General features: G+C 72.2%; 53 protein-coding genes (2 of these 53 only partly in view). 45 read left to right on the top strand and 8 right to left on the bottom strand.

The genetic code is table 11. The features are described from left to right. The 10 genes from pdxT to AC1VWI_RS11015 form a co-directional block, all read left to right on the top strand. Positions 1–526: the 3' portion of a pyridoxal 5'-phosphate synthase glutaminase subunit PdxT gene (pdxT, locus tag AC1VWI_RS11060; protein WP_499510804.1), read on the top strand. 74 nt of this gene lie to the left of the window's left edge; only the last 526 of its 600 coding nucleotides appear in the window; its start codon lies beyond the left edge, outside the window; it ends in the stop codon at positions 524–526. A gap of 61 nt (positions 527–587) precedes the next feature. Beyond that, positions 588–1,340 carry a YebC/PmpR family DNA-binding transcriptional regulator gene (locus AC1VWI_RS11055; protein ID WP_499510803.1) on the top strand — a complete coding sequence of 251 codons (753 nt, stop codon included), beginning with the start codon at positions 588–590 and terminating at the stop codon, positions 1,338–1,340. 136 nt (positions 1,341–1,476) lie between these two features. After that, positions 1,477–2,007 (top strand): crossover junction endodeoxyribonuclease RuvC, encoded by a 531-nt coding sequence (gene ruvC / locus AC1VWI_RS11050; protein ID WP_499510802.1) that lies wholly within the window; start codon positions 1,477–1,479, stop codon positions 2,005–2,007. Beyond that, the gene (gene ruvA, locus AC1VWI_RS11045; protein WP_499510801.1) at positions 2,004–2,618 is read left to right on the top strand and encodes a Holliday junction branch migration protein RuvA; all 615 of its coding nucleotides are present in this window, start codon (positions 2,004–2,006) and stop codon (positions 2,616–2,618) included. The genes ruvC and ruvA overlap by 4 nt, the downstream gene beginning before the upstream one ends. Positions 2,619–2,649: 31 nt before the next feature. After that, on the top strand, positions 2,650–3,714 hold the full coding sequence (gene ruvB / locus AC1VWI_RS11040; protein WP_499510800.1) for a Holliday junction branch migration DNA helicase RuvB: 1,065 nt from the start codon (positions 2,650–2,652) through the stop codon (positions 3,712–3,714). A gap of 161 nt (positions 3,715–3,875) precedes the next feature. After that, positions 3,876–4,301, top strand: a complete 426-nt coding sequence (gene yajC / locus AC1VWI_RS11035; protein WP_499510799.1) for a preprotein translocase subunit YajC — start codon at positions 3,876–3,878, stop codon at positions 4,299–4,301. 105 nt (positions 4,302–4,406) lie between these two features. Then, positions 4,407–6,167, top strand: coding sequence for a protein translocase subunit SecD (gene secD, locus AC1VWI_RS11030; protein WP_499510798.1), 1,761 nt, complete (start codon positions 4,407–4,409; stop codon positions 6,165–6,167). Beyond that, positions 6,167–7,306, top strand: coding sequence for a protein translocase subunit SecF (gene secF, locus AC1VWI_RS11025; RefSeq protein WP_499510797.1), 1,140 nt, complete (start codon positions 6,167–6,169; stop codon positions 7,304–7,306). The genes secD and secF overlap by 1 nt, the downstream gene beginning before the upstream one ends. A gap of 55 nt (positions 7,307–7,361) precedes the next feature. After that, positions 7,362–7,922, top strand: a complete 561-nt coding sequence (locus AC1VWI_RS11020; RefSeq protein WP_499510796.1) for an adenine phosphoribosyltransferase — start codon at positions 7,362–7,364, stop codon at positions 7,920–7,922. Positions 7,923–8,238: 316 nt separating this feature from the next. Continuing rightward, a complete protein-coding gene (locus tag AC1VWI_RS11015; protein WP_499510795.1) occupies positions 8,239–10,728 on the top strand; it encodes a RelA/SpoT family protein in 2,490 nt (829 codons plus the stop codon). Between the two features lie 113 nt (positions 10,729–10,841). On the opposite strand, the gene AC1VWI_RS11010 is transcribed toward AC1VWI_RS11015, so the two are convergent. Together AC1VWI_RS11010 and AC1VWI_RS11005 are read right to left on the bottom strand one after the other, a co-directional pair. After that, positions 10,842–12,071 (bottom strand): DUF349 domain-containing protein, encoded by a 1,230-nt coding sequence (locus AC1VWI_RS11010; protein ID WP_499510794.1) that lies wholly within the window; start codon positions 12,069–12,071, stop codon positions 10,842–10,844. A 220-nt stretch (positions 12,072–12,291) separates the two neighbouring features. Then, entirely contained in the window at positions 12,292–13,116 is an 825-nt protein-coding gene (locus AC1VWI_RS11005) for a peptidylprolyl isomerase (RefSeq protein WP_499510793.1), read from the bottom strand. Between the two features lie 191 nt (positions 13,117–13,307). Between AC1VWI_RS11005 and AC1VWI_RS11000 the strand changes: the two genes are divergently transcribed. Both AC1VWI_RS11000 and hisS read left to right on the top strand, forming a co-directional pair. After that, complete coding sequence (locus AC1VWI_RS11000; protein ID WP_499510792.1) at positions 13,308–14,024, top strand: MBL fold metallo-hydrolase; 717 nt, start codon at positions 13,308–13,310, stop codon at positions 14,022–14,024. A gap of 13 nt (positions 14,025–14,037) precedes the next feature. Further along, positions 14,038–15,300 carry a histidine--tRNA ligase gene (gene hisS / locus AC1VWI_RS10995; RefSeq protein WP_499510791.1) on the top strand — a complete coding sequence of 421 codons (1,263 nt, stop codon included), beginning with the start codon at positions 14,038–14,040 and terminating at the stop codon, positions 15,298–15,300. A 94-nt stretch (positions 15,301–15,394) separates the two neighbouring features. On the opposite strand, the gene AC1VWI_RS10990 is transcribed toward hisS, so the two are convergent. Both AC1VWI_RS10990 and AC1VWI_RS10985 read right to left on the bottom strand, forming a co-directional pair. Then, a complete protein-coding gene (locus tag AC1VWI_RS10990; protein ID WP_499510790.1) occupies positions 15,395–17,500 on the bottom strand; it encodes a putative bifunctional diguanylate cyclase/phosphodiesterase in 2,106 nt (701 codons plus the stop codon). Next, positions 17,497–18,306, bottom strand: coding sequence for an SAM-dependent methyltransferase (locus tag AC1VWI_RS10985; protein WP_499510789.1), 810 nt, complete (start codon positions 18,304–18,306; stop codon positions 17,497–17,499). Before AC1VWI_RS10985 ends, AC1VWI_RS10990 begins: the two co-directional genes overlap by 4 nt. 281 nt (positions 18,307–18,587) lie before the next feature. On the opposite strand from AC1VWI_RS10985, the gene AC1VWI_RS10980 reads away from it, so the two are divergent. After that, positions 18,588–19,232, top strand: a complete 645-nt coding sequence (locus tag AC1VWI_RS10980) for a vitamin K epoxide reductase family protein (RefSeq protein ID WP_499510788.1) — start codon at positions 18,588–18,590, stop codon at positions 19,230–19,232. A gap of 44 nt (positions 19,233–19,276) precedes the next feature. Continuing rightward, positions 19,277–20,626 carry a replication-associated recombination protein A gene (locus AC1VWI_RS10975; RefSeq protein WP_499510787.1) on the top strand — a complete coding sequence of 450 codons (1,350 nt, stop codon included), beginning with the start codon at positions 19,277–19,279 and terminating at the stop codon, positions 20,624–20,626. A gap of 22 nt (positions 20,627–20,648) precedes the next feature. Here the strand turns inward: AC1VWI_RS10975 and AC1VWI_RS10970 are convergent, their stop codons facing one another. Further along, entirely contained in the window at positions 20,649–21,293 is a 645-nt protein-coding gene (locus AC1VWI_RS10970) for a DUF2470 domain-containing protein (protein WP_499516769.1), read from the bottom strand. A gap of 199 nt (positions 21,294–21,492) precedes the next feature. Between AC1VWI_RS10970 and rpsD the strand changes: the two genes are divergently transcribed. After that, a complete protein-coding gene (gene rpsD / locus AC1VWI_RS10965; RefSeq protein ID WP_018564200.1) occupies positions 21,493–22,104 on the top strand; it encodes a 30S ribosomal protein S4 in 612 nt (203 codons plus the stop codon). A 108-nt stretch (positions 22,105–22,212) separates the two neighbouring features. On the opposite strand, the gene AC1VWI_RS10960 is transcribed toward rpsD, so the two are convergent. Beyond that, positions 22,213–24,360 carry an ATP-binding protein gene (locus AC1VWI_RS10960; RefSeq protein ID WP_499510786.1) on the bottom strand — a complete coding sequence of 716 codons (2,148 nt, stop codon included), beginning with the start codon at positions 24,358–24,360 and terminating at the stop codon, positions 22,213–22,215. Between the two features lie 172 nt (positions 24,361–24,532). On the opposite strand from AC1VWI_RS10960, the gene AC1VWI_RS10955 reads away from it, so the two are divergent. From AC1VWI_RS10955 to nusB, 13 genes are all read left to right on the top strand, one after another. Further along, positions 24,533–24,955, top strand: a complete 423-nt coding sequence (locus tag AC1VWI_RS10955) for a DUF948 domain-containing protein (protein WP_499510785.1) — start codon at positions 24,533–24,535, stop codon at positions 24,953–24,955. 5 nt (positions 24,956–24,960) lie between these two features. Next, positions 24,961–25,251, top strand: coding sequence for a DUF6167 family protein (locus AC1VWI_RS10950; RefSeq protein WP_499510784.1), 291 nt, complete (start codon positions 24,961–24,963; stop codon positions 25,249–25,251). Then, the gene (alaS, locus tag AC1VWI_RS10945; protein ID WP_499510783.1) at positions 25,251–27,920 is read left to right on the top strand and encodes an alanine--tRNA ligase; all 2,670 of its coding nucleotides are present in this window, start codon (positions 25,251–25,253) and stop codon (positions 27,918–27,920) included. Before AC1VWI_RS10950 ends, alaS begins: the two co-directional genes overlap by 1 nt. A gap of 8 nt (positions 27,921–27,928) precedes the next feature. Continuing rightward, entirely contained in the window at positions 27,929–28,393 is a 465-nt protein-coding gene (gene ruvX / locus AC1VWI_RS10940) for a Holliday junction resolvase RuvX (RefSeq protein ID WP_499510782.1), read from the top strand. A gap of 135 nt (positions 28,394–28,528) precedes the next feature. Further along, complete coding sequence (mltG, locus tag AC1VWI_RS10935) at positions 28,529–30,247, top strand: endolytic transglycosylase MltG (protein WP_499510781.1); 1,719 nt, start codon at positions 28,529–28,531, stop codon at positions 30,245–30,247. 203 nt (positions 30,248–30,450) lie between these two features. Beyond that, positions 30,451–31,284, top strand: a complete 834-nt coding sequence (locus AC1VWI_RS10930; protein WP_499510780.1) for a shikimate dehydrogenase — start codon at positions 30,451–30,453, stop codon at positions 31,282–31,284. A gap of 141 nt (positions 31,285–31,425) precedes the next feature. Then, positions 31,426–32,610, top strand: a complete 1,185-nt coding sequence (gene aroC, locus AC1VWI_RS10925) for a chorismate synthase (protein WP_499510779.1) — start codon at positions 31,426–31,428, stop codon at positions 32,608–32,610. Next, complete coding sequence (locus AC1VWI_RS10920; protein ID WP_499510778.1) at positions 32,607–33,122, top strand: shikimate kinase; 516 nt, start codon at positions 32,607–32,609, stop codon at positions 33,120–33,122. Before aroC ends, AC1VWI_RS10920 begins: the two co-directional genes overlap by 4 nt. Further along, positions 33,119–34,222, top strand: a complete 1,104-nt coding sequence (gene aroB, locus AC1VWI_RS10915) for a 3-dehydroquinate synthase (RefSeq protein ID WP_499510777.1) — start codon at positions 33,119–33,121, stop codon at positions 34,220–34,222. The genes AC1VWI_RS10920 and aroB overlap by 4 nt, the downstream gene beginning before the upstream one ends. A gap of 135 nt (positions 34,223–34,357) precedes the next feature. After that, entirely contained in the window at positions 34,358–35,107 is a 750-nt protein-coding gene (locus AC1VWI_RS10910) for an AAA family ATPase (protein WP_499510776.1), read from the top strand. 68 nt (positions 35,108–35,175) lie between these two features. Then, positions 35,176–36,285, top strand: a complete 1,110-nt coding sequence (locus AC1VWI_RS10905; protein WP_499510775.1) for a M24 family metallopeptidase — start codon at positions 35,176–35,178, stop codon at positions 36,283–36,285. A 54-nt stretch (positions 36,286–36,339) separates the two neighbouring features. Continuing rightward, positions 36,340–36,906: an elongation factor P gene (efp, locus tag AC1VWI_RS10900; RefSeq protein WP_499510774.1), complete on the top strand. Its 567-nt coding sequence runs from the start codon at positions 36,340–36,342 to the stop codon at positions 36,904–36,906. A gap of 2 nt (positions 36,907–36,908) precedes the next feature. Further along, positions 36,909–37,337 (top strand): transcription antitermination factor NusB, encoded by a 429-nt coding sequence (gene nusB, locus AC1VWI_RS10895; RefSeq protein ID WP_499510773.1) that lies wholly within the window; start codon positions 36,909–36,911, stop codon positions 37,335–37,337. Between the two features lie 188 nt (positions 37,338–37,525). On the opposite strand, the gene bldD is transcribed toward nusB, so the two are convergent. Further along, complete coding sequence (gene bldD, locus AC1VWI_RS10890) at positions 37,526–38,026, bottom strand: transcriptional regulator BldD (RefSeq protein ID WP_018564185.1); 501 nt, start codon at positions 38,024–38,026, stop codon at positions 37,526–37,528. Between the two features lie 298 nt (positions 38,027–38,324). Here bldD and pyrR point away from each other — a divergent pair, with 298 nt between their 5' ends. From pyrR to AC1VWI_RS10815, 15 genes are all read left to right on the top strand, one after another. Further along, the gene (pyrR, locus tag AC1VWI_RS10885; RefSeq protein WP_499510772.1) at positions 38,325–38,897 is read left to right on the top strand and encodes a bifunctional pyr operon transcriptional regulator/uracil phosphoribosyltransferase PyrR; all 573 of its coding nucleotides are present in this window, start codon (positions 38,325–38,327) and stop codon (positions 38,895–38,897) included. Between the two features lie 122 nt (positions 38,898–39,019). Continuing rightward, on the top strand, positions 39,020–40,003 hold the full coding sequence (locus AC1VWI_RS10880; RefSeq protein ID WP_499510771.1) for an aspartate carbamoyltransferase catalytic subunit: 984 nt from the start codon (positions 39,020–39,022) through the stop codon (positions 40,001–40,003). Beyond that, positions 40,000–41,298 (top strand): dihydroorotase, encoded by a 1,299-nt coding sequence (locus AC1VWI_RS10875; RefSeq protein WP_499510770.1) that lies wholly within the window; start codon positions 40,000–40,002, stop codon positions 41,296–41,298. The genes AC1VWI_RS10880 and AC1VWI_RS10875 overlap by 4 nt, the downstream gene beginning before the upstream one ends. Then, positions 41,295–41,867: a PH-like domain-containing protein gene (locus tag AC1VWI_RS10870; RefSeq protein WP_499510769.1), complete on the top strand. Its 573-nt coding sequence runs from the start codon at positions 41,295–41,297 to the stop codon at positions 41,865–41,867. Before AC1VWI_RS10875 ends, AC1VWI_RS10870 begins: the two co-directional genes overlap by 4 nt. After that, positions 41,864–43,003, top strand: a complete 1,140-nt coding sequence (gene carA / locus AC1VWI_RS10865) for a glutamine-hydrolyzing carbamoyl-phosphate synthase small subunit (RefSeq protein WP_499510768.1) — start codon at positions 41,864–41,866, stop codon at positions 43,001–43,003. The genes AC1VWI_RS10870 and carA overlap by 4 nt, the downstream gene beginning before the upstream one ends. Continuing rightward, positions 42,996–46,307, top strand: a complete 3,312-nt coding sequence (gene carB / locus AC1VWI_RS10860) for a carbamoyl-phosphate synthase large subunit (protein WP_499510767.1) — start codon at positions 42,996–42,998, stop codon at positions 46,305–46,307. Before carA ends, carB begins: the two co-directional genes overlap by 8 nt. A 108-nt stretch (positions 46,308–46,415) precedes the next feature. Continuing rightward, the gene (locus AC1VWI_RS10855) at positions 46,416–47,531 is read left to right on the top strand and encodes a quinone-dependent dihydroorotate dehydrogenase (protein ID WP_499510766.1); all 1,116 of its coding nucleotides are present in this window, start codon (positions 46,416–46,418) and stop codon (positions 47,529–47,531) included. After that, positions 47,528–48,361 (top strand): orotidine-5'-phosphate decarboxylase, encoded by an 834-nt coding sequence (gene pyrF, locus AC1VWI_RS10850; protein WP_499510765.1) that lies wholly within the window; start codon positions 47,528–47,530, stop codon positions 48,359–48,361. The genes AC1VWI_RS10855 and pyrF overlap by 4 nt, the downstream gene beginning before the upstream one ends. Before the next feature lie 224 nt (positions 48,362–48,585). Beyond that, a complete protein-coding gene (locus AC1VWI_RS10845; RefSeq protein WP_018564176.1) occupies positions 48,586–48,909 on the top strand; it encodes an integration host factor in 324 nt (107 codons plus the stop codon). A gap of 38 nt (positions 48,910–48,947) precedes the next feature. Beyond that, complete coding sequence (gene gmk / locus AC1VWI_RS10840) at positions 48,948–49,505, top strand: guanylate kinase (RefSeq protein WP_499510764.1); 558 nt, start codon at positions 48,948–48,950, stop codon at positions 49,503–49,505. Between the two features lie 29 nt (positions 49,506–49,534). Next, entirely contained in the window at positions 49,535–49,807 is a 273-nt protein-coding gene (gene rpoZ / locus AC1VWI_RS10835; protein ID WP_030610454.1) for a DNA-directed RNA polymerase subunit omega, read from the top strand. A gap of 103 nt (positions 49,808–49,910) precedes the next feature. After that, positions 49,911–51,122: a bifunctional phosphopantothenoylcysteine decarboxylase/phosphopantothenate--cysteine ligase CoaBC gene (gene coaBC / locus AC1VWI_RS10830; RefSeq protein WP_499510763.1), complete on the top strand. Its 1,212-nt coding sequence runs from the start codon at positions 49,911–49,913 to the stop codon at positions 51,120–51,122. A 200-nt stretch (positions 51,123–51,322) separates the two neighbouring features. After that, on the top strand, positions 51,323–52,531 hold the full coding sequence (gene metK, locus AC1VWI_RS10825) for a methionine adenosyltransferase (protein ID WP_499510762.1): 1,209 nt from the start codon (positions 51,323–51,325) through the stop codon (positions 52,529–52,531). A 133-nt stretch (positions 52,532–52,664) separates the two neighbouring features. Further along, positions 52,665–54,812, top strand: coding sequence for a primosomal protein N' (locus AC1VWI_RS10820; RefSeq protein ID WP_499510761.1), 2,148 nt, complete (start codon positions 52,665–52,667; stop codon positions 54,810–54,812). 570 nt (positions 54,813–55,382) lie between these two features. After that, entirely contained in the window at positions 55,383–55,886 is a 504-nt protein-coding gene (locus AC1VWI_RS10815; RefSeq protein ID WP_499510760.1) for a GNAT family N-acetyltransferase, read from the top strand. Positions 55,887–55,989: 103 nt separating this feature from the next. On the opposite strand, the gene AC1VWI_RS10810 is transcribed toward AC1VWI_RS10815, so the two are convergent. Further along, a complete protein-coding gene (locus tag AC1VWI_RS10810) occupies positions 55,990–56,496 on the bottom strand; it encodes a hypothetical protein (RefSeq protein ID WP_499510759.1) in 507 nt (168 codons plus the stop codon). 187 nt (positions 56,497–56,683) lie between these two features. Between AC1VWI_RS10810 and def the strand changes: the two genes are divergently transcribed. Both def and fmt read left to right on the top strand, forming a co-directional pair. After that, the gene (def, locus tag AC1VWI_RS10805; RefSeq protein ID WP_499510758.1) at positions 56,684–57,229 is read left to right on the top strand and encodes a peptide deformylase; all 546 of its coding nucleotides are present in this window, start codon (positions 56,684–56,686) and stop codon (positions 57,227–57,229) included. A 32-nt stretch (positions 57,230–57,261) separates the two neighbouring features. Further along, a protein-coding gene (gene fmt / locus AC1VWI_RS10800) for a methionyl-tRNA formyltransferase (RefSeq protein ID WP_499510757.1) crosses the window boundary here: on the top strand, positions 57,262–57,671 show its 5' end (the start). 523 nt of this gene lie beyond the right edge of the window; 410 of the gene's 933 nt are visible here — the first part of the coding sequence; the start codon lies at positions 57,262–57,264; its stop codon lies off the right edge, out of view.

Below are 57,671 nucleotides of genomic sequence, written 5' to 3'. Positions count from 1 at the left end.
CGAGGCCGACGCCCTGGCCCGCCCCGTGCGGCGGCCCGAGGAACTGGCCGAGGTGGACGGTCTGGTGGTCCCGGGCGGCGAGTCGACCACGATGTCCAAGCTCGCCACGCTCTTCGGCATGATGGAACCGCTGCGCGACCGCATCCGGGACGGGCTTCCGGTCTACGGCACCTGCGCCGGGATGATCATGCTCGCCGAAAAGATCCTGGACGGCAGGGACGACCAGGAGACCTTCGGCGGGATCGACATGATCGTGCGCCGCAACGCCTTCGGCCGGCAGAACGAGTCCTTCGAGACCGCGGTCGAGGTCGAGGGCGTGGAAGGCGGCCCGGTCGAGGGCGTCTTCATCCGCGCACCCTGGGTCGAGTCCACCGGCAGCGGGGTCGCCACGCTGGCCCGGCTCGACGACGGAACGATCGTCGCCGTGCGCCAGGGCAACCTCCTGGCCACCTCGTTCCACCCCGAACTGACCGGGGACCACCGGGTGCACCGGTACTTCGTCGACATGGTGCGCGCCGCCCGGTGAGGTGATCCCGGTAGGATCGCAGTGTTGGTGAAGCAATCGGTGACGTGAAGGAGACAGGCTGATGTCCGGCCACTCTAAATGGGCTACGACGAAGCACAAGAAGGCCGTGATCGACGCCAAGCGCGGCAAGCTCTTCGCGAAGCTGATCAAGAACATCGAGGTCGCCGCCCGCGCGGGCGGCGCCGACATTTCCGGTAACCCGACCCTCTTCGACGCCATCCAGAAGGCGAAGAAGAGCTCGGTGCCCAACAAGAACATCGACAGTGCGGTCAAGCGCGGTGCCGGTCTCGAGGCGGGCGGCGCCGACTACGAGACGATCATGTACGAGGGCTACGGCCCCAACGGTGTCGCGGTGCTCATCGAGTGCCTCACCGACAACCGCAACCGCGCCGCCTCCGACGTGCGCGTCGCCATGACCCGCAACGGCGGCTCCATGGCCGACCCCGGCTCGGTGTCCTACCTGTTCAACCGCAAGGGCGTCGTGATCGTCCCCAAGGGCGAGCTCAACGAGGACGACGTGCTCGGCGCGGTCCTGGACGCGGGCGCCGAGGAGGTCAACGACCTCGGTGAGTCCTTCGAGGTGCTCAGCGAGGCGACCGACCTCGTCGCGGTGCGCTCGGCGCTCCAGGACGCGGGCATCGACTACGACTCCGCCGAGGCCAACTTCGTCCCCACCATGCAGGTGGAGTTGGACGAGGAGGGCGCGCGCAAGATCTTCAAGCTCATCGACGCGCTCGAGGACAGCGACGACGTGCAGAACGTCTTCGCCAACTTCGACGTCTCCGACGAGATCATGGAGAAGGTCGAGGCCTGATCCGGTCCGGCAGGACGTACGGCAGGACGGCGGCCCGTGGGGAGGACACACCCCCACCGGGCCGCCGTCGTTGTCGGTGGCACCCGATAACCTCCAGGGACCGTTTGAACGGCTGTCCGAGGGAGGGAGGGGCGGGGTGCGTGTGCTGGGCGTTGACCCGGGGCTGACCCGCTGCGGCGTGGGCGTGGTGGACGGTGCCCCCGGCAAGCCGCTGCGCATGGCCGGCGTCGGGGTCGTCCGCACCCCGGCGGAGGCCGACATCGGCCATCGCCTCGTGCTGATCGAGCGCGGCATAGAGGCCTGGCTGGACGAGTACGCGCCCCAAGCCGTCGCCGTGGAACGGGTGTTCAGCCAGCACAACGTGCGCACCGTGATGGGCACGGCCCAAGCCAGCGCCGTCGCCATGCTGTGCGCATCCCGCCGCGGCCTGCCCGTCCATCTGCACACCCCCAGCGAGGTCAAGGCCGCCGTCACCGGCAGCGGCCGGGCCGACAAGGCGCAGGTCGGTGCCATGGTCACCCGGCTGCTGCGGCTCGACGCCCCGCCGAAGCCCGCCGACGCCGCCGACGCGCTGGCACTCGCCATCTGTCACATCTGGCGCGGCACCGCGACCAACCGCCTCCAGCAGGCCGTCGCCCGAGCACGAACCCAGGAGCCCAGCACATGATCGCCTTCGTCAGCGGGCCCGTCGCCGCCCTCGCCCCGGACATCGCGGTGATCGAGGTCGGCGGCATCGGCATGGCCGTCCAGTGCTCCCCGGGCACCCTGGCGTCGCTCCGCCTGGGGGAGCAGGCCCGGCTCGCCACCTCCCTCGTCGTCCGCGAGGACTCCCTCACCCTCTACGGCTTCGCCGACGACGACGAACGCCAGGTCTTCGAACTGCTGCAGACCGCCAGCGGCGTCGGTCCCCGGCTCGCCCAGGCCATGCTCGCGGTGCACAGCCCCGACGCGCTGCGCACGGCCGTCGCCACCGGCGACGAGAAGGCCCTGACCGCCGTCCCGGGCATCGGCAAGAAGGGCGCCCAGCGGCTGCTGCTGGAGCTCAGGGACCGCCTCGGCGCCCCCGTGGGCGCGGCGGGCGCCGCACGCCCCGCGGTGGCCGCAGGGCCCGCCTCCTGGCGCGAGCAGCTGCACGCCGCGCTGATCGGCCTGGGCTACCAGCCGCGCGAGGCGGAGGAGGCCGTGGCCGCGGTGACGCCGCAGGCGGAGGCGAGCGCCGAGCCGCAGGTCGGGGCCCTCCTGCGGGCCGCCCTGCAGACCCTGAACCGAGCCCGCTGACCGTAGCCCGCCGAGCGTAAGGCGCACCGAAGTGAACTGGGACGACGAGTCCGTACCGACCACCGCCGACCGTCTCGTCGGCGCCGCCGCAGACGGCGAGGACCAGGCCGTCGAGGCGGCGCTGCGGCCCAAGGCGCTGGAGGAGTTCGTCGGCCAGGAGCGGGTCCGCGAACAGCTCGACCTGGTGCTGAAGGCCGCGCGCCAGCGGGGCGGCACCGCGGACCACGTGCTGCTCTCCGGCGCCCCCGGACTCGGCAAGACGACCCTGTCGATGATCATCGCAGCCGAGATGGGCGCCCCGATCCGCATCACCTCCGGCCCCGCCATCCAGCACGCCGGGGACCTCGCGGCGATCCTCTCCTCCCTCGCCGAGGGCGAGGTGCTCTTCCTCGACGAGATCCACCGGATGTCCCGGCCCGCCGAGGAGATGCTCTACATGGCGATGGAGGACTTCCGGGTCGACGTCATCGTCGGCAAGGGACCCGGCGCCACCGCCATCCCCCTCGAGCTGCCGCCGTTCACCCTGGTCGGCGCCACGACCCGGGCCGGCCTGCTGCCGCCGCCGCTGCGCGACCGCTTCGGCTTCACCGGCCACATGGAGTTCTACGCCCCGGCCGAGCTGGAGCGGGTCATCCACCGCTCCGCGCGCCTGCTGGACGTCGAGATCGAGCCCGAGGGCGCCGCGGAGATCGCCGGCCGCTCCCGCGGCACCCCGCGCATCGCCAACCGACTCCTGCGCCGCGTACGGGACTTCGCGCAGGTGAAGGTCGACGGCGTGATCACGCGCGAGGTCGCCGCCCGGGCACTGCACGTGTACGAGGTCGACGGCCGCGGCCTGGACCGGCTGGACCGCGCCGTGCTGCAGGCCCTGCTGGGGCTCTTCGGCGGCGGCCCGGTGGGGCTGTCGACACTGGCGGTGGCCGTGGGGGAGGAGCGGGAGACGGTGGAGGAGGTGGCCGAACCGTTCCTGGTGCGCGAGGGGCTCCTGGCGCGCACACCCCGTGGCCGCGTCGCCACTCCCGCCGCCTGGGCACACCTTGGACTCGTGCCGCCACAGGGCGGCGGACCCGGGCAAGACGGGCTGTTCGGCCCTTGACGGCGGGGAGACTCGCCGCCGCAGGAACCTCGGTGTAATGCTTGGCGTTGTTCCACCGGCGAACGAACGCTTAGACTCCGCCGACGTCGTGCCTCCGGGACCGACACCCACAATCCCGTAGACCAGGCCCCAACGGCCGTGCGAAGGATCGTCAAGACACCATGAATCTGGTTCAAATCCTGCCTTTCGTCCTGATCATCGGTGTCATGCTGCTGATGACCCGCTCCGCGAAGAACCGTCAGCGCCAGGCCACGCAGATGCGTGACCAGATGTCCCCCGGCTCGGGCGTCCGGACGATCGGCGGCATGTACGCCGTGGTCAAGGAGGTCAACGAGGACACGGTCCTGCTGGAGCTGGCCGACGGCGTCCACGCGCACTTCGCGAAGAACGCCATCGCCGCCGTCCTCGACCAGGCCGAGTACGACCGCGTCGTCCACGGCATCGACCCGGAGCCCGAGCTCGAGGCGCACGACGCCGAGGACGTCGAGGACGTCGAGAAGGCCGACGAGCACGTCGACCTGAGCAAGACCGCCGACGAGGGCGCGACCGAGGACGCCGCCAAGACGGACGGCACCGACAAGAAGTAACGGCCCGGCCGGTACGTTTCAGGTTCGGCAAGTCCGTACTACTCATCGTGCCGCCCTGCTGCGCGCGCAGGTCCGCAGGGCGGTTGGACAGGGAGAATCGAGAAGGTGGCAGCACCGAAGAGGGGCCGTAAGCCCTCGGGGAGCCAGGGATACCCCGGGCGGGCGCTGGCAGTGATCCTGCTGGCCATCGTGGCGCTTACCGGAGGGATGTTCCTCTCCGGCCACACCACCCCCCGGCTGGGCATCGACCTCGCCGGCGGTACGAGCATCACGCTGACGGCCAAGAGCGACCAGGCCGGCGCGATCAACAAGACCAACATGGACACCGCCAAGGCGATCATCGACCGGCGTGTCAACGGTCTTGGTGTCTCGGAAGCCGAAAGCCAGATCCAGGGCGACCGGAACATCATCGTCAACATCCCCAAGGGCACCAACGCCGCGCAGGCCGAGCAGCAGGTCGGCACCACGGCCCAGCTCTACTTCCGCCCGGTGCTCGCCGAGGTGGCCAACGCCCCGGCGGCGTCGGAATCGCCCGGCGCCAGCCCCTCGGGCTCGCCCTCGGCCCCGGCCTCGCCGTCCGCGAGCGCCTCCACCGGCGCCAAGGTCTCCGGCTCCCCGTCCGCGAGCGCCTCGACGCAGGGCCGCGCCGTCACCGACGCGCTGAAGGCCTCGTCGACGCCGTCCGCCCCCGCTTCGGGCTCGCCCTCGCCGACCCCGACGCCTTCGGCGAGCGCCGCGGCCCCCGGCAGCACGCTGGACACCTCCATCCCGGAGGACCTGCAGGCGAAGCTCGCCGCGCTGGACTGCTCCGACGCGAAGACGCGCGCCAACCTGAACCTCAAGGCCAAGCCGACCGACAAGATCGTCGCGTGCAGCCAGGACGGCGGCGCCAAGTACGCCCTCGGTCCCGCCGCGGTCGACGGCAAGAACGTCAGCAAGGCCGCCGCGCAGTTCGACACCCAGGGCGGCAACGGCTGGGTCGTCACCCTGAACTTCGACGGCACCGGCTCCAAGGCCTTCTCGAAGATCACCTCGCAGCTGTCGCAGCAGCAGCCGCCGAACAACCAGTTCGCGATCGTGCTGGACAACGAGGTCGTCTCCGCCCCCTCGGTGAACCAGACCCTGAGCGGAAGCGCCGAGATCTACGGCAGCTTCACCCAGGAGAGCTCCCAGGACCTGGCGAACGTCCTGTCCTACGGCTCCCTGCCGCTCACCTTCGACAAGTCGGACGTCACCAAGGTCTCGGCCGCGGTCGGCGGCGAGCAGCTGCACGGCGGCCTCATCGCCGGCGGCGTCGGCCTCGCCCTGGTCGTGCTCTACCTGGTCGCCTACTACCGCGGCCTGAGCTTCGTGGCGATCCTGAGCCTCATCGTCTCGGCGATCCTCACCTACGAGATCATGACGCTGCTCGGCCCGGCCATCGGCTTCGCACTGAACCTGCCGGCGGTGTGCGGCGCCATCGTGGCCATCGGCATCACCGCGGACTCGTTCATCGTCTTCTTCGAACGCATCCGTGACGAGCTGCGCGAGGGCCGCTCCCTGCAGCCGGCCGTGGCCCGTGGCTGGCCGCGCGCCCGCCGCACGATCCTCGTCTCGGACTTCGTGTCGTTCCTGTCGGCCGCCGTGCTCTTCGTCGTCTCGGTCGGCAAGGTGCAGGGCTTCGCCTTCACCCTGGGTCTGACGACGCTGCTCGACGTGGCCGTGGTGTTCCTCTTCACCAAGCCGCTGATGACGATCCTGGCCCGCAAGAAGTTCTACGCCAGCGGACACCCCTGGTCCGGGCTCGACCCGCGTGCCCTGGGCGTCAACCCCCCGCTGCGCCGCACTCGCCGCCCCGCGGCCCGTACCGACGTCAAGGAGGCCTGATGTCCCGGCTCGGCAACCTCGGGCACCGCCTGCACCGAGGCGAGATCGCCTACGACTTCGTCGGCAAGCGCAAGCTCTGGTACGGCGTCTCGATCCTGATCACCATCGCGGCGATCGTCGGTCTCGCCGTCAACGGCCTCAAGCTCGGCATCGAGTTCTCCGGCGGCGCGGTCTTCACGACCCCGAAGACCGAGATGTCGGTCAGCCAGGTCCAGGACAAGATCGCCGGCAACACCGGTGGTCACCAGGCCATCGTGCAGAAGCTCGGCACGGGCGCCGTCCGCGTCCAGATCAGCGACATCTCGCTCACCGAGGCGAAGAAGATCCAGGGCGAGATCGCCGAGGACCTGAACGTCAAGTCGGCCGACATCGACCCGCAGATCATCGGTCCGAGCTGGGGCGACGAGATCTCCAAGAAGGCCTTCCAGGGCCTGGTGATCTTCATGGTCCTGGTGACGATCTACCTGGCGATCGCCTTCGAGTGGCGCAAGGCCGTGGCCGCGCTGATCGCCCTGATCCACGACCTCACGATCACCATCGGCGTCTACGCCATCGTGGGCTTCGAGGTCACCCCGGGCACCGTGATCGGTCTGCTGACCGTCCTCGGTTACTCCCTCTACGACACCGTCGTCGTCTTCGACGGTCTGAAGGAGTCCACCAAGGACATCACCAAGCAGAACCGCCACACGTACAGCGAGCTGGCCAACCGCAGCCTCAACCAGACCTTGGTGCGTTCGATCAACACCACGGTCGTGGCGCTGCTCCCGGTGGCGGGCCTGCTCTTCGTCGGCGGCGGTCTGCTCGGCGCGGGCATGCTCAACGACATCGCCCTGTCGCTCTTCGTCGGCCTCACCGCCGGTGCGTACTCCTCGATCTTTATTGCGACCCCGCTGGTCGCGGACCTCAAGGAGCGCGCCCCGGAGATGAAGGCGCTGCGCAAGCGCGTGCTCGCCAAGCGCGCCGCCGACGCCCGCCGCGGCGAGGACGGCGTGGACGAGCCGCAGGACGGGGCCCCCGTGGACGGGGACGGCGGACCGGCGGAGGACGACACCCACGCGGGTGCCGCCGTCGTCGGCGGCCAGCGCAACCAGCCGGCCCGCAACCGCAGCCGCAACCGTCCCTCCGGCAAGCGCCACTGAGGACGCGGCGGACGTTCGACGAGTCGCAGCGACGAAGGACCGAGGAACACCACCGATGACCATCGCGGACGCCACCCCGGAAGGGCTGCGCAGCCTGCTGCTCAGCCGCATCCGGGACGTGCCCGACCACCCGAAGCCGGGCGTGACGTTCAAGGACATCACCCCGCTGCTGGCCGACCCCGCGGCGTTCAACGCGCTGATCGACGCCCTGGCCGGGCTCTGCGCCCGGCACGGCGCCGACAAGGTCGTCGGCCTCGAGGCGCGCGGGTTCATCCTCGCCGCCCCGGCAGCCGCCCGCGCCGGGCTCGGGTTCGTGCCCGTGCGCAAGGCGGGCAAGCTGCCCGGGGCGACGCTGGGCCAGGCGTACGAGCTGGAGTACGGCACCGCCGAGATCGAGGTCCACCAGGACGCCTTCTCGGCCGGTGACCGGGTCCTGGTCATCGACGACGTGCTCGCCACCGGCGGCACGGCGGAGGCGTCCCTGGAGCTGATCCGCCGCACCGGCGCCGACGTCGCCGGTGTCGCGGTCCTCCTGGAACTGGGCTTCCTCGGCGGGCGCGCCCGCCTCGCCCGGTCCCTGGGCGGTGCCCCCCTGGAGGCACTGATCGCGGTCTGAGCACCCTTTTGCGACGTGTGGCGCCAGAGTTCCGGCTCCGGCGCCACACGCATGTCCGGCATGCGGGGACGCGGGGATGTGGGGGTGCCGGGATCCCGGGACGACCGCGGACGCCGAGGGCCTGACCAGCCCGTCGGCGGCTCGACGGCAGGAGGCGGGCTCCCGGCCCGGAAGCGGTGCGGGGCACTCCTCCGGGCGTTGCGGGGGGTCCACGGGGCGGACGGGACGCGGTCCACCCGGTCAGATCGCTACCATGGTGTCTCGGAACCTCCCTCCTCGCCCGTCTCCGGCCGGGAGGGGACCAGAAGGAGTGCCCTTGCAAGAAGAGGCCAGGCAGGCTCAGCCGACGACGACCGCAGACGGGAAGCAAGCGGCTTCCCTCTCCGCGGCTCCTCCCGTCGCGCCCGCCGCACCCGCGGAGAGCAAGGTTGCCGGGCCCGCTCCCGCCGCCCCGGCGACGCCCGCCGCCCGGCCCGTACGCACTCCCGGGAGCGTGGCCCCGAACCGGCCCGCCACCTCCTCCAACCGTGTCCGCGCCCGTCTCGCCCGGCTCGGCGTCCAGCGTTCCAGCCCGTACAACCCGGTCCTGGAGCCCCTGCTGCGCATAGTCCGCAGCAACGACCCCAAGGGTGACACGTCGCAGCTGCGCCAGATCGAGCGCGCGTACCAGGTCGCCGAGCGCTGGCACCGCGGCCAGAAGCGCAAGAGCGGCGACCCGTACATCACGCACCCGCTCGCGGTCACGACGATCCTGGCCGAGCTGGGCATGGACCCGGCGACGCTGATGGCCGGGCTGCTGCACGACACCGTCGAGGACACCGAGTACGGCCTGGACGCGCTGCGCCGCGACTTCGGCGACTCCGTCGCGCTGCTGGTGGACGGCGTCACCAAGCTGGACAAGGTCAAGTTCGGCGAGGCCGCGCAGGCCGAGACGGTGCGCAAGATGGTCGTCGCCATGGCGAAGGACCCGCGTGTGCTGGTCATCAAGCTCGCCGACCGCCTGCACAACATGCGCACCATGCGTTACCTCAAGCGGGAGAAGCAGGAGAAGAAGGCCCGCGAGACGCTGGAGATCTACGCCCCGCTGGCGCACCGGCTGGGCATGAACACCATCAAGTGGGAGCTGGAGGACCTCGCGTTCGCGATCCTCTACCCCAAGATGTACGACGAGATCGTCCGGCTGGTCGCGGAGCGCGCCCCCAAGCGGGACGAGTACCTGGCGGTCGTCACCGACCAGGTGCAGCAGGACCTGCGCGCCGCCCGCATCAAGGCGACCGTCACCGGCCGCCCCAAGCACTACTACAGCGTCTACCAGAAGATGATCGTGCGGGGCCGGGACTTCGCCGAGATCTACGACCTGGTGGGCATCCGCGTCCTCGTCGACACCGTCCGCGACTGCTACGCGGCGCTGGGCACCATCCACGCGCGGTGGAACCCGGTGCCGGGGCGGTTCAAGGACTACATCGCGATGCCCAAGTTCAACATGTACCAGTCGCTCCACACGACGGTCATCGGGCCCAGCGGCAAGCCGGTCGAGATCCAGATCCGCACCTTCGACATGCACCGCCGCGCCGAGTACGGCATCGCGGCGCACTGGAAGTACAAGCAGGAGGCCGTCGCCGGCGCCTCCAAGGTGCGAACCGACAGCCCGAAGTCCGCCAAGAAGGACGACGCCGTCAACGACATGGCGTGGCTGCGGCAGTTGCTCGACTGGCAGAAGGAGACGGAGGACCCGGGCGAGTTCCTGGAGTCGCTGCGCTTCGACCTGTCCCGCAACGAGGTCTTCGTCTTCACCCCCAAGGGTGACGTCATCGCGCTGCCCGCCGGCGCGACCCCCGTCGACTTCGCGTACGCCGTCCACACCGAGGTCGGCCACCGCACGATAGGGGCGCGGGTCAACGGCCGCCTGGTGCCGCTGGAGTCGACCCTCGACAACGGCGACACCGTGGAGGTCTTCACCTCCAAGGCGGCGGGCGCCGGCCCGTCCCGCGACTGGCTCGGCTTCGTCAAGTCCCCGCGCGCCCGCAACAAGATCCGCGCCTGGTTCTCCAAGGAGCGCCGCGAGGAGGCCGTCGAGCAGGGCAAGGAAGCCATCGCGCGTGCGATGCGCAAGCAGAACCTGCCGATCCAGCGGGTGCTCACCGGCGACTCGCTCGTCACGCTCGCCCACGAGATGCGCTACCCCGACATCTCCGCGCTCTACGCGGCGATCGGCGAGGGGCACATCACCGCGCAGTCCGTCGTGCACAAGCTCGTCGAGGCCCTGGGCGGTGAGGAGGGCGCGACCGAGGACATCGCCGAGGTCACGACCCCGTCGCGCAGCCGCACCAAGCGCCGCTCGGCGGCCGACCCGGGTGTCATCGTCAAGGGCGAGAAGGACGTCTGGGTCAAGCTGTCCCGCTGCTGCACCCCGGTGCCGGGCGACCCGATCATCGGCTTCGTCACCCGCGGCAACGGCGTCTCCGTGCACCGGGCCGACTGCGTGAACGTCGAGTCGCTCTCGCAGCAGCCCGAGCGGATCATCGACGTCGAGTGGGCGCCGACCCAGTCCTCGGTCTTCCTGGTCGCCATCCAGGTCGAGGCGCTGGACCGGTCCCGTCTGCTGTCGGATGTCACGCGCGTCCTGTCCGACCAGCACGTCAACATCCTGTCCGCCGCCGTCCAGACCTCCCGCGACCGGGTGGCCACCTCGCGCTTCACCTTCGAGATGGGCGACCCCAAGCACCTCGGGCACGTCCTGAAGGCCGTGCGTGGCGTCGAGGGCGTCTACGACGTGTACCGGGTGACGTCGGCGCGGCAGCGCTGACACGGCCGCGGACGAGCACGCAGAAGGGCCCGTACGCCTCGCGTACGGGCCCTTCGTCGTCCTGCCTGTGCCTCGATGCCTCAGCCGAGCATCAGCCCAGCATCAGCCGAGCCTCAGCCGCCGAACTCGTCCAGGGACTTGAGCGCCTGGTCGAGCAGCGCCTGCCGCCCGTCCAGTTCCCGCTGCAGCTTGTCGGCCTTGGAGGTGTTCCCCGCCGCCCGCGCCGCCTCGATCTGCTCTCGCAGCTTGTCGACGGCCGTCTGGAGCGCCCCGGTCAGGCCCGCGGCACGCGCCCGCGCCTCGGGGTTGGTGCGGCGCCACTCGGCCTCCTCGGCCTCCTGGATGGAGCGCTCCACCGCGTGCATGCGGCCCTCGATGCGCGGCCGGGCGTCGCGCGGCACGTGGCCGATCGCCTCCCAGCGCTCGTTGATGCCGCGGAAGGCGGCACGCGCCGCCTTCAGGTCGGTGACCGGGAGCAGCTTCTCGGCCTCGATGGCCAGCTCCTCCTTCAGCGTGAGGTTCTCGCGCTGCTCGGTGTCGCGCTCGGCGAAGACCTCGGAGCGGGCCGCGAAGAAGACGTCCTGGGCGCCGCGGAAGCGGTTCCACAGGTCCTCCTCCGCCTCGCGCTGGGCGCGGCCGGCGGCCTTCCAGTCGGTCATCAGCTCGCGGTAGCGCGCTGCCGTGGGACCCCAGTCGGTGGAGCCGGACAGCGCCTGCGCCTCCTCCACCAGCTTCTCCTTGCGCCGGCGGGCGTCCTCGCGCTGCGAGTCGAGCGCCGCGAAGTGGGCCTTGCGCCGCTTGGAGAAGACCGAACGGGCGTGGCTGAAGCGGTGCCACAGCTCGTCGTCGGTCTTGCGGTCCAGCCGGGGCAGGCCCTTCCAGGTGTCGACCAGGGCGCGCAGCCGCTCACCGGCGGCGCGCCACTGCTCGCTCTGCGCCAGCTGCTCGGCCTCGGTGACCAGGTCCTCCTTGGCCGTCTTGGCCTCCTCGGAGGCCTTGGCCTTGGCGACCTTGCGCTCCTCGCGGCGTGCGTCGACCTGGTCGGTCAGCGCGTCCAGCCGCTTGGCGAGGGCTTCCAGGTCTCCCACGGCGTGGGCCTCGGTCACCGTGGCGCGCAGGTGATCGATGGCGGTCAACGCGTCCTTGGGGGACAGGTCGGTGGTCTTCACCCGGCGTTCGAGGAGGCCGATCTCGACGACGAGGCCCTCGTATTTCCGCTCGAAGTAGGCGAGCGCCTCCTCAGGGGAGCCTGCCTGCCACGAGCCGACTTCACGCTCGCCATCGGCCGTACGCACGTACACGGTCCCCGTCTCGTCGACGCGGCCCCACGGGTCGCTGCTCACAGCGCCTCCTCCACGTGATGCCCGGCCGCCGTACGGCTCGCGGGCATCGTCCACAGTTCCATTCGGCCGGGCCGTGCCCTGACCGGTCCGACGGTCCGCTCACATCCATGGTGCAGCCGTCGGAGCAGGCACCCTACACAACGCCAACATAGGCGACGGGTGCCCCGGCTGTCCGCATCCCGCACCCGCGAAATTCACCTGCGGGTGCGGGACGCGGCGGTCAGGACTTCGCGACCGTCGCCTTGTTGATCACCACGGTGGCGTTCGGGGCGCCGTCACCGGCACCGGTCGACTCGCCCGCGGCCGCGATCTTGTCCAGCACCTTCATGCCGGCCGCGCTGATCGTCCCGAACGGGGTGTAGTTCGGCGGCAGCGGGCTGTCCTTGTAGACCAGGAAGAACTGGCTGCCGCCGGTGTGCGCCTGGCCGGTGTTGGCCATGGCGACCGTGCCCGCCGGGTACGTGCCCCCGGCGATCTCCTTCGCCTTCAGGTTCTCGTCCGGGATGGTGTAGCCGGGGCCGCCGCTGCCCTGGGCCGTCGGATCGCCGCACTGCAGCACGTAGATGCCGCTGGTGGTGAGCCGGTGGCACTTCGTGTGGTCGAAGTAGCCCTTGCCGGCCAGGAACGCGAAGGAGTTGACCGTGTGCGGGGCGTTCTTCGCGTCGAGGTCCAGCGCGATGTCGCCGCAGGTCGTCTGCAGCGCGAAGGTGTACTTCGCCGCGGTGTCGACGGTGACCGCGGGCTCCTTCTTCCACTGCTCCGTGCCGGGGCTGCCCGCGGCGGGCTTGGCGCACGGGTCGGGCGCCTTGCTCGTCTCCGCGGGGGTGGGGGAGGCGCCCGCGGCGGCGGCGTCGTCCTTCTTGGGGTCCGAACCGAAGGCGCCGGCCGCCCAGGCCGTGGCGCCCGCCGCCAGGACCACGGCGAGCACGGCGGCGACCACCGCGTTGCGCCGTACGGTCTTCCGGTGGGCCTGCACACGGCGGTCGTGCTGCCGCTCGAACTTCTCCCGGGCGAGCTGGCGCCGCCGCTGATCCTTGGTGACCACTGAGCCGTCTCCCGATGCCTTCTGCTCGCGTCCGAATGTGACAAACGTTCGCCGCCGATCTTCGCGCCCGGCGCGCCCCCCAGTCCAGCGACGTTACTGGTTCGCGATGGCCGCGTCGGCGCCGGTAGGCTCGTGGGACCGCCGTCGTGCGGTACGACCTGCCGAGAACGACTGCCGACAGAAGGACGAACGTGCTCATTGCCGGGTTCCCCGCCGGGGCCTGGGGCACCAACTGCTACGTGGTCGCCCCCGCCGCCGGTGAGGAGTGCGTGATCATCGACCCGGGCCACGAAGCGGCCCAGGGCGTCGAGGACACGCTCGCCAAACACCGTCTCAAGCCCGTCGCCGTCATCCTCACCCACGGCCATCTCGACCACACGGCATCGGTCGTCCCGGTCTGCGGGGCCCATGGCGTCCCGGCCTGGATCCACCCCCGGGACCGCTACATGCTGAACGACCCGGAGAAGGCCCTCGGCCGCTCGATCGGCGCGCAGCTGCTCGGCGAACTGACCATCGGCGAGCCCGACGACCTGAAGGAGCTCACCGACGGGAGCACGCTGGAGCTCGCCGGTCTCGAGCTGTCCGTGGCGCACGCGCCCGGCCATACCGAGGGGTCGGTGACCTTCAGGCTCCCCGAGACCGCCGAGATCCCCTCGGTGTTCTTCTCGGGCGACCTGCTGTTCGCCGGCTCCGTCGGCCGCACCGATCTGCCCGGCGGTTCCATGGACGAGCTGTTCGTGTCGCTGGCCCGTGTGTGCCTGCCGCTCGACGACTCGACCGTGGTGCTGTCCGGCCACGGACCCCAGACGACCATCGGCCGTGAGCGCGCCACCAACCCGTACCTGGCGGAGGTGGCCCGCGGCCTCGGAGGGGACGACCACCCCGCCCGTCCGCGACGAGGAATGTGACGAGAGACCTCCTGTGAGCACCTTCCAGGCCCCCAAGGGCACCTATGACCTCCTGCCGCCCGATTCCGCCGTGTTCCTGGCGGTCCGCGAGGCGCTGTCCGCGCCGCTGCGGCGGGCCGGCTACGGCTACGTCGAGACCCCCGGCTTCGAGCAGGTCGAGCTCTTCTCCCGCGGCGTCGGCGAGTCCACCGACATCGTGACCAAGGAGATGTACACCCTCACCACCAAGGGCGGCACGAACCTCGCCCTGCGCCCCGAGGGCACCGCCTCCGTGCTGCGCGCCGCGCTGGAGGCCAACCTGCACAAGGCCGGCAACCTGCCGGTCAAGCTCTGGTACTCCGGCTCGTACTACCGCTACGAGCGGCCGCAGGCCGGGCGTTACCGCCACTTCTCCCAGGTGGGCGCCGAGGCGATCGGCGCCGAGGACCCGGCGCTGGACGCCGAGTTGATCATCCTGGCCGTGGATGCCTACCGCTCCCTGGGGCTGCGTGACTTCCGCCTGCTGCTCAACTCGCTGGGCGACCGCGAGTGCCGTCCGGTCTACCGGGCCGCCCTCCAGGACTTCCTGCGCGGCCTCGACCTCGACGAGGACACCCGCCGGCGGATCGAGATCAACCCGCTGCGCGTCCTGGACGACAAGCGCGACAGCGTGCAGAAGCAGCTCGTCGGGGCGCCGATGATGCGCGACCACCTGTGCGAGGCCTGCAAGGCCTACCACGAGCAGGTGCGCGAGCTGCTGACGGCCGCGGGCGTGGCCTACGAGGACGACCCGAAGCTGGTGCGCGGTCTGGACTACTACACCCGCACCACCTTCGAGTTCGTGCACGACGGCCTCGGCTCGCAGTCCGCGGTCGGCGGCGGCGGCCGCTACGACGGCCTGTCCGAGATGATCGGCGGCCCCGCGCTGCCCTCGGTGGGCTGGGCGCTGGGCGTGGACCGTACGGTGCTGGCCCTGGAGGCCGAGGGCATCGAGCTCGAACTGCCCGCTGCCACGCAGGTGTTCGCGGTGCCGATGGGCGAGGAAGCGCGCCGGGTGCTGTTCGCGGTGGTCACCGAGCTGCGCCGGGCGGGCGTCGCCACGGACTTCGCCTTCGGCGGCAAGGGGCTGAAGAACGCGATGAAGTCCGCCAACCGTTCGGGAGCGCGCCTGGCGATCGTCGCCGGCGAGCGCGACCTCGCCGAGGGCGTCGTGCAGGTGAAGGACCTGGAGAGCGGCGAGCAGAGCGCGGTGCCGCTCGACGGCGTCGTCGCCGCCGTGCGCGAGCGGCTCGCCTGACCGTCCGGCGGTCACGCGGCCGGCCGGTGTCCCCACCGGCCGGCCGCGCCGTGCGCGCGCACCGGCCATCGGCCACCGGCCTCCCGGCCGCGGGTCACTCCGGCCGTCCCCGCTCGATCCACCGGGCGATCCGCTCCGGCCGCATCGGCCGCCCGAAGTACCAGCCCTGGCCCCAGTCGCAGCCCAGTGAGCGCAGCCGCCGGGCGTGCTGGGAACTCTCCACGCCCTCGGCCGTGACCGTGAGGCCGAGCGCGTGCGCCAGCGACACCAGCCCGCCGACGATCCGCCAGCCGACCGGGTCGTCCGTCCCGGCGCGGTGGGGGTCGGTGACGAACGCGCCGGCGATCTTCAGCCCGGACACCGGAAGGTCCCTCAGGTAGGCGAGGTTCGACCAGCCGGTGCCGAAGTCGTCGACGGCCAGCGAGACCCCGGCGTCGGCGATCGCCTGCAAGGCGCGCAGCGACTCGTCCTCGGGCCCGATCACCGCGCTCTCGGTGATCTCCAGCTCCAGGCGCCCGGGTTCGAGCCCGGTGCTCTCCAGGATCGACGTGACGTCGTGCACCAGGCCGGGGTTGCGGATCTGACGGACCGCCAGGTTGACGTTGATCTGCGGGGCCGCCTCCCCGTAGCGCCGCACCCAGGCGGCCGCCTGCCCGACCGCGCGCTCGAGGATCCACCGGCCCAGGGGCATGATCAGCCCGGTCTCCTCAGCCGTCCCCACGAACTCGTCCGGCCCCAGCACCCCGAACTGCGGGTGACGCCACCGCACCAGCGCCTCCACCGCCGCCAGGGAACCGTCGGCGAGCGAGCACAGCGGCTGGTAGTCGATGAAGAACTCCCCGCGGTCCAGCGCCACCGGCAGCCGTACGGAGATGGCGTACCGGCTCACGGCGCGCGCGTTGTGCTGGGGGTCGAAGAGCGTCCAGCGGCCCCGTCCGGCCTCCTTGGAGCGGTACAGCGTCAGATCCGCCGCCCGCACCGCCGCCCCCGGGGTCGTGGCGGCGATCCGCTGCGCCAGCACCCCGACGCTCGCGCCGATCGTCAGCTGCTGGTCGCCCACGAGGAAGGGCCGCGCGAGCGTGGTCAGGACGAGCTTGGCGACCGCCACCGCCTCCTGGTCGCCGCGGCACTCCTCCAGCAGCACCACGAACTCGTCCCCGCCCAGCCGTGCCACCAGGTGCCCCAGCGGGGCGAGCGCGGCGTCCAGCCGCTCGGCCACGGCCGTCAGCAACTGGTCCCCGGTCCCGTGACCGAGGCTGTCGTTGACGACCTTGAACCCGTCGAGGTCCACGTAGCACAGGCCGAAGCGGGCGCCGGGCTGCGGCTGCTCGAAGAGGCCCTCCAGCCGCTCGAAGAACGCCGTGCGGTTGGGCAGCCCGGTCAGCGGGTCGTGGGTGGCCTGGTGACGCAGCCGCTCCTGCAGCCGGTACCGGTCGGTGATGTCCTCGACCATCGCCACCTGGTAGCGGGGCTCGCCGTGTTCGTCGCGGATCAGCGAGACGGTCAGGTGGGTCCACACCACCTCGCCGTCGCGCCGGTAGTACGGCTTGTCGCACTGGAACCGCTCGCGGCGGCCGTTGACCAGGTCGTCGTACGCCTCCCACACCCCCGGGGCGTCCTCGGGGTGCACCAGCTCGGTGACCCTGCGGCCCCGCAGGTCCTCCGGGCGGGCCCCGAGCAGATCCCGGAGCGCCTGGTTGAACTGCACGATCGTGCCGTCCACGTCCGCGATGCCGATGCCGATGGCGGCGTGCTCGAACAAGGCGCGGAAACGGGCCTCAGAGGCGCGCCGGGCCCGCTCGGCGTCCTCACGGGCCCGGAAGGCGGCGCGCTGGATCGCCTCCTGCTCGCGCAGCGTCCGCTCGCGCAGCGCCGCCGCCCAGCCGGAGGCGAAGGCGCCGGCCACCGCCGGTACCCGGTCCGGAGCGGCCGGCTGGATCTGCAGCAGCGCCACGGCGGCCGCCAGGATCTCCGGGTCGGTGAAGTGGGCCTCCACCAGCAGCGTGCCGGCCTGTTCCGCCGGCGCGGTGTCGCACGTGGGGTCGCCCAGCGCCCGCCCGAGCAGCTCCGCGGTCGTGTCCGCCACCCGGTGCAGGGTCAGCGGGGGCAGGGCGAGCCCCGGGCCGGAACGCAGCAGGCGCGACCAGGCGTCCGCGAAGTCCGGGGCGGGTCCCGCGAGGGGGGACGGCGACTGGCTCACGGCCGCCGCCCCACACCGGCCAGGCCCGACATCCACTCGGGATGCGGCCCCACCGACTCGGGGTCGTCCGGGCGCCACTCGGGCAGCCACACCAGGCCCGGTGGCAGGAGGTCCCAGCCGTCGAAGAACGCCGTCACGTCCTTCCTGGTCCGCATGACCAGCGGCGTCGTGGTGCGCCGGGCGTACAGCTCCGCCAGCGAGTCCGCCTGCTCGGGGCGGCTGTCCCGGGAGGCGTGGGTGAGCACCAGATGGCTGCCGGGCGGTACGGCGTCGCGCAGCGCGCCCACGATCTTGGCGGGGTCCTCGGCGTCGGTGACGAAGTGGAGCATCGCAACGAGCAGCACCGCCACCGGTTCCCCGGGTGCCAGCAGGGCGGTGACCTCGGGCCGGGAGAGCAGGTCTCCGGTGTCGGTCATGTCGGCCATCACCATGGCGCTCAGCGGGTCGTCCTGGAGCAGCAGGCGGCTGTGGGCCACCGCGATCGGGTCCAGATCGACGTACACCACGCGTGCTTCCGGGTGGACGGCCCGCGCGACCTCGTGCACGGCGCCGAAGGTCGGGATCCCGGAGCCGATGTCCAGGAAGCGGGTGATGCCCAGGCCGGCGAGGTGCTGGACCGCGCGGCGCAGGAAGGCGCGGTTGGCACGCATGATCACCGGCAGGTCGGGCCACAGCGCCATGGCCTGCCGCGCCATGTCGCGGTCGGCTTCGAAGTTGTGGGATCCGCCCAGGTAGTAGTCGTAGACCCGGGCGGCGTTCGGCGTCTCGACGTCCGTCCCTGCGGGCACCCACTCGGGTCGACGCATGGGGGCACCTCTCCCCGTCGAAGTGGATCCTCGGATCTCCGGGTCCTCTGAGAATCCTATATGTCTCATTTCTGCGCATTTTCGGAGGGTGTGGGTCATCGCACCTGCGCGGCGGCTGTTAACACGGCGCGACGGCTGCCACACGAAGCGCAGCAGAATTCCGCCCTCACGCCCGGCCGTTGTCGCTCGCGCGGGTGACACGGCACCATGGGACCCGGCACTTCCGGCAGGTTCGACGCGTTGGGCAGTGCGGCACATCCCCGACCCACGGAAACGGCGACATGGTGACTACGGTGGTTGACACGGCTCGCACCGACAGCGGGAGCGAGGAGTCCACGGACGGGCTCGTCGGCGCGGGCAGGGCCTTCACCTGGCTGCTCGTGGTCTGCGGTGCGCTCGGCCTGCTCGCCTCGTGGGTCATCACGATCGACAAGTTCAAGCTGCTGGAGGACCCGAACTTCGTCCCCGGCTGCAGCCTGAACCCGATCATCTCCTGCGGCAACATCATGAAGAGCGAGCAGGCGCACGCCTTCGGCTTCCCCAACCCGATGATCGGCATGGTCGCCTACCCGGTCGTCATCGCCCTCGCCGTGGGAATGCTCGCCGGCGCCCGCTACCGTCGCTGGTTCTGGCTCGGACTGCAGGCCGGGACGCTCTTCGGCGTCGGCTTCGTCACATGGCTGCAGTACCAGTCGCTGTACAACATCGGCTCGCTGTGCCTGTGGTGCTCGCTGGCGTGGGTCGTCACCATCGCGCTGTTCTGGTACACCCTCGTCCACAACCTCAAGCACGAGATCATCCCGGCGCCCGCCCGCGTCCGGGACCTGGTGCTGGAGTTCCACTGGGTCGTCCCCGTCCTCTGGTACGGCGCGATCGCGGTGGCGATCCTGACCCGCTGGTGGACGTACTGGAGCACCCTGATCTGACGGCGGGGCCGCGGTGTCGGTGCCGTGACATAGGCTTCCTTGCCGTGGAGCCCGACCTGTTCACCGCCGCCGCAGAGGAACGCCAGTCGAGGGAGCCCGGAGGCAGCCCCCTGGCCGTACGGATGCGCCCGCGCACCCTCGACGAGGTCGTGGGGCAGGGCCATCTGCTCAGGCCCGGGTCGCCGCTGCGGCGCCTGGTCGGCGAGGGCGGCGGCGGACCGGCGGGACCGTCGTCGGTGATCCTCTGGGGTCCGCCGGGCATCGGCAAGACGACCCTCGCCTACGTCGTCAGCCACGCCACCAACAAGCGCTTCGTCGAGCTGTCGGCGATCACCGCGGGCGTCAAGGAGGTCCGCGCGGTCATCGAGAGCGCCAAGCGCGAGTCCGGCGGCTACGGGCGGGACACCGTGCTCTTCCTGGACGAGATCCACCGGTTCAGCAAGGCCCAGCAGGACTCCCTGCTCCCCGCCGTCGAGAACCGCTGGGTCACCCTGATCGCCGCCACCACCGAGAACCCGTACTTCTCGATCATCTCCCCGCTGCTGTCCCGGTCCCTGCTGCTCACCCTGGAGCCGCTGACCGACGACGACCTGCGGGGCCTGCTGCGCCGGGCGCTCGCCGACGAGCGCGGGCTGAAGGGCGCGGTCGCCCTGCCCGAGGACACCGAGGAGCACCTGCTGCGGATCGCCGGCGGGGACGCCCGCCGCGCGCTGACCGCCCTGGAGGCCGGCGCGGGCGCCGCCCTGGCGAAGGGCGAGCCGGAGATCTCCCTGAGCACCCTCGAGGAGACCGTCGACCGCGCCGCCGTGAAGTACGACCGCGACGGCGACCAGCACTACGACGTGGCCAGCGCCCTGATCAAGTCCATCCGCGGCTCGGACGTGGACGCCGCCCTGCACTACCTGGCCCGCATGATCGAGGCGGGGGAGGACCCGCGGTTCATCGCCCGCCGGCTGATGATCTCCGCGAGCGAGGACATCGGCCTGGCCGACCCGACCGCGCTGCCCACGGCGGTCGCCGCGGCCCAGGCGGTGGCGATGATCGGCTTCCCGGAGGCCGCGCTGACCCTCAGCCACGCCACGATCGCGCTCGCCCTGGCCCCCAAGTCCAACGCGGCGACGACGGCCATCGGGGCCGCGCTCGCCGACGTACGCGCGGGCAAGGCGGGCCCGGTCCCCGCGCACCTGCGCGACAGCCACTACAAGGGTGCCGCGAAACTCGGGCACGGCCAGGGCTACCAGTACCCGCACGATCTGCCCGGTGCCATCGCCGCCCAGCAGTACGCGCCGGACGAGATCCACGGCCGGCGCTACTACGAGCCGACGCGCTACGGCGCGGAAGCCCGCTACGCCGACGTCCTGGAACGGGTCAGGGAGCGGCTGGCGGGAGAGTAGCGCCACGCCCGGTGGGGCCGGGTCAGTGCTCCTCCTGTGCGGCCGCGGCCTCCTGCGCGGCGTCGAAGAGCGCGTGCATGGCCCGGTGCAGGTCGGCGTGGCCCCGTACGGGCTCCAGGAACTCGAAGCGGGCGTCGAAGGTGCCGTCCTCGCCGGTGAAGCGCACCCGCAGCCCGAAGCGGTCCAGGGCGAGCGGCACCGCGGCCGCCAGGTGCTGCAGCAGCTCCGCCTCGTGCTCGACCAGCGGGTCGGGGCGGGCCGCGGCGAACTCGTCCGGCTCCACCTGCTCCGCGCCCCACAGGTCGTCCAGCGAGGCCTCGCCGACCTCCAGCCGCAGCCGCACCTTCCCGGCCGGGGCCGGCAGGTCGCGCGCGACGGTGAGCCAGTCCGCGATCCAGGCGCGGCCGCGGATGCGTCCGGGCACCGCGACCGGGGCGACGTCAGTGATGTCGAGCACAGCCGTGAGGTCGTCGTCCTCGGCGTGCGTGGCGGCCCGTACGGCGGGCGATTCCGCGGGGAACAGCAGGAACAGGTCGCCGTCGGTGCCCACGATCCGCTCGTCCGGGACCATGAGCTCGGGGAGGTCGGGCACCAGGCCGGGAATCACCAGGATGGCGGAGGCGGTACTCTGTACGAGAGTTCGTGTGCGCTCGGCTGCTGACGGCAGTCGGGCGATTTCATGCCCGCTGGGACGCGGCTGACCATGAGCTGATCGGACCCCCGTCAAGTCGGCGCCCGCCGTGGCGTCGGCGGCGCCCTGCGTGGCGTCCATTCCGTCCGTGATGCGCGTGGTGTTCCCAGGGCGAGACATACGATCTCCTTCGCTAAGGTAAGCCTTACCTAACTTACATGGAGGTCTGGGAAACGTGAACCAGTCGCGTCCCAAGGTCAAGAAGTCGCGTGCCCTCGGCATCGCCCTGACGCCGAAGGCCGTCAAGTACTTCGAGGCCCGTCCCTACCCGCCGGGCGAGCACGGCCGTGGCCGCAAGCAGAACAGTGACTACAAGGTCCGACTGCTGGAGAAGCAGCGGCTGCGCGCGCAGTACGACATCTCCGAGCGCCAGATGGCCCGTGCCTACGACCGCGCCCGCAAGGTCAGCGGCAAGACCGGCGAGGCCCTGATCGTCGAGCTCGAGCGCCGCCTGGACGCCCTCGTCCTGCGCGCCGGCCTGGCCCGCACGATCTACCAGGCCCGCCAGATGGTCGTCCACGGCCACATCGAGGTCAACGGCCACAAGGTCGACAAGCCGTCGTTCCGCGTCACCCCCGACGACGTCGTGATGGTCCGCGAGCGCTCCCGCGCCAAGACCCCGTTCCAGGTCGCCCGTGAGGGCGGCTGGGCCGGCGAGGGCGAGACCCCGAAGTACCTGCAGGTCAACCTGCAGGCGCTGGCCTTCCGCCTGGACCGTCTGCCGAACCGTCGTGAGGTCCCCGTGATCTGCGACGAGCAGCTCGTCGTCGAGTACTACGCTCGCTGACGCCTGCCCCACCCGGCACGCACGTCAGCCCCGGCGCCCCGCCCTTCCGGCGGGGCGCCGGGGCTTTCGCGTGCCCGGGGTGACCCCGCCCGCCCCGGTCGGTCCCGGTCAGTCCTGGGCGGACCGGCCGAGCGGCGCGCCCGCGGGCAGCGAATCGGCGGGTGGCACGGGACCGCGGGGCGGACGCGGGCCGGTGCGTGTCGGGGGCAGCCCGGTCAGGGCCCGGGCGACGGCCGCGTCGAGGTCGAGGACGCCCCCCTCGGCGTACGCCCCCTCGTAGCCGACCCGGCCCAGCTCGGCGCGGGCCAGTTCCTCGCAGCGCTGGTGGGGGATGCCGAAGTGGCGCGAGCCGAACACCGGCAGCCCGACGAGCCGCCAGATGCCGCCCGCCGCACCCTGCAGCACCGCCGCCTCCCGGGCGTCCCCCGGGACCCGCAGCAGCGCGAGCAGCTCGATGCCGAGCACGATGCCCACCAGGTCGCGGAAGGCGTGGTTGATCCGCACGCACTCGGCCGCCAGCTCGGCGGCGAGCACGGGGTCGTCCTGCCAGCAGGCGATGACCGCCCGCGTGTAGAGCGCGTACGCCAGCGCCCAGCGCTCCCCGTGGTCCTCGCAGACCTCGCGGATGTGCTCGCAGAGCTCGATCCCGCCCTCCAGGTCCCCCTCGAAGGCCACCGCCATCGCCAGCTCGACCTCGGCCATGATGACGTTGCTGTTGAGCTCGCCCAGCGTCCGGTAGTGCCCCAGCGCCTCCTCGAACAGCGCCCTGGCGCGCGGCAGGTCGTCGCTGAGCAGCGCCCCGCACCCCATGCGGTGGACCGCGTACGCCACCGCCGTCGCGTCGCCGGTGGCCAGTGCCTGCTCCCGGCACTCGTACAGCATGCCCAGCGCCGCGGTGCCGTCGCCCTGGAGGATCGAGACGTAACCGCACACCCACAGCGCCTTGGCGCGCTGACCCGTGGGCTCGTGGTCGGCCGCCAGCGCGCGCTCCAGCCAGTACCTGCCCTCGGCGAGCCGGCCGCAGCCGACCCAGAAGAACCACAGGCTCGCCGCCAGGTACTGCCCGGTCCGCAGCTCCTCGGGGACCTCCAGGGAGAACTCCAGCGCGGCCCGCAGGTTGGCCAGCTCCCGCTCGGTGCCGGCCGAGATCTCCGCCTGCCGCGCGCCGAACCACTCCATCTCGCCCCAGGTGGCGAACCCCAGGTACCAGTCGCGGTGCCGGGTCCGCAGCCGCCGTTCCTCGCCCAGCTCGCGCAGCCAGCCCAGCCCGTACTCGCGCACGGTGTCCAGCAGCAGGTAGCGCACCACGCCCGCGTCCTCGCGGCGCAGCACCACGGACTTGTCCACCAGGTCCGCCAGCAGGTCCACCATCGCGTCGGCGGTCACCTCGCCGCCCGCGCACACGTACTCGGCCGCGTCGAGGTCGAAGTCCCCTGCGAACACCGACAGCCGTGCCCACAGCAGCCGTTCGCGCGGGGTGCACAGCTCGTGGCTCCACCCGATCGTGGTGCGCAGCGCGCGGTGCCGTTCGGGACCGCCCGTGCCGCCGCGCCGGGTGAGCAGCCGGAAGCGGTCGTCCAGCCGCCCGGTGATCTGCCGCACCGACAGCGCCCGCACGCGGCCCGCCGCCAGTTCCAGCGCCAGCGGGATGCCGTCCAGGTGGCGGCAGAGCTCCTCCACCTCGGCCCGGTTGCCCGCGTCCACGGTGAAGCCCGGCAGCACCGCGGCCGCCCGGTCGGCGAACAGCTCCACCGCCTCGTCGGCGTCGCCCAGCGGCTCCAGCGCCACGATGTGCTCGCCGGCCACCCCCAGCGGCTGCCGGCTGGTGGCCAGCAACCGCAGCCCCGGTGCCCGCCGCAGCATCGCCTCGGCCAGCTCCGCCGCCGCCTCCACCTGCGGTTCGCAGCAGTCCAGGACGAGCAGCAGCTCGCGGCGGGCCAGGAAAGCACCGAGCGCGGCCCGGGGACCGCGCGTGGTGTGGTCGGTGAGGCCGAGCGCGTCCGCCACGGCGTGGTCCACCAGCCCCGGATCCCGTACGGCCCCCAGCTCGGCCAGCCAGACCCCGTCGGCGAACCCGGCGCGCAGCCCGGCCGCCGCGCGCAGCGCGAGCCGGGTCTTGCCGACCCCGCCCACGCCGGTCACCGTCACCATCCGGGCCCGCTCCAGCAGACGGGCCACGTCGTCGAGCTCGCGCCGCCGGCCGACGAAGTGGTTCAGCTCGCACGGCAGGTTGCCGGGCGTCGTCTCATGGCGCATGGGTCACGGAGGGTATCGTCAAATAAGCGGAACGTACAGTCCGGGCCCCCTCGCCCGGGCCGGTGGCGGGCGGCGCCGGCCCGCAATGCGGTACGGAGCGTGCTGCCCGTCGCGATAAGGTCGGTATCTGATCGGTACCTGGTTGGCGCGGCGGATCCGAGGGAGTGGCAGCGTGTCCGGTGGAGAGGTGGCCGGCCTCATCGTGGCCGTCTTCTGGGCGATCCTGGTGTCGTTCCTCGCCGTGGCACTCGTGCGGCTCGCGCAGGCGCTCCGTCAGGCCACCCGCCTCGTCGCGGAGGTGACCGACCAGGCCGTGCCGCTGCTCGGCGAGGCCTCCGAGGCGGTCCGTTCCGCACACGCCCAGCTGGCCCGCGTGGACACCATCACCTCCGACGTCGCCGAGGTGACCGCGAACGCCTCCGCCCTGTCCACGACCGTCGCCTCCACCTTCGGAGGACCCCTCGTGAAGGTCGCGGCCTTCGGCTACGGCGTGCGGCGCGCGGTCACCCTCCAGGCCAAGGGCGCCGGCAAGAAGCGCACCGTGGTCGTCGGCCGGACGCTTCCGTCCGCCCGCAGCCGTAAGTCAAGGGGCTGACCTGCATGTTCCGCCGTGCCTTCTGGTTCACCGCCGGTGCCGCCGCCGGGGTGTGGGCCACCAACAAGGTCCATCGCAAGATCCGCAGCCTGAGCCCTGAGAGCCTCGCGGCGAAGGCGGCCGACAAGGCCCTCGAGGCCGGGGACCGACTGCGCACCTTCGCGCAGGACGTCCGCGCCGGGATGACCGAGCGCGAGGAACAGCTCAACGACCAACTGGGCCGTACGGCCCCCGACCTCGACATGCCGGCCCAGCGGCCGGAGATCGCGTACCACCACCGGAAGGACGAACACTGATGGAGTCGGCAGAAATCCGCCGCCGCTGGCTGCGTTTCTTCGAAGAGCGCGGGCACACGGTCGTGCCGTCGGCGTCGCTCATCGCCGACGACCCCACGCTCCTTCTGGTGCCCGCGGGCATGGTCCCGTTCAAGCCCTACTTCCTGGGTGAGGTCAAGCCGCCCTTCCCGCGCGCCACCAGCGTGCAGAAGTGCGTCCGCACGCCCGACATCGAAGAGGTCGGCAAGACCACCCGCCACGGCACCTTCTTCCAGATGTGCGGCAACTTCTCCTTCGGCGACTACTTCAAGGAAGGCGCCATCAAGTTCGCCTGGGAGCTGCTCACCTCTCCCGTGGCGGACGGCGGTTACGGTCTCGACCCCGAGCGGCTGTGGATCACCGTCTACAAGGACGACGACGAGGCCGAGCAGATCTGGCGCGAGGTCGTGGGCGTGCCCGCCGAGCGCATCCAGCGCCTGGGCATGAAGGACAACTTCTGGTCCATGGGCGTCCCCGGCCCCTGCGGCCCGTGCTCCGAGATCAACTACGACCGCGGCCCCGAGTTCGGCGTCGAGGGCGGCCCGGCCGTCAACGACGAGCGGTACGTGGAGATCTGGAACCTGGTCTTCATGCAGTACGAGCGCGGGGAGGGGACCGGCAAGGAGGAGTTCCCGATCCTCGGCGACCTGCCCGCCCAGAACATCGACACCGGTCTCGGTCTCGAGCGTCTCGCCATGATCCTGCAGGACGTGCAGAACATGTACGAGACCGACACCCTGCGCGCGGTCATCGACAAGGCCACCGAGCTCACCGGCGTCGCCTACGGCGCCGCGCACGACTCCGACGTCTCGCTGCGCGTGGTCGCCGACCACATGCGCACCTCCGTCATGCTGATCGGCGACGGCGTCACCCCCGGCAACGAGGGCCGCGGCTACGTGCTGCGCCGCATCATGCGCCGCGCCATCCGCAACATGCGGCTGCTCGGCGCCACGGACGCCGTCGTCGGCGAACTCGTCGACACCGTCATCAAGACGATGGGCCAGCAGTACCCGGAGCTCGTCGAGGACCGCAAGCGCATCGAGACGGTCGCCCTCGCCGAGGAGACCCGCTTCCTCAAGACGCTGAAGGCCGGCACCAATGTGCTGGACACCGCCGTCACCGAGGCCAAGTCCGCCGGTTCCGGTGTGCTCTCCGGCGACAAGGCCTTCCTGCTCCACGACACCTGGGGCTTCCCGATCGACCTCACCCTCGAAATGGCCGCCGAGCAGGGCCTGTCGGTGGACGAGGACGGCTTCCGCCGCCTGATGAAGGAGCAGCGGGACCGTGCCAAGGCCGACGCCCTGGTGAAGAAGAGCGGCCATGTCGACATGTCGGCGTACCGCTCCATCGCCGACACGGCCGGGAGCACCGTCTTCACCGGGTACACCGACAACGAGGGCGAGGCCAGTGTCGTCGGCCTGCTGGTCGACGGCGTGCCCTCGGCGGCCGCCAACGAGGGCGACGAGGTCGAGGTCATCCTCGACCGCACCCCCTTCTACGCCGAGGGCGGCGGCCAGCTCGCCGACACCGGCCGCATCCGCACCGACTCGGGCGCCGTCATCGAGGTGCGCGACGTGCAGCAGCCCGTGCCCGGCGTCACCGTGCACAAGGGCAGCGTCCAGGTCGGCGAGGTGACCGTCGGCTCCGCCGCGTTCGGAAAGATCGACCTCGGCCGCCGCCGCGCCATCGCCCGCGCCCACAGCGCCACCCACCTCACCCACCAGGCGCTGCGCGACGCGCTCGGCCCCACCGCCGCCCAGGCCGGTTCGGAGAACTCCCCGGGCCGCTTCCGCTTCGACTTCGGCTCGCCGGCCGCCGTGCCGGGCAGTGTGCTGACCGACGTCGAGCAGAAGATCAACGCCGTGCTCTCCCGCGAACTCGACGTCACCGCAGAGATCATGAGCATCGACGAGGCCAAGAAGGCCGGCGCCATCGCCGAGTTCGGCGAGAAGTACGGCGAGCGGGTGCGCGTCGTGACCATCGGCGACTACTCCAAGGAGCTCTGCGGCGGCACGCACGTCCACAACACCGCCCAGCTGGGCCTGGTGAAGCTGCTCGGCGAGTCCTCGATCGGCTCCGGCGTGCGCCGGGTCGAGGCCCTGGTCGGCGTGGACGCGTACAACTTCCTCGCCCGCGAGCACACGGTCGTGGCCCAGCTCCAGCAGCTGGTCAAGGGCCGTCCGGAGGAGCTCCCGGAGAAGATCTCCGGCATGCTCGCCAAGCTCAAGGAGGCGGAGAAGGAGATCGAGCGCTTCCGCGCCGAGAAGGTCCTGCAGGCCGCCGCCGGGCTCGCCGCCTCCGCCCAGGACGTCAAGGGTGTGGCCCTGGTCACCGGCCAGGTGCCGGACGGCACCGGCGCCGACGACCTGCGCAAGCTCGTCCTCGACGTCCGCCAGCGGATCAGCGGAGGCCGCGCCGCCGTCGTGGCCCTGTTCACCGTCGCGGGCGACCGCCCGCTGACCGTCATCGCCACCAACGAGGCGGCCCGTGAGCGCGGCCTGAAGGCCGGCGAGCTGGTCCGCACCGCCGCCAAGACCCTCGGCGGCGGCGGTGGCGGCAAGCCGGACGTCGCCCAGGGCGGCGGCCAGAACGCGGACGCGGTCGGCGAGGCCATCGCCGCCGTGCAGCGCCTCGTCGCCGAGACTGCCTGAGGTCGTCGATGCGCAGGGGTCGCAGGATCGCGATCGACGTCGGGGACGCCCGCATCGGGGTCGCCTCGTGCGACCCCGACGGGCTGATCGCCACACCCGTCGAGACGGTGCCCGGCCGGGACGTCCCGGCCGCGCGCCGTCGCATCGCGCAGATCATCGAGGAGTACGAGCCGATCGAGGTCCTGGTCGGCCTGCCCCGCTCGCTCAGCGGGCGGGAAGGGCCGGCCGCGGCCAAGGCCCGCGAGTTCGCCCAGGATGTGGCGAAGATCATCTCCCCTGTTCCGGTGCGCCTCGTTGACGAGCGGATGACCACCGTCACGGCCACCCAGGGCCTGCGCGCATCGGGCGTCAAGGCCAAGAAGGGACGTTCCGTCGTCGACCAGGCGGCGGCCGTGGTCATCCTCCAGAGCGCCCTCGAGACCGAACGGGTGTCTGGTAAAGAGCCGGGCGAGAGCGTCGAACCGTTTATCTGATCGCGGTACGGTAACGTTCCGCGCAGCACGGCGGCTCCACAGTTCGATCCGTGGGTGCCGACGGGTCGGGACCCTCCCGCCCGCGCCACAAGCGCCGGCCGGCTGCCGCCTCGCGAACCGAACCGTAGGGGATCGATGACTGACTATGGCCGGAGCCCGGGCTCCGAAGCATGGCACCCCGAAGACCCTCTCTTCGGTGACCAATGGGGACAGCAGCAGCACCCGCAGCACCCGCAGCAACACCAGCAGCAACAGCAGCAACAGCAGTATTCCCAGTACCAGCAGCAACATCAGCACCCGCAGAACCAGCAGCAGCACCCTCAGTACCCGCAGCAGGGCGGCTGGGACCCCTACGGCGACACCGGTCAGCAGCAGCAGTACCCGTACGACCCGCAGCAGCAGTACGACTCCTGGGGCGCCCCGGCCGGCTACGGCCAGGACGGGTACGGCGGCCAGCAGCAGCCCGACTACTACGGACAGGGCGGCTACCCGCCCCCGCAGCGGCCCGACCAGCGGTACCCGGAGCAGCAGCCCCAGTACCAGCAGCAGCCTCCGCAACAGCAGCCGCAGCCTCAGCAGCAACCGCAGCAACCGCAGCGGCCGCAGCGCCCCCGGGCGGCCGAGCAGGAAGCCCCGCTCTGGGACGACGAGGTGGGCGCAGCCGACGACCACTCCTTCTTCTCCGGGGCGGACGACGACGAGGACGACGAGCCGCAGCAGGGCCGCAACGACCGGCGCGGCCGCGCGGGCAGGGGCGGCAAGACCGGGCAGGGCGGCAAGAAGCGCCGCTCCGGCATGGCGTGCCTGGTCGTGCTGGTCGTCCTCGGCGGCGGCATCGCCGGTGCCGGCTGGTTCGGCTACCGCTACTACCAGAGCAACTTCGGCCCGCCCCCGGACTTCGCCGGGCAGGGCAGCGGCGAGGTCCAGGTCGAGGTACCGCAGGGCGCGAGCGGCATCCAGATCGGCAACATCCTCAAGAAGGCCGGCGTGGTCAAGAGCGTCGACGCCTTCACCGCGGCCGTCAGCAAGGACCCCGACGGCAACTCCATCCAGGCGGGCGTCTACGTCCTGCACAAGGAGATGGCCGCCTCCAGCGCCGTCACGATGATGCTCGACCCGAAGTCGCAGAACGTCCTGGTCATCGCCGAGGGCCTGCGCGACGTGCAGATCTACGCGATCATCGACGCCAAACTGGGGCTCGACAAGGGCGCCACCGCCAAGGTCGCCGAGGACCAGGTCGGCAAGCTCGGGCTGCCCGACTGGGCCGACGACAACAAGGACATCAAGGATCCGCTGGAGGGCTTCCTCTGGCCGAGCCGCTACAGCGTCGGCAAGGACACCAAGGCCGCCGACCTGCTGCGCAGCATGGTCACCAACGCCAAGAAGCAGTACACCAAGTACGACGTGGAGGCGAAGGCCGAGAAACTGGGGCTGGAGTCACCGCTGCAGGTCGTCACCCTGGCCAGCCTGGTGCAGGCCGAGGGCAAGTCGGACGAGGACTTCCGGAAGATGTCGCGGGTCGTCTACAACCGCCTCAAGCCGACCAACACCGAGACCAACGGCAAGCTCGAGTTCGACTCGACGTACAACTACCTGAAGAACCAGAGCGAGATCAACCTCTCGCTCAAGGAGCTCCGTACCTACGACGACGCCTACAACACGTACTACTACCGGGGGCTCCCGCCGGGGCCGATCGGCAACCCCGGCGCGAAGGCGCTGGCCGCGGCCATGGATCCCGAACCGGGCAAGTGGTACTACTTCATCTCCCTCGACGGGCACACGACCAAGTTCACGGAGACGCTCGCGGAGCACGACAAGCTGGCCAAGGAGTTCGACAAGAAGCACAACGGCTGAGCCGCCGCCGGGGCGCCGCACGGGGAACGTCCCCCGTGCGGCGCCCCTCTGCCGTCCCGAGCGCCGCCCGGACCGGGCGGATCTTGAGGCCCTAGACTCGACCGGGCGTCCCCTCCGCCGGCCGGACGGGGGCGGCCCGGATCGACGGACACCACGCAGCCGAGGGGACCAGCCCATGACGAAGAGCCCGCGGGGGGCCGCGCGTGCCTAGGGCAGCGGTCCTCGGATCGCCGATCACGCACTCCCTCTCCCCGGTGCTGCACCGCGCCGCCTACGCGGAACTGGGGCTGGCCGACTGGACGTACGACCGCTTCGAGGTCGACGAGGCCGCACTGCCCGGCTTCCTGGCCCGGCTGGGCGAACTGCCGGGCGGCGGACGCTGGGCCGGGCTGTCGCTGACCATGCCGCTCAAGCGGGCGGTCATCCCGCTGCTGGACGAGGTCAGCGACACCGCCTCGGCCGTCGAGGCCGTCAACACGCTGGTGCTCACCGAGGACGGACGCCGGCGGGGCGACAACACCGACATCCCCGGGATGGTGGCGGCCCTGCACGAGCGGGGCGTCGGACGTGTCGGCTCCGCCGCCGTGCTCGGCGCCGGGGCCACCGCGTCGTCCGCGCTGGCCGCGCTGGCGCAGATCTGCGACGGCGAGGTCACCGCGTACGTGCGCAGCGACACCCGCGCCGGCGAGATGCGGCAGTGGGGCGAGCGGCTCGGCGTGGCCGTGCGGACGGCCCCCTGGGAGGACGCCGAGCAGGCCCTGACCGCGCCCCTGGTGATCTCCACGACGCCGGCCGGCACCGCCGACGTGCTCGCCGCCGCCGTGCCCGAGCGGCCCGGCACGCTCTTCGACGTGCTGTACGACCCCTGGCCCACCACCTTGGCGTCGGCCTGGGCGGAGCGGGGCGGGGCCGTCGTCGGCGGACTCGACCTGCTGGTGCACCAGGCGGTGCTGCAGGTGGAGCTGATGACCGGGTGCAAGCCGGCCCCCCTGGCGGCCATGCGGGCGGCCGGCGAGGCGGCGCTGCACCGCCCCTGACCGGTCCGCAGGTGTCCACGGCGCTGTCCGCCCAGCGGACCGCGCCCCGCCTTCGCCGCGGGACGTGAAAGGATCGGTTTACGCACGGATGGTCCGGTCCGCCTCGCCGCGGTCCGGGCGATGATGAAGGAGCGAGCACCGTTGAGCAGGTTGCGCTGGCTGACCGCGGGGGAGTCGCACGGCCCCGCACTCGTCGCGACGCTGGAGGGTCTGCCCTCCGGTGTGCCGATCACCACCGAGATGGTGGCGGACCACCTCGCCCGGCGGCGGCTCGGCTACGGCCGCGGTGCCCGGATGAAGTTCGAGCAGGACCAGGTCACCTTCCTCGGCGGCGTGCGCCACGGGCTCACCCTGGGCTCCCCGGTCGCGGTCATGGTGGGGAACACCGAGTGGCCCAAGTGGGAGCAGGTCATGGCGGCCGACCCGGTCGACCCCGAGGTCCTCGGCGGGCTCGCCCGCAACGCCCCGCTGACCCGGCCCCGCCCCGGCCACGCCGACCTCGCCGGCATGCAGAAGTACGGCTTCGACGAGGCCCGGCCGATCCTGGAGCGCGCCTCCGCCCGCGAGACCGCGGCCCGAGTCGCACTCGGCGCCGTGGCCCGCTCCTACCTCAAGGAGACGGCGGGCATCGAGATCGTCTCCCACGTGGTGGAGCTCGCCTCGGCCAAGGCCCCGTACGGTGTGTACCCCACCCCCGCCGACGTCGACAGGCTCGACGCCGACCCCGTGCGCTGCCTGGACGCCGACGCGAGCAAGCGGATGGTCGCCGAGATCGACCAGGCCCACAAGGACGGCGACACGCTCGGCGGCGTCGTCGAGGTGCTCGCCTACGGCGTGCCCGTCGGCCTCGGCAGTCACGTGCACTGGGACCGCCGGCTGGACGCCCGGCTGGCCGCCGCCCTCATGGGCATCCAGGCCATCAAGGGCGTCGAGGTCGGCGACGGCTTCGAGCTCGCCCGCGTCCCCGGCTCCAAGGCGCACGACGAGATCGTCGCCACCCAGGACGGCATCCGCCGCTCCACGGGCCGTTCCGGCGGCACCGAGGGCGGCCTGAGCACCGGCGAGCTGCTGCGGGTGCGGGCCGCGATGAAGCCCATCGCCACCGTGCCGCGTGCCCTGGCCACCGTGGACGTGACCACCGGCGAGGCCACCCAGGCCCACCACCAGCGTTCCGACGTCTGCGCCGTCCCGGCCGCGGGCATCGTCGCCGAGGCGATGGTCGCCCTGGTCCTGGCCGACGCGGTCGCGGAGAAGTTCGGCGGCGACAGCGTCACCGAGACCCGCCGCAACGTGCGCGGCTACCTCGACAACCTGGTGATCCGATGAGCGGCCCGGTCGTCGTCCTGGTCGGCCCGATGGGGGTCGGCAAGAGCACCGTCGGCGAGCTGCTCGCCCTGCGGCTGGGCACGACCTGCCGCGACACCGACGCCGACATCGTCGAGGCCGAGGGCCGGCCGATCGCGGACATCTTCGTCGAGGACGGCGAGGAGCACTTCCGCGCGCTGGAGGCCGGGGCCGTCCGCGTCGCGCTCGCCGAGCACCAGGGCGTGCTCGCGCTCGGCGGCGGCTCGATCCTCGACGAGGAGACCCGCAAGCTGCTCGCCGGGCTGCCCGTGGTCTTCCTCGACATGGACGTCGCCGAAGCGGTCAAGCGCGTCGGCCTCGACACCGCCCGCCCCCTGCTCGCCGTCAACCCGCGGCGGCAGTGGCGCGAGCTGATGGAGGCCCGCCGCCCGCTGTACACCGAGGTCGCCCGCGCCGTGGTCAGCACGGAGGGCCGGACCCCCGAGGACGTCGCGGACGCCGTCCTGGACGCACTGGAGCTGAAGAACGCATGACGGAGCACGCCGCCCACGCCCCCATCCGCATCCAGGTCGGGGGCAGTGCGGGCACCGAGCCGTACGAGGTGCTGGTCGGCCGGCAGCTGCTCGGCGAGCTGCCGGGCCTGATCGGCGACAAGGCGGTGCGGGTCGCCGTCATCCACCCCGAGGCCCTGGAGGCCACCGGCCAGGCGCTGCGCGAGGACCTGGCGGAGCAGGGCTACGAGGCCGTCGCCATCCAGGTGCCCAACGCCGAGGAGGCCAAGACCACCGAGGTCGCGGCGTACTGCTGGCGGGCGCTCGGGCAGTCGGGATTCACCCGTACGGATGTCATCGTCGGCGTCGGCGGCGGTGCCACCACCGACCTCGCCGGGTTCGTCGCGGCGACGTGGCTGCGCGGGGTCCGCTGGGTCGCGGTGCCGACCACCGTGCTCGGGATGGTGGACGCCGCGGTCGGCGGCAAGACCGGCATCAACACCGCCGAGGGCAAGAACCTCGTCGGCGCCTTCCACCCGCCCGCCGGGGTGCTGTGCGACCTCGCGGCGCTGGAGTCGCTGCCGGTCAACGACTACGTCAGCGGCCTCGCCGAGATCATCAAGGCCGGCTTCATCGCCGACCCCGTGATCCTGGACCTGATCGAGCAGGACCCGGCCGCCGCCCGCGGCCCCGACGGCCCGCACACCGCCGAGCTCCTCGAGCGTGCCATCCGCGTCAAGGCCGTGGTGGTCTCCGCGGACCTCAAGGAGTCGGGCCTGCGCGAGATCCTCAACTACGGCCACACCCTCGGCCACGCCATCGAGAAGAACGAGCGCTACAACTGGCGGCACGGCGCGGCCGTCTCCATCGGCATGGTGTTCGCCGCCGAACTCGGCCGCCTGGCCGGCCGTCTGGACGACGCCACCGCCGACCGCCACCGCTCCGTGCTGGAGTCCGTCGGCCTGCCGCTGACCTACCGCGGCGACCAGTGGCCGCGGCTGCTGGAGACGATGAAGGTGGACAAGAAGTCGCGCGCCGACCGGCTGCGCTTCATCGTGCTGGACGGCCTCGCCAAGCCGACCGTCCTGGAGGCCCCCGACCCCGGGGTGCTCCTCGCCGCCTACGCGGAGATCTCCAAGTAGGCCCGCACACGCACGGGACGGCGGATCCCGAACGGCCGGGCACCCCGTGGGCTGCCCGGCCGTTCACACAACTGCGGCCGTTGACGGTACCGTTCGGTCGAACCTGAAAGCTCTTGTACGGACGGAGTGGCCTCGATGCAGCATGCCGTGGGTGCGCCGCTGCCACCGCCGCACGGTGGGCAGCAGGCCGGGCAGCCAGGGCCGCCGCCGCAGCCCCCGGGCACCACCGGCCATTTCCCGATGGCCCAGGGAGCCCCCGTCCAGCACCCGGTCCAGCCGCCCCCGCAGCCCGCGGCCGGCGGCGGCGCGCCGTTCACGGGCTCCACGCACGGCCCCGTCGCGGTCCTGCTGATCGGCGCGGCCGGCGCGGGCAAGACGACCATCGCCCGGCACTGGGCCGACCACCGGGGCGTACCGACCGCCCACATCAGCCTGGACGACGTCCGCGAGTGGGTCCGCTCCGGCTTCGCCGACCCGCAGTCCGGCTGGAACGACCACTCCGAGGCGCAGTACCGCCTCGCCCGCCGCACCTGCGGCTTCGCGGCCCGCAACTTCCTGGCGAACGGCATCTCCTGCATCATCGACGACGCGGTCTTCCCCGACCGCCCGGTCGTCGGCCTCGGCGGCTGGAAGCGGCACGTGGGGCCCGGTCTGCTGCCCGTCGTGCTCCTCCCCGGCCTCGACGTCGTGCTGGCCCGCAACGCCCAGCGCAGCGGCAACCGGCGCCTGTCGGACGAGGAGGTCGCCCGCATCCACGGCCGCATGGCCGGCTGGTACGGCTCGGGCCTGCCCATCATCGACAACTCCCACCTGGACGTCGCCGCGGCCGCCGCCGCGCTCGACGGCGTCGTCACCCGCAGCCTCCAGGGCCCGCCCGCCTGGTAGCCGCCTGGTAGTCACCGCCCGGCGGCTCTCGACAGGCCGACCGGCGGCCCGCGACGTACGCTCGCCACATGTCCGAGGTGCACGCTGCCCGCAGGGAACGTCTCCGGGACCGCTGCGCGGCGGCCGGATCGGCGGCGGCGCTCGTCTCGCGTCCCGCCAACGTCCGCTACCTGACGGGCTGCGCCCCGCCGGGGACCGTGCTGCTCGTGGGGCCGGGTCCCGAGGACGTGCTGGTCCACCACCGTCACCCGTCCGGCGACCTGGCCGAGGGCCGGCTCCCGGACGACGTGCGGGCCGTCGTCCTGTCCGGCCCCGAAGGCGACCCGGCGGTCACCGCCGCCGCGCTGGCCGCGGACCGCAAGGCGGAGGCCCTGGCGGTCGAGGAGCACCACCTCACCGTCGCGCGGCACCGCGCCGTCGGCAGCGCCGCGCCGGGCGTGCGCCTGTCCGACCTCGGCTCGGCCGTGGAGCAGCTCCGCCTGGTCAAGGACGAGCAGGAGATCTCCGCGCTGCGGATCGCCGCCGAGATCGCCGACCAGGCGCTCAGCGAGCTCCTGGAGTCGATCCTGGTGGGCCGCACCGAACGCCACCTCGCCCTGGAGCTGGAGCGCCGCCTCATCGACCACGGGGCCGACGGCCCGGCCTTCCCCACCTGCGTGGGCACCGGCCCCCATTCGGGTGCGGCACGCCACCTGCCCACCGACCGACGGGTCGAGGAGGGCGACTTCCTCACCGTGTGCCTGGGCGCCTGCTACCGCGGCTACCGCTGTGAGGTGGGGCGCACCTTCGTCATCGGCACCTCGCCCGCGGACTGGCAGATCGAGCTGTACGACCTGGTCTTCGCGGCCCAGCGGGCCGGCCGCGAGGCCCTCGCACCCGGCGCCGCCTGCCGCGACGTGGACCACGCCGCACGCCACGTACTGGAGTCCGGGGGCCACGGCGAGGCCCTGGGGGAGTCCACCGGACACGGCGTCGGACTGGAGATCGGCGAGGACCCGCGGTTGTCCCCCTCGGCCATGGGTAAACTGGACGCTTGCGTGCCGGTCACCGTCGAACCGGGAGTCCACATCCCGGGCCGTGGCGGTGTCCGCATCGACGACACACTCGTCGTGCGTCCACCGACGGACGGCGGGCCCGAGCTACTCACCATCACGACCAAGGAGCTGCTCGCCCTGTAGAGGGCGGCCGCGGCTCCGGGTCCCCGAAGCAGCAGTGCAGGAGATTCCGCAACCGTGGCCACCACGAACGACCTCAAGAACGGCCTCGTGCTCAAGCTCGACGGCGGCCAGCTCTGGTCCGTCGTCGAGTTCCAGCACGTCAAGCCCGGCAAGGGCCCCGCCTTCGTCCGTACGAAGCTCAAGAACGTGCTCTCCGGAAAGGTCGTCGACAAGACCTTCAACGCCGGCGTGAAGGTCGAGACGGCCAACGTCGACAAGCGCGGGATGCAGTTCTCCTACAAGGACGGCGAGAGCTTCGTGTTCATGGACATGGACACGTACGACCAGATCTACATCACCCCCGAGGTCGTCGGCGACGCCGCCCACTTCCTCCTGGAGGGCTTCGAGGCCGTCGTCGCCATGTACGAGGGTTCCCCGCTCTACATCGAGCTCCCGGCCGCCGTCGAGCTGGTCATCGAGTACACCGAGCCCGGCGTCCAGGGCGACCGCTCCACCGGCGGCACCAAGCCCGCCAAGCTGGAGACCGGCTACGAGATCGGCGTCCCGCTCTTCATCACCACCGGTGAGAAGATCAAGGTCGACACCCGCTCGGGTGAGTACCTCGGCCGGGTGACCAGCTAACCGTGGCTGCTCGTAACAAGGCCCGCAAGCGCGCCTTCCAGATCCTCTTCGAGGCGGAGCAGCGGGGTGTCAGCCCCAAGACCGCCATGGCGGACTGGATCAGGCTCGCCCGGACCGACGACCGGCAGCCGCCGGTCAGCGAATACACGATGCAGCTCATCGAGGGCTACGCCGAACGGGCGAGGCGCATCGACGAACTGCTGTCGAAGCACGCCGTGGGCTGGACCCTCGACCGGATGCCGGTGACCGACCGGAACATCCTGCGGCTCGGCGCCTACGAGCTGATCTGGGAGGACGACGTCCCCGACGCCGTCGTCCTGGACGAGGCCGTGCAGCTGGCCAAGGAGTTCTCCACCGAGGAGTCGCCCTCGTTCGTGAACGGCCTGTTGGCCCGTCTCAAGGAGCTGAAGCCCAGCCTCCGGGAGGACTAGCCCCCGACACCGCCCACCGGGCCCGGAACGCCGCGCGTTCCGGGCCCGTGGCGTGTTCGGCCGGCGCACGGCGCGCCGTGCCGGGGCGGGCGGCGGGGAGGGCGGCGGGGAGGGCAAACACAACCGCCCCTCGGACGCGGCCTGGCGGCCGCGCCCAAGGGGCGGGACGTTTCTGCTTCCCGAGGGCGTCAGCCCTCCTCGTGCTGCACCGCGCGCCGTGCGTCCGCGTCGAGGACGCCCCAGCTGATCAGCTGCTCGGTCAGGACCGAGGGCGACTGGTCGTAGATGACGGCGAGGGTGCGCAGGTCGTCCTGGCGGATCGACAGCACCTTGCCGTTGTAGTCGCCGCGCTGGCTCTGGATGGTCGCGGCGTAGCGCTGCAGCGGACCGGCCTTGTCGGACGGCACCTGGCTCAGTCGCTCGAGGTCGAGGACGAGCTTCGGCGGCGGCTCGGCGGCACCGCCGGGCGCGGAACCGGGCAGCAGCTCCTGGACCGGAACGCCGTAGAAGTCGGCGAGCTCGGCGAGGCGCTGCACGGTCACGGCGCGGTCGCCGCGCTCGTAGGAACCGACCACCACGGCCTTCCAGCGGCCCTGGGACTTCTCCTCGACACCGTGGAGGGAGAGTCCCTGCTGTGTGCGGATGGCGCGGAGCTTCGCTCCGAGCTGCTTGGCGTAATCGCTGGACATATGGCTCCCCGGACGGAAACTCAGTAACTCACTGTGAGGTTACGCAGCGTAATTGGAATCCGTCAAGCCGAATGGTCCACACCGGTCCCCCGGAAGAGCGAGGAATGGCCGGTCACCGGCCTTTCGGCCGGGATCCGCAGTCGATCGTGGTACGGGTGGCGGACCCGCCCCGAGAGCCGCGCCAGGCGGCCGCCAGGCCCCGCCAGGGAGCACGCCAGGGTGCCTGATACGGTTGACGCGTACGTTTTGGCGTCCTTTAAGGCCCGTCCAGTGAGGCGGGGAAGGAGGTCCCCTTTCCATGACCGTCATCGGTTCCGATCCGGTCCGGCCCGTCCTCGAGGCCCCGGACATCGCGCGGGTGCTGACCCGCATCGCGCACGAGATCGTCGAACGTGCCAAGGGCGCGGACGACGTGGTTCTCCTCGGCATCCCCACCCGCGGCGTCCATCTGGCGCGCAGGCTCGCCGACAAGCTCGACGGCATCACCGGCGGCAAAATCCCGGTCGGCTCGCTCGACATCACCATGTACCGCGACGACCTGCGGCTCGGCCCGGCGCGCGCGCTCGCCCGCACCGAGATCCCGGCCGACGGGGTGGACGGCCGGCTGGTCGTCCTCGTCGACGACGTGCTCTTCTCCGGCCGCACGATCCGCGCCGCCCTCGACGCGCTGGGCGACATCGGCCGCCCCCGCGCCGTGCAGCTGGCCGTCCTGGTCGACCGCGGCCACCGCGAGCTGCCCATCAGGGCCGACTACGTCGGCAAGAACATCCCCACCTCGCTGCGCGAGACCGTCAAGGTCCACCTGACCGAGGAGGACGGGCGCGACTGCGTCCTGCTCGGCGTACGCGACGGCTCCCCGGCGGACGAGTAGCCGCGGGCCCGCCCCGGCTCCCGGGGCAGCGCCCTGCCCGCCCGTCCCCGCCCCGGCCTGCCCGGGAGACGTGGCGTGCCGCCACCCAGTCCGCCCCCGCACGCATCCTCCGGAGTGACCCGATGAAGCGCCACCTGATCTCGGCCGCCGACCTCACCCGTGACGACGCCCTCCTCGTGCTCGACACGGCGGAGGAGATGGCCCGCGTCGCCGACCGCCCCATCAAGAAACTGCCGACCCTGCGCGGCCGTACGGTCGTCAACCTCTTCTTCGAGGACTCGACCCGCACCCGCATCTCCTTCGAGGCCGCCGCCAAGCGCCTGTCGGCCGACGTCATCAACTTCTCCGCCAAGGGCTCCTCGGTGTCCAAGGGCGAGTCCCTGAAGGACACCGCCCTCACCCTGGAGGCCATGGGCGCCGACGCCGTCGTCATCCGCCACCACATGTCCGGCGCCCCGCACCGGCTGGCGTACTCCGACTGGATCGGCGGCAGCGTGGTCAACGCCGGCGACGGCACCCACGAGCACCCCACGCAGGCCCTGCTCGACGCCTTCACCATGCGCCGCCACCTGTCCGGCCCCGGCCGCGACCTGGCGGGACGCCGCATCACCATCGTCGGCGACGTGCTGCACAGCCGGGTGGCCCGCTCCAACGTGCTGCTGCTGGGCACGCTCGGCGCCGAGGTCACCCTGGTGGCGCCGCCCACCCTGCTGCCGATCGGCGTCGAGAACTGGCCCTGCGAGGTCTCCTACGACCTGGACGCGGTGCTCGCCAAGTCCGACGCCGTGATGATGCTGCGCGTCCAGCGCGAGCGCATGAACGCCGCCTTCTTCCCCACCGAGCGCGAGTACTCCCGCCGCTACGGCCTCGACGGCCTGCGCATGGCCGCGCTGCCCGAGCACGCCGTCGTCATGCACCCCGGCCCGATGAACCGCGGCATGGAGATCACCGCCGAGGTCGCCGACTCGCCGCGCTGCACCGCGGTCGAGCAGGTGAAGAACGGCGTCAGCATCCGCATGGCCGTCCTGTACCTGCTGCTCGGCGGCGCCGAGCCCGCCGTCTCCGCCCCTGCCCCCGCCCGCACCGAGGAGAACAACCAAGCATGAGCGCGACCCCGAAGACGCTGATCCGCGGCGCGAGGATCCTCGGCGGAGAGCCGCAGGACGTCCTGATCGACGGCGAGACCATCGCCGAGGTCGGCCCGGACCTGACCGCCCCCGAGGGCGCCACGGTGGTCGAGGCCGGGGGCAAGGTCCTCCTGCCGGGCCTGGTCGACCTCCACACGCACCTGCGCGAGCCCGGTCGTGAGGACTCCGAGACCGTCCTCACCGGCACGCGGTCGGCCGCCGCGGGCGGCTACACCGCCGTCCACGCGATGGCCAACACCTTCCCCGTCGCCGACACCGCCGGCGTCGTCGAGCAGGTCTGGCGCCTCGGCCGCGAGCACGGCTACTGCGACGTCCAGCCGGTCGGCGCCGTCACCGTGGGCCTGGAGGGCAAGAAGCTCGCCGAGCTCGGCGCGATGGCCGACTCCGCCGCCGGTGTGCGGGTCTTCTCCGACGACGGCAAGTGCGTCGACGACGCCGTGATGATGCGCCGCGCCCTGGAGTACGTGAAGGCCTTCGACGGCGTCGTCGCCCAGCACGCCCAGGAGCCCCGGCTGACCGAGGGCGCCCAGATGAACGAGGGCCTCGTCTCCGGCGAGCTGGGCCTGACCGGCTGGCCGGCCGTCGCCGAGGAGTCGATCATCGCCCGTGACGTGCTGCTCGCCGCGCACGTCGGCTCCCGCGTGCACATCTGCCACCTGTCCACGGCCGGCTCGGTCGAGATCGTCCGCTGGGCCAAGTCCAAGGGCTGGGACGTCACCGCCGAGGTCACCCCGCACCACCTGCTCCTCACCGACGAGCTGGTGCGCACCTACAACCCGGTCTACAAGGTCAACCCGCCGCTGCGCACCGAGGCCGACGTCATGGCGCTGCGCGAGGCGCTCGCCGACGGCACGATCGACTGCGTCGCCACCGACCACGCCCCGCACCCGCACGAGGACAAGGACTGCGAGTGGGGCGCGGCGGCCATGGGCATGATCGGCCTGGAGACCGCGCTGTCGGTCGTCCAGCACGCCATGGTGGACACGGGCCTGCTCGACTGGGCCGGCGTCGCCGACCGGATGTCGTTCCGTCCCGCGGAGATCGGCCGGCTCCCCGGCCACGGACGGCCCGTCTCGGCTGGTGAGCCCGCGAACCTCACCCTGGTCGATCCGGCATACCGTGGTGTGGTGAATCCCGCGGGCTTCGCCTCCCGCAGCCGCAACACCCCGTACGAGGGTCTGGAGCTGCCGGGCCAGGTGTTCGCCACCTTCCTGCGGGGCAAGGCGACGGTCATGGACGGGAAGCTCTCGTGACACCTCTGGTACTCATCGCGGCGGAGGGGAAGCACTCCGCCGAGGTCACCGACTGGTCGGCCCGCATCGGCTGGGTCGTCGGGCTGCTGCTGTTCATCGCCCTCGTCTACTGGCTGATGCGCCAGGGCTGGAAGTGGCGCGGCACCCTCCAGAGCGACCTGCCCGCCCTGCCCACCGCCCCCGAGGAGCCCGGCGAGCCCCGGCTCACCCTGCTGACGACGAGTGGCCGCTACCACGGCAGCACCACCGCCGGGCAGTGGCTGGACCGCATCGTCGCCCACGGGCTGGGCGTGCGCAGCCGGGTCGAGCTCACCCTCACCGACCGGGGGCTGGACGTCCGGCGCACCGGCGCACCGAGCTTCTTCGTCCCGGCCGCGGACCTGCGCGGCGCACGCCTCGACAAGGGCATCGCCGGCAAGGTCCTCACCGAGGGCGGCCTGCTGGTGGTCACCTGGGCGCACGGCGACCGGCTGATCGACTCCGGCTTCCGCTCGGACCACGCCGCCGGGCACGCCGCGTGGGTCGAGGCCCTGAACACTCTCACGCACGACCAGGAAGGCGCACGATGACGACCTCCACCCAGCGGCCCGCGAGGGTCCCTGCCGTACTCGTCCTGGAGGACGGCCGCACCTTCCGCGGCCGCGCCTACGGGGCCGTGGGGGAGACCTTCGGCGAGGCCGTCTTCTCCACCGGCATGACCGGCTACCAGGAGACCCTGACGGACCCGTCGTACCACCGCCAGGTCGTCGTCATGACCGCCCCGCACGTCGGCAACACCGGCGTCAACGACGAGGACCCGGAGTCCTCCCGCATCTGGGTGGCCGGTTACGTCGTCCGCGACCCCGCCCGCGTACCGTCCAACTGGCGTTCCCGTCGCACCCTGGACGAGGAACTGACCCGCCAGGGCGTCGTCGGCATCAGCGGCATCGACACCCGGGCGCTGACCCGGCACCTGCGCGAGCGCGGCGCGATGCGCGTCGGCATCTTCTCCGGCGACAAGGCGCGGACCGACGAGGCCGCGCTCCTGGCCGCGGTCCAGGCCAGCCCCCAGATGAAGGGCGCCGACCTGTCGGCCGAGGTCGCCACCAAGGAGCCGTACGTCGTCCCGGCGGTCGGCGAGAAGAAGTTCACCGTCGCCGCGATCGACCTCGGCATCAAGGGGATGACCCCGCAGCGCATGGCCGAACGCGGCATCGAGGTGCACGTGCTGCCCGCCGGCGCCACCCTGGACGAGGTCTACGCGGTCAGCCCCGACGGCGTGTTCCTCTCCAACGGCCCCGGCGACCCGGCCACCGCCGACCTGACCGTCATCCAGGGCGTCCTGGAGCGCAAGACCCCGCTGTTCGGCATCTGCTTCGGCAACCAGCTGCTCGGCCGCGCCGTCGGTTTCGGCACCTACAAGCTGAAGTACGGCCACCGCGGCATCAACCAGCCGGTGCAGGACCGTTCCACCGGCAAGGTCGAGGTCACCGCCCACAACCACGGCTTCGCCGTGGACGCGCCGCTCGACCAGGTCAGCGACACCCCGTACGGGCGGGTCGAGGTCTCCCACGTGTGCCTCAACGACGACGTGGTCGAGGGCCTGCGGCTGCTCGACACCCCCGCCTTCAGCGTCCAGTACCACCCCGAGGCCGCCGCGGGTCCGCACGACGCCGCGTACCTGTTCGACCGCTTCGTGAAGCTCATGGAGGGCCAGCGTGCCTAAGCGCACCGATATCCAGTCCGTCCTGGTCATCGGCTCCGGCCCGATCGTCATCGGCCAGGCCGCAGAGTTCGACTACTCCGGCACCCAGGCCTGCCGCGTCCTGCGCGCCGAGGGCCTGCGCGTGATCCTGGTCAACTCCAACCCGGCCACGATCATGACCGACCCGGAGATCGCCGACGCCACCTACGTCGAGCCGATCACCCCCGAGTTCGTCGAGAAGATCATCGCCAAGGAGCGCCCGGACGCGCTCCTGCCCACCCTGGGCGGCCAGACCGCGCTCAACACCGCGATCTCGCTCCACAAGGCGGGCGTCCTCGACAAGTACGGGGTCGAGCTGATCGGCGCCAACGTCGAAGCCATCAACAAGGGCGAGGACCGCGACCTGTTCAAGGACGTCGTCGAGGCCGTCCGCGCCAAGATCGGCCACGGCGAGTCCGCCCGCTCGGTCATCTGCCACACCATGGACGACGTCCTCGCCGGCGTCGACACCCTCGGCGGCTACCCCGTCGTCGTCCGCCCCTCCTTCACCATGGGCGGCGCCGGCTCCGGCTTCGCCCACGACGAGGAGGAGCTGCGCCGCATCGCCGGCCAGGGCCTGACGCTCTCCCCGACCACCGAGGTGCTCCTGGAGGAGTCCATCCTCGGCTGGAAGGAGTACGAGCTGGAGCTGATGCGCGACAAGCACGACAACGTCGTGGTCGTCTGCTCCATCGAGAACTTCGACCCCATGGGCGTGCACACCGGTGACTCCATCACCGTCGCGCCCGCGATGACGCTGACCGACCGCGAGTACCAGATCCTGCGTGACGTCGGCATCGCCGTCATCCGCGAGGTCGGCGTCGACACCGGCGGCTGCAACATCCAGTTCGCCGTCAACCCCGAGGACGGCCGGGTCATCGTCATCGAGATGAACCCGCGGGTCTCCCGCTCCTCGGCGCTCGCCTCCAAGGCGACCGGCTTCCCGATCGCCAAGATCGCCGCCAAGCTCGCCGTCGGCTACACCCTCGACGAGATCCCCAACGACATCACCGAGCAGACCCCGGCCTCCTTCGAGCCGACGCTCGACTACGTCGTCGTCAAGGTGCCGCGCTTCGCCTTCGAGAAGTTCCCCGCCGCCGACGCCACCCTCACCACCACCATGAAGTCGGTCGGCGAGGCCATGGCCATCGGCCGCAACTTCCCCGAGGCGCTGCAGAAGGCGCTGCGCTCCCTGGAGAAGAAGGGCAGCCAGTTCGCCTTCACCGGCGACCCGGGCGACAAGGGCGAGTTGCTGCTCGCCGCCCGGCGCCCCACCGACGGCCGGATCAACACCGTCATGCAGGCGATCCGGGCCGGCGCCACCCCGCAGGAGGTCTTCGACGCCACGAAGATCGACCCCTGGTTCGTGGACCAGCTCTTCCTGATCAAGGAGATCGCCGACGAGCTCGCGGCCGCCGACAAGCTCGACCCCGAGTTGCTCGCCGAGGCCAAGCGGTACGGCTTCTCCGACGCCCAGCTCGCCGCGGTCCGCGGCCTGCGCGAGGACGTCGTCCGCGAGGTCCGCCACGCGCTGGGCGTCCGGCCGGTCTACAAGACGGTCGACACCTGCGCCGCCGAGTTCGCCGCCCGCACCCCGTACTTCTACTCGTCCTACGACGAGGAGAGCGAGGTCGCGCCGCGCGAGAAGCCCGCGGTGATCATCCTGGGGTCCGGTCCCAACCGCATCGGCCAGGGCATCGAGTTCGACTACTCATGCGTCCACGCCTCCTTCGCGCTGAGCGACGCGGGCTACGAGACTGTCATGGTCAACTGCAACCCCGAGACCGTCTCCACCGACTACGACACCTCCGACCGGCTCTACTTCGAGCCGCTCACCCTGGAGGACGTCCTGGAGATCGTCCACGCCGAGCAGCAGGCCGGCCCCGTCGCGGGCGTCATCGTCCAGCTCGGCGGCCAGACCCCGCTCGGCCTGGCCCAGGCTCTGAAGGACAACGGCGTGCCGGTCGTCGGCACCTCGCCCGAGGCCATCCACCTCGCCGAGGACCGCGGCGCCTTCGGCCGCGTCCTGGACCGGGCGGGCCTGCCCGCCCCCAAGCACGGCACCGCCACCACCTTCGAGGAGGCCAAGGCCATCGCCGACGAGATCGGCTACCCGGTCCTGGTGCGGCCCTCGTACGTGCTCGGCGGCCGCGGCATGGAGATCGTCTACGACGAGACCCGCCTCGCCGCGTACATCGCCGAGTCCACCGAGATCGGCCCGGACCGCCCGGTGCTGGTCGACCGCTTCCTCGACGACGCCATCGAGATCGACGTCGACGCGCTCTACGACGGCCACGAGCTCTACCTCGGCGGCGTCATGGAGCACATCGAGGAGGCCGGCATCCACTCCGGCGACTCCGCGTGCGCCCTGCCCCCGATCACCCTCGGCGGCCACGACGTCAAGCGGCTGCGCGCCTCCACCGAGGCCATCGCCAAGGGCGTCGGCGTCCAGGGCCTGATCAACATCCAGTTCGCCCTGGCCGGGGACATCCTCTACGTGCTGGAGGCCAACCCGCGCGCCTCCCGCACCGTGCCCTTCACCTCCAAGGCGACGGCGGTCCCGCTGGCCAAGGCGGCCGCCCGCATCTCGCTCGGCGCCACCATCGCCGAGCTGCGCGCCGAGGGCCTCCTCCCGGCCCACGGCGACGGCGGCACCCTGCCGCTGGACGCGCCGATCTCCGTCAAGGAGGCCGTGCTGCCCTGGAGCCGCTTCCGCGACGTGCACGGCCGGGGCGTCGACACCATCCTCGGCCCGGAGATGCGCTCCACCGGCGAGGTCATGGGCATCGACTCGGTCTTCGGCACGGCGTACGCCAAGTCGCAGGCCGCCGCCTACGGCGCGCTGCCGACCAAGGGCCGCGCCTTCGTCTCGGTCGCCAACCGCGACAAGCGCGCGCTGATCTTCCCGGCCCGGGCGCTGGTCGAGCACGGCTTCGAGTTGCTGGCCACCTCCGGCACCGCCGAGGTGCTCAAGCGCAACGGCATCGAGGCCACCGTGGTGCGCAAGAAGAGCGAGGGCACCGGCCCCAACGGCGAGCCGACCATCATCGAGCTCATCCACGAGGGCGCCATCGACCTCATCGTCAACACCCCGTTCGGCACCGGCGGCCGCCTCGACGGCTACGACATCCGCACCGCCGCCGTCGCCCGCGGCGTCCCGTGCCTGACGACGGTGCAGGCGCTCGCCGCCGCCGTCCAGGGCGTCGACGCGCTCAACCGGGGCGACGTCGGGGTCCGCTCCCTGCAGGAACACGCGGAACACCTGACCGCCGCCCGCGAGGCGTAGGCCCGGGAGGGGGACACCGGTCCGGTGTCCCCCTCTCCACGAGCCCCCGCGCCCCGCCCCCGTGGCCCGCGGCACGGGGTACCCCCAGCCCGCCGTGGAAGGCTTCGCATGTACTCCCTGCTGTTCAACCTGTTCTTCAAGCGCCTCGATCCCGAACAGGCCCACCACCTCGCCTTCGGGTGGATCCGGCTCGCCGCCCGGATCCCCGGTGTGCGCACCTTCGCCGCGGCGCTGCTCGCGCCGCGGCACCCCGCACTGCGCACCGAGGCGCTGGGCCGCCGGATGCACGGCCCCTTCGGGCTGGCCGCCGGCTTCGACAAGAACGCCGCCGGCATCGACGGGCTCACCATGCTCGGCTTCGACCACGTCGAGATCGGCACCGTCACCGCCCAGCCGCAGCCGGGCAACCCCAGGCAGCGGCTGTTCCGCCTGGTCGCCGACCGCGCCCTGATCAACCGCATGGGCTTCAACAACGAGGGCTCCGCCGCCGTCGCCGCGCGCCTGGCCGCCCGCAAGGCGGTCTTCCCGACCACGGTCGGCGTCAACATCGGCAAGACCAAGGTCGTCCCGGAGGAGGAGGCGGTCGCCGACTACGTCACCTCCACCGAGCGGCTCGCCCGGCACGCGGACTACCTCGTCGTCAACGTCTCCTCGCCCAACACCCCCGGACTGCGGAACCTGCAGGCCGTCGACCACCTCCGGCCGCTGCTCGGCGCCGTCCGTGAGGCCGCCGACCGCACCGTGACCGATCGCCGCGTCCCCCTGCTGGTCAAGATCGCCCCGGACCTCGCCGACGAGGACGTGGACGCCGTCGCCGAGCTGGCCCTCGACATCGGCCTGGACGGCATCATCGCCACCAACACCACCATCGCCCGCGACGGCCTCGGCCTGCGCTCGGACGCCTCGCTGGTCAAGGAGACCGGCGGACTGTCCGGCGCCCCCCTCAAGGAACGCTCCCTGGAGGTGCTGCGCCGCCTGTACGCCCGCGTCGGCGACCGCATCACCCTCGTCGGCGTGGGCGGGGTCGAGAGCGCGGAGGACGTCTGGCAGCGCATCCTGGCCGGCGCCACCCTCGTGCAGGGCTACAGCGCCTTCGTCTACCGAGGCCCCTTCTGGTGCCGCACGATCCACCGGGACCTGGCCGGACTGCTGCAGGCCAGCCCGTACGCCACCCTCGCCGACGCCGTCGGCGCCGAGACCCGGAAGGAAGCCACCCCGCGATGAACCCCGAGCCCTTCGGCGCCCGGTTGCGCCGCGCCATGGACACCCGTGGACCGCTCTGCGTCGGCATCGACCCGCACTCCTCCCTGCTCTCCGACTGGGGCCTGCAGGACGACGTCGCCGGACTGGAGCGCTTCACCCGCACCGTGGTGGAGGCGCTGGCCGACCGGGTCGCCGTCCTCAAGCCGCAGAGCGCCTTCTTCGAGCGCTTCGGCTCGCGCGGCATCGCCGTCCTGGAGACGGCCGTCGCCGAGGCCCGCGCTGCCGGTGCCCTGGTGCTGATGGACGCCAAGCGCGGCGACATCGGCTCCACCATGGCCGCGTACGCGGCCACCTACCTGGACCCTGCCTCGTCGCTGTTCTCGGACGCGGTCACCGTCAGTCCGTACCTGGGGTTCGGGTCGCTGCGCCCCGCCCTGGACGCCGCCCGGGCGAGCGGCAGCGGCGTCTTCGTGCTCGCCCTGACCTCCAATCCGGAGGGCGCGGAGGTGCAGCGGTCAACCACGGCGAGCGGCGCGTCCCTCGCGCAGGTGATGCTGAACCACATCGCGGCGGAGAACGAGGGCGACCTGCCGCTCGGATCGGTCGGCGCGGTCGTCGGCGCGACGCTCGACCAGGCGGGTGTGGACCTCGCCGTGAACGGACCGCTGCTCGCCCCCGGCATCGGGGCCCAGGGCGCGACGGCGGCCGACCTTCCGCGGGTCTTCGGGGAGGCCGTGCGCAACGTCGTGCCGAGCGTCAGCCGCGGCGTGCTGAAGCTCGGACCGTCGGTCTCCGCACTGCGCGAAGCGGCGGAACGCGAGGCCGCACAGCTCGCCGAAGTCGTCAAGTAGCGGTCAAGACGTCCGGAAACCTGCGCAGATTTGTCCGAAAAGTCCTGGTCGGTTGACGCTGACCAGGACTTTTCTTCTTGTTTGCGCTGACTGACGCCGCTCGGGCCGCTAGTCTCCGTCGAGAGCGCGCAAGCTGCGCGTTTCACGTTGCCCCTGCAGGTGGGGGGCGACTAGGTTCCACACCGGTCCGTATCCGACAGTTCTACTTCCGAGGTGACGTAGGCGTGGCTCTTCCGCCCCTTACCCCTGAACAGCGCGCTGCCGCGCTCGAGAAGGCCGCCGCGGCTCGCCGGGAGCGCGCCGAGGTCAAGAATCGGCTCAAGCACTCCGGCGCCTCGCTGCACGAGGTCATCAAGCAGGGCCAGGAGAACGACGTCATCGGCAAGATGAAGGTCTCCGCCCTCCTGGAGTCCCTGCCCGGCGTGGGCAAGGTCCGCGCCAAGCAGATCATGGAGCGGCTCGGCATCTCCGAGAGCCGCCGGGTCCGTGGGCTCGGCTCCAACCAGATCGCATCCCTGGAGCGCGAGTTCGGCAGCCCCGCTGCCTGACGTTCCCAGCACCCTCCGGGAACCGGGATAATCGCTCCATGAGTGAACGTCCGCGGCTGACCGTGCTCTCCGGCCCCTCGGGGGTCGGCAAGAGCACGGTCGTCGCTCATATGCGCACAGTCCACCCCGAGGTGTGGCTCTCCGTCTCGGCCACCACCCGCAAGCCCCGTCCCGGTGAGGAGCACGGGGTGCACTACTACTTCGTCGAGAACGACGAGTTCGACAAGCTCGTCGCCAACGGCGAACTGCTGGAGTGGGCCGAGTTCGCGGGGAACCGGTACGGCACGCCGCGCCAGGCGGTGCTGGAGCGCCTGGAGGCCGGCGAGCCGGTCCTGCTGGAGATCGACCTGCAGGGCGCCCGCCAGGTCCGGGAGTCGATGCCCGAGGCGCAGCTGGTCTTCCTCGCGCCGCCGAGCTGGGACGAGCTGGTCCGCCGGCTCACCGGCCGGGGTACCGAGGCTCCCGAGGTCATCGAGCGCCGGCTGGAGGCCGCGCGGGTCGAGCTGGCGGCCGAGCCGGAGTTCGACACCACCCTGGTGAACACCTCCGTCGAGGACGTCGCGCGCGAGCTGCTAGCCTTGATGGCTGTAGTCTGATCTTTTTGCACCCAATCGGAAGGTAGAGCGTGTCCTCTTCCATCACCACGCCCGAGGGCATCATCAACCCGCCGATCGACGAGCTGCTCGAGGCAACCGACTCGAAGTACAGCCTCGTGATCTACGCGGCCAAGCGTGCCCGTCAGATCAACGCCTACTACTCGCAGCTCGGCGAGGGCCTGCTCGAGTACGTCGGTCCGCTCGTGGACACCCACGTGCACGAGAAGCCGCTGTCGATCGCGCTGCGCGAGATCAACGCGGGTCTGCTGACCTCCGAGGCCGTCGAGGGCCCCGCTCAGTAACCGCGCCCAGGTGTTTCACCACGGGCCCGGCGGCACGACCGCCGGGCCCGTGGTGTGTCATGGGTGGTACGCACCACGGTCCAACACAGCGCGGGAGAGGTCGATGGGGAAGCCACAGGTCGTCCTGGGTGTGAGCGGCGGGATCGCCGCCTACAAGGCGTGCGAGCTGCTGCGCCGGTTCACCGAGTCGGGCCACGACGTGCGCGTCGTGCCCACGGCCTCGGCGCTGCACTTCGTCGGAGAGGCCACCTGGTCGGCACTGTCGGGCAACCCCGTCTCGACCGAGGTGTGGGAGAGCGTCCACGAGGTGCCGCACGTGCGCATCGGACAGGGCGCGGACCTCGTCGTGGTCGCCCCCGCCACCGCCGACGTGCTCGCCAAGGCCGCCCATGGGCTCGCCGACGACCTGCTCACCAACACCCTGCTCACCGCGCGCTGTCCCGTGGTGTTCGTGCCCGCCATGCACACCGAGATGTGGGAGCACGCCGCCACCCAGGAGAACGTGGCGACGCTGCGCCGCCGCGGCGCCATCGTCCTCGAGCCCGCGGTCGGCCGCCTCACCGGCGTCGACACCGGCAAGGGCCGGCTGCCCGAGCCCGCAGAGATCTTCGAGGCCTGCCGCCGTGTGCTGCTGCGCGGTCCCCGGGCGCTGGAGACCGATCTGGCCGGACGTCATGTCGTCATCAGCGCCGGCGGCACCCGCGAGCCCCTCGACCCCGTCCGCTACCTGGGCAACCGCTCCTCCGGCAAGCAGGGCTACGCCCTGGCCCGCACGGCCCTGGCCCGGGGTGCCCGGGTCACCCTGGTCGCCGCAAACACCGGCCTCGCCGACCCGGCGGGGGCGGACGTGGTGCGCGTGGGCACGGCGGTGCAGTTGCGCGAGGCCGTGCTGAAGGCCGCGTCCGACGCCGACGTGGTCGTGATGGCGGCCGCCGTCGCCGACTTCCGCCCGGCGCGTTACGCCGAGGGCAAGATCAAGAAGAAGGACGGCGAGGAGCCCGCACCCGTGGAACTGGTGCGCAACCCCGACGTGCTCGCCGAGCTTTCAGCCGAACGGCCGCACCCCGCCCAGATCGTCGTCGGCTTCGCCGCGGAGACCGACGACGTCCTCGCCAACGGTCGCGCCAAGCTCGCCCGCAAGGGCTGTGACCTGCTGGTCGTCAACGAGGTGGGGGACCACAAGGCCTTCGGATCCGAGGAGAACGAGGCCGTCGTGCTCGGCGCGGACGGCAGCGAGACCGCCGTGCCGTACGGGCCCAAGGAGGCGCTGGCCGAGCAGGTCTGGGACCTGGTCGCCGCCCGCCTGCCGCGATGACACTTCGGGGCGGTACGTGTCCGCTACTGGCGTTCCGTCCCGAGGTGATGCACAGTGTCGCAGGTCACGGCATATCCAAGGTGCGAGATGCCGTGTCCCTGCACATGGTCGACAGATAAACTGACCCATGGCCCGCCAGGCGCAGCCCTGTGCGAGCCGCCAATGATCAGCCAGCAGCCGCTGCAACCCCAGGGAGCGATGTGTCCCGCCGCCTGTTCACCTCGGAGTCCGTGACCGAGGGTCACCCCGACAAGATCGCTGACCAGATCAGCGACACGATCCTCGACGCGCTGCTCAAGGAGGACCCCTCCTCGCGCGTCGCCGTCGAGACGCTGATCACCACCGGTCTGGTGCACGTCGCCGGAGAGGTCACCACCAAGGGATACGCGGACATCGCGACCCTGGTGCGGAACAAGATCCTCGAGATCGGCTACGACTCGTCGAAGAAGGGCTTCGACGGCGCCTCCTGCGGTGTCTCGGTCTCCATCGGTGCGCAGTCCCCGGACATCGCGCAGGGCGTCGACACGGCGTACGAGAGCCGGGTCGAGGGCGATGACGACGAGCTCGACAAGCAGGGTGCGGGCGACCAGGGCCTGATGTTCGGCTACGCCTGCGACGAGACCCCCGAGCTGATGCCGCTCCCGATCACGCTGGCGCACCGGCTCTCCCGGCGGCTGTCCGAGGTCCGCAAGAACGGGACCATCCCCTACCTCCGCCCGGACGGCAAGACCCAGGTCACCATCGAGTACAACGGCGACAAGGCCGTGCGCCTCGACACCGTGGTGGTCTCCTCGCAGCACGCCAGCGACATCGACCTCGAGTCGCTGCTGGCGCCCGACATCCGCGAGTTCGTCGTGGAGCCGGAGCTGAAGGCGCTGCTGGACGACGGCATCAAGATCGACACTGACGGGTACCGGCTGCTGGTCAACCCGACCGGGCGCTTCGAGATCGGCGGCCCGATGGGCGACGCCGGGCTCACCGGCCGCAAGATCATCATCGACACCTACGGCGGCATGGCCCGCCATGGCGGCGGCGCCTTCTCCGGCAAGGACCCGTCCAAGGTCGACCGCTCCGCCGCCTACGCCATGCGCTGGGTCGCCAAGAACGTCGTCGCCGCGGGCCTCGCCTCGCGCTGCGAGGTCCAGGTCGCCTACGCGATCGGCAAGGCCGAGCCCGTCGGCCTGTTCGTGGAGACCTTCGGCACCCACACCGTGGACCACGAGAAGATCGAGCAGGCCATCGGCCAGGTCTTCGACCTCCGCCCGGCCGCGATCATCCGCGACCTCGACCTGCTGCGCCCGATCTACTCCCAGACCGCGGCGTACGGCCACTTCGGCCGCGAGCTGCCGGACTTCACCTGGGAGCGCACCGACCGCGTCGAGGCGCTGCGCCAGGCGGCCGGCCTCTAGGCCCTGCCGTCGGGGGCCCGCCCGCCCCACGGCCTGACGACGGCCCCGGACCCCATCGGTCCGGGGCCGTCGGCGTGCGCGGGGACACCTCCGGCGGCGTCCGGTGTCCGACGCGTCTGGTAACACTGAGGCTGTGAGCAGCGAGGACGACCGGCAGGTGTCCCCGGCGGCGGAGCCGCACGGGGGAGAGCAGCTCGCCCTCATCCGGGAGACCGTGCGCAAGGCCAAGGAGCCCCGCGCCAAGCCGCGGACCTGGCGGGGCGCGGCGCTGGCCGAGGGGCTGCCGGTGGCCCGCGTCCTGGTCGACAAGGGCCTGCTCCACCTCGACCAGTACTTCGACTACGCGGTGCCCGCCGCTATGGACGCCGAGGCGCGGCCCGGCGTGCGCGTCCGGGTGCGCTTCGGCGGCCGCGTGGGCAAGGGCGGCCGCCGCGAGGGCGGGGAGCTGCACGACGGCTTCATCGTGGACCGCCTCCCCGAGAGCGACTACCGCGGCCCCCTCGCCCCGCTCGCCCAGGTCCTGTCGCCCGAGGAGGTGCTGACCCCCGGGCTGCTGCGGCTGTGCCGGGCCGTCGCCGACCGCTACGCGGGCGCCCTCGCCGACATCGTGCAGCTCGCGGTGCCACCGCGCCGGGCCAAGGTCGAGGCGGAGCCGGTACGGGAGCCACTGCCCGTTCCCGGCGCGCCCGAGCCCGGGCCGTGGCGGCGCTACCCGACCGGGCCGGCGTTCCTGCAGGCGCTGGCCCGCGGCGACACCCCGCGGGCGGTGTGGACGGCGCTGCCCGGGCCCCACTGGCCCGAGGAGATCGCCCGCGCCATGGCGGCGACGCTCGCCTCGGGACGCGGGGCGCTTGCCGTCGTACCGGACGGCCGCGCGGCCGCCCGCGTCGACGAGGCGCTGACCGCGATCGTCGGGGAGGGCCGCCATGTGCTGCTGACCGCCGACGCCGGGCCGGAGGAGCGGTACCGCCGCTGGCTGGCGGTGAGCCGGGGCAGCGTACGCGCCGTCGTCGGCACCCGGGCCGCGATGTTCGCGCCCGTGGCGGAGCTGGGGCTGGCCGTGCTCTGGGACGACGGCGACTCCAGCCACGCCGAGCAGCACGCACCGCAGCCGCACGCCCGGGACGTCCTGCTGCTGCGGGCCGCGGAGGAGCGGGCGGGCTTCCTGCTCGGCGGCCTCACCTGCACCGTGGAGGGCGCGCAGCTGGTCGACACCCAGTGGGCGCTGCCGCTGACCGCACCGCGCGAGCGGGTCCGGGCCGCCGCGCCCCTGGTCCGTACCGTCGGCGAGGGCGACGAGGCGCGGGACGCCGCGGCGCGCGCGGCGCGGCTGCCGTCGGTGGCGTGGCAGGTGACGCGGGACGCGCTGCAGCGCGGCCCGGTGCTGGTGCAGGTGCCCCGGCGGGGCTACGTACCGCGGCTGGCCTGCGAGCGCTGTCGCGAGCCCGCCCGGTGCGCGCACTGCGCGGGACCGCTGCAGCTCGGCGACGGGGAGAGCGCGCCGCACTGCGGCTGGTGCGGGCGGCCCGAGGCGGCCTGGCACTGCAAGGAGTGCGGCGGCTTCCGGCTGCGTGCGCAGGTGGTCGGTGCCCGGCGCACCGCCGACGAGCTCGGCCGGGCCTTCCCCAAGGTGCCGGTGCGGACCTCCGGTCGGGACGGCGTACTCGCCTCGGTGCCGGGCACGCCCTCGCTGGTGATCTCGACCCCGGGCGCGGAACCGGTCGCGGAGGGCGGCTACGCCGCGGCGCTGCTGCTGGACGGCTGGGCGCTGCTCAACCGCCCGGACCTGCGGGCGGGGGAGGAGACCCTGCGCCGCTGGGCGGCCGCGGCGGCGTTGGTGCGCCCGGCCGGCGAGGGCGGCACGGTGGTCGTCCTCGGGGAGCCCACGCTGCGTCCCGTGCAGGCCCTCGTCCGCTGGGACCCGGTCGGCCACGCGGTGCGCGAGCTGGCCGAACGCGCCGAGCTGGGCTTCCCCCCGGTCTCCCGGATGGCCGCCGTCAGCGGCCGCCCCGCCGCCGTCGCCGACCTGCTGGCCACGGTCCGGCTCCCGGAGGGCACCGACGTGCTCGGTCCGGTGCCGCTGCCGATCACCGATCCCGCGCGGCCCCGTCGTTCCGGGGACACCCCACCCGGTGAGCGCTGGGAGCGCGTGCTGCTGCGCGTGCCGCCGGGCAAGGGCTCCGCCCTGGCTGCCGCCCTGAAGTCCGCGCAGACCGCCCGCATCGCCCGCAAGGAGCCCGACCCGGTCCGGGTCCGCATCGACCCGCCCGACATCGGCTAGCGCCCCTGGCGGCGCGTAAGGCGTCGGCGATGGCGGCGCCGCGTCGCCGTCCGCGTGGGGAGCCCGCCCCGCGTGGCGCCCGTGGCGGGAGTCGGCCGGTGGAGGGTGCGTCTCGTCGGGCCGGCCCCGCGCGGTGTCTCCGGCCGATGGCGTTGCGTCGAGTCCGCGCAGACCGCCCCGGATCGCGCGCGGGGAGCATGACCTGGGTGAGGCCCGGTTGTGTGAGGCGGCCGGGTGGAGCGGGTGCCGCGCGGTAGTGGCGCCGCCCTGGCGGGCGTTGCACTCCGCGGGGGCGCTCGCATCAGCCGCTGCCGGCCGGACCCGGGTGGGGACCCGGCGGTGGGTGCGGGCGGAGAGAGCCGATCACCGGTGCCGGGCGGTCCTGCTGTTCGAGGGGCACCCATCGCGCGGGCCTGGGGAGTGGGCGCTGCCGGGTGTCCCGGCCGGCAATGGCGCCGCCTTGGCCGTACGCGGGAGCCCGGCCCGGGTGGCGCCCCCGTCCTGAGGGAGCGCCGCGGGGTGGCTGCGGCCGGGGAATTGCGCTTGACGCACCGTCCTAGGGTTCCGGGTATGACCAGCACGCTCCGTCTGGAGAAGATCACCCCCGACAACGTCGGCGCCGCGATCGCCCTGAGGGTCCGCCTCGACCAGGAACACCTGGTGGCGCCGGTCGTGAAGTCCCTCGCGGAGGCGTACGCGTACGGGGAGACGGCCTGGCCCCGGCTGATCGTCGACGGCGACCGGATCGTCGGTTTCCTGATGGCCTTCTTCGACATCGACTTCGCGGCCGACGGAACCGGCACCGACCTTCGCTCCGGTCTGTGGCGCCTCGCCGTCGCGGCGGGCGAACAGGGCCGTGGCTACGGCAGGTTCGCCGTCGAGTCCGTGGCGGCGGAGATCCTGCGCCGGGGCGGCACCCGGGTCACCACCACCTGGCATCCCGGCGAGGACGGCCCGGAACGTTTCTACCTGGGGCTCGGCTTCCGGCCCACGGGGGAGTCCAGCGGCGGCCAGACCGTGGGGGAGCTGGCTCTGGATCCGGCCCGGCTGCCCGTGGAGCACCGGCGGCCCTGACCGCGGTGCGTCCGTACCCGTACGCGCCCGTACGCGCCCGCCCCGGCGGCCGTCCTGTCGGCGTGGCGGGCGGCGGGGCGGGCGTGCCCGGGGAGCCGCCGGATCAGCCCGTGCGCGGGGAGGGGACCGCTCCGGGGACGGCCTCGTCGCGGGGGGCGGGGGCGGCGTGCGCGGGCATCGCGCGGGCCGCGGGCACGGAGGGCAGCACCGCCGGGGCCGGGGGGTCGCCGTGCACCTCCGCCACGGCCGCTCCGGGCGGCGCCGAGCGCCGGTTGCCGTACCGCCGGTGGACGGCCTGCTTGGTGACGCCCAGCGCGGAGCCGACGGCGTCCCAGCTGAAGCCCAGGGAGCGGTCGAACTCGACGGCCGCGGTCACCAGGGTCTCGACGCTGTCCCGCAGCTCCTGGGCGAGCCGGACGGTGGGAGCGGGGGCGCGGCCGTAGACCACGAATCCCGCGGACGGCCCGCCCCGGCGGGGACGGTAGACGTTGCCCAGCTGGGTGGTGAGGGTGCGCAGCGCGTCGACCTGTCGGCGGACCCGCTCGATGTCCCGCACCAGCAGGTGAAGGCTCGCCCTGGCCTGGGCGTCATGAGTTGCGTGTTCGGGCATCAACTGGCCTCTCGAACCGGCTCTTGTGGGTCAAACTCCATTGACCAACGCGCCAGACTCCCGTGGAGTCACGCATCAGGGGCGCATCGCACCCTTCGGGGGGCGTGCGCAGGGGTGCGCGCCCCCACCCCACCGGCCCATAGACTGGGGCGGTTGCCCTGTCCCCGTCCGACCACGGAGCCACCGCGTGTCCATCCAGCCGATCCGCCTCTTCGGCGACCCCGTGCTGCGCATGACGGCGCAGCCCGTGACCGTCTTCGACAAAGAGCTGCGCACCCTCGTCAAGGACCTCGAGGAGACCATGAAGGACGCCCCCGGCGCAGGCCTGGCGGCTCCTCAGATCGGCGTCTCGCTGCGGGTGTTCACCTACCACGTCGACGGCGAGCTGGGCCATCTGGTCAATCCGGACCTCAGTCTGAGCGAGGAGGAGCAGGACGGCCCCGAGGGCTGCCTGTCCCTGCCCGGGCTGCGCTTCGACACCAAGCGGGCCCACGGCGTCGTCGCCCGGGGCTTCAACATGCACGGCGACCCGGTGACCATCGAGGGCACCCAGCTGCTCGCCCGCTGCATCCAGCACGAGACCGACCACCTCGACGGCATCATCTTCATCGACCGCCTCGACCGCGAGCAGCGCAGGGCCGCGATGAAGGCGATACGCGAGGCCGAGTGGGCCGGTCGGCCCGCGCCCCAGGTCCGCGTCTCCCCGCACAGCACCTTCGGCCGCGCACTGTAGGGCCGCGCACTGCAGAAAGGCACCCCGCACGCATGAGGCTCGTCTTCGCCGGCACCCCCGAGGTCGCCGTTCCCGCCCTCGACGCCCTGATCGCATCCGGCCGGCACGAGGTCGTCGCCGTCGTCACCCGGCCGGACGCCACGGCGGGGCGCGGCCGCAAGCTCGTCGCCAGCCCGGTGGCCCAGCGCGCGCAGGAGGCCGGCATCGAGGTCCTCAAGCCCGCCAGGCCCCGCGACGAGGACTTCCTCGCCCGGCTCCGGGAGATCGCCCCGGACTGCTGCCCGGTCGTGGCCTACGGCGCGCTGCTGCCCCGCGTCGCCCTCGACGTGCCCGCCCACGGCTGGGTCAACCTGCACTTCTCCCTGCTCCCCGCCTGGCGCGGCGCTGCCCCGGTGCAGCACGCCGTCATGGCGGGCGACGAGGTCACCGGGGCCGCGACCTT

This window comes from Streptomyces sp. TOM-9 (assembly GCF_056858595.1).
This window is presented reverse-complemented; position numbering and strand designations above follow the sequence as displayed.

What these genes read in the sequence shown, in the direction of transcription:
- coaBC (WP_499510763.1), top strand. Translation starts at nt 49,911, where the DNA reads ATGGGGAAGCCACAGGTCGTCCTGGGTGTGAGCGGCGGGATCGCCGCC.
- yajC (WP_499510799.1), top strand. Translation starts at nt 3,876, where the DNA reads ATGAATCTGGTTCAAATCCTGCCTTTCGTCCTGATCATCGGTGTCATG.
- AC1VWI_RS10880 (WP_499510771.1), top strand. Translation starts at nt 39,020, where the DNA reads ATGAAGCGCCACCTGATCTCGGCCGCCGACCTCACCCGTGACGACGCC.
- ruvX (WP_499510782.1), top strand. Translation starts at nt 27,929, where the DNA reads ATGCGCAGGGGTCGCAGGATCGCGATCGACGTCGGGGACGCCCGCATC.
- AC1VWI_RS10960 (WP_499510786.1), bottom strand. Translation starts at nt 24,360, where the DNA reads ATGCGCCATGAGACGACGCCCGGCAACCTGCCGTGCGAGCTGAACCAC.
- carA (WP_499510768.1), top strand. Translation starts at nt 41,864, where the DNA reads ATGACGACCTCCACCCAGCGGCCCGCGAGGGTCCCTGCCGTACTCGTC.
- pyrF (WP_499510765.1), top strand. Translation starts at nt 47,528, where the DNA reads ATGAACCCCGAGCCCTTCGGCGCCCGGTTGCGCCGCGCCATGGACACC.
- secF (WP_499510797.1), top strand. Translation starts at nt 6,167, where the DNA reads ATGTCCCGGCTCGGCAACCTCGGGCACCGCCTGCACCGAGGCGAGATC.
- pyrR (WP_499510772.1), top strand. Translation starts at nt 38,325, where the DNA reads ATGACCGTCATCGGTTCCGATCCGGTCCGGCCCGTCCTCGAGGCCCCG.
- alaS (WP_499510783.1), top strand. Translation starts at nt 25,251, where the DNA reads ATGGAGTCGGCAGAAATCCGCCGCCGCTGGCTGCGTTTCTTCGAAGAG.
- AC1VWI_RS10815 (WP_499510760.1), top strand. Translation starts at nt 55,383, where the DNA reads ATGACCAGCACGCTCCGTCTGGAGAAGATCACCCCCGACAACGTCGGC.
- ruvA (WP_499510801.1), top strand. Translation starts at nt 2,004, where the DNA reads ATGATCGCCTTCGTCAGCGGGCCCGTCGCCGCCCTCGCCCCGGACATC.
- AC1VWI_RS10910 (WP_499510776.1), top strand. Translation starts at nt 34,358, where the DNA reads ATGCAGCATGCCGTGGGTGCGCCGCTGCCACCGCCGCACGGTGGGCAG.
- AC1VWI_RS10875 (WP_499510770.1), top strand. Translation starts at nt 40,000, where the DNA reads ATGAGCGCGACCCCGAAGACGCTGATCCGCGGCGCGAGGATCCTCGGC.
- AC1VWI_RS11055 (WP_499510803.1), top strand. Translation starts at nt 588, where the DNA reads ATGTCCGGCCACTCTAAATGGGCTACGACGAAGCACAAGAAGGCCGTG.
- AC1VWI_RS10985 (WP_499510789.1), bottom strand. Translation starts at nt 18,306, where the DNA reads ATGCGTCGACCCGAGTGGGTGCCCGCAGGGACGGACGTCGAGACGCCG.
- AC1VWI_RS10920 (WP_499510778.1), top strand. Translation starts at nt 32,607, where the DNA reads ATGAGCGGCCCGGTCGTCGTCCTGGTCGGCCCGATGGGGGTCGGCAAG.
- AC1VWI_RS10905 (WP_499510775.1), top strand. Translation starts at nt 35,176, where the DNA reads ATGTCCGAGGTGCACGCTGCCCGCAGGGAACGTCTCCGGGACCGCTGC.
- AC1VWI_RS10980 (WP_499510788.1), top strand. Translation starts at nt 18,588, where the DNA reads ATGGTGACTACGGTGGTTGACACGGCTCGCACCGACAGCGGGAGCGAG.
- AC1VWI_RS10810 (WP_499510759.1), bottom strand. Translation starts at nt 56,496, where the DNA reads ATGCCCGAACACGCAACTCATGACGCCCAGGCCAGGGCGAGCCTTCAC.
- mltG (WP_499510781.1), top strand. Translation starts at nt 28,529, where the DNA reads ATGACTGACTATGGCCGGAGCCCGGGCTCCGAAGCATGGCACCCCGAA.
- AC1VWI_RS11020 (WP_499510796.1), top strand. Translation starts at nt 7,362, where the DNA reads ATGACCATCGCGGACGCCACCCCGGAAGGGCTGCGCAGCCTGCTGCTC.
- AC1VWI_RS10950 (WP_499510784.1), top strand. Translation starts at nt 24,961, where the DNA reads ATGTTCCGCCGTGCCTTCTGGTTCACCGCCGGTGCCGCCGCCGGGGTG.
- AC1VWI_RS10855 (WP_499510766.1), top strand. Translation starts at nt 46,416, where the DNA reads ATGTACTCCCTGCTGTTCAACCTGTTCTTCAAGCGCCTCGATCCCGAA.
- gmk (WP_499510764.1), top strand. Translation starts at nt 48,948, where the DNA reads ATGAGTGAACGTCCGCGGCTGACCGTGCTCTCCGGCCCCTCGGGGGTC.
- bldD (WP_018564185.1), bottom strand. Translation starts at nt 38,026, where the DNA reads ATGTCCAGCGATTACGCCAAGCAGCTCGGAGCGAAGCTCCGCGCCATC.
- aroB (WP_499510777.1), top strand. Translation starts at nt 33,119, where the DNA reads ATGACGGAGCACGCCGCCCACGCCCCCATCCGCATCCAGGTCGGGGGC.